This is a genomic window from Microcystis sp. LE19-131.1A, assembly GCF_027532015.1.
GTDB lineage: Bacteria > Cyanobacteriota > Cyanobacteriia > Cyanobacteriales > Microcystaceae > Microcystis > Microcystis ichthyoblabe_A.
Genome location: NZ_JAPZSS010000122.1, coordinates 1 through 57,671, shown reverse-complemented (window position 1 = coordinate 57,671; position 57,671 = coordinate 1). Strand labels below are relative to the sequence as shown.

Sequence of the window (57,671 nt, the reverse complement as noted above, 5' to 3'; positions counted from 1 at the left end):
ATGAATATTACCATCCCAAATCTTTACGATAGCGATTATCAACTTTGGTTAGAAAACACTATCAACCAATTGCGTCGGGGGGATTTTCAAGCGGTAGATTGGCCGAATTTATTAGAGGAGTTAGCAGATTTGGGAAAAAATAATCGACGAGCGCTTAAGAGTCTCTTAACTCGACTTCTAGAACATTTACTGAAGTTAACCTACTGGCAATCCCAACGAGATTACAACCAAGCGGGATGGAAAAAAGAAATCAGGAATTTTCGCCTACAAATTGCTGATCTTTTAGCAGATAGTCCCAGTTTAAAGTCCTATTTAAGGGAAATTTTAGCAAAATGTTATCTCGATGCTCGCAATCTGCTTATTGACGAAACCGAATTAGATGCCAGTATTTTCCCCGGGGAATTGTTAGCTAATCTAGAGGAGATTCTCGATGAAAATTGGTTGCCGGATTGGGGAGATATAAACAGGGATAAATCTTCCGAGGTGAACTAAAGATTAGCTTCACCTACCCGGTTTACAGACATTATAGTCCTCGTGAGAGATCACCGCCTCTGGGACGAGAAGATTGCCGTGGTCGCGACAGATGAGGCGATAATTGCGGGTAACGGGGATACTGATAATAAAGCGATCGTGTCGCAATCGTTTACCGTGGAAATCTCGATAATTGCGGTGATTTTGCAATCCTTGCAGGATTTCCCTAGCTTTAAGTACCACATTTTTCGGTAATTCCCGCAGATCGATCGGATCCTGGGAAAAAGTGGCTTCCCAAGCATTTTTTTGACGTTTTCTTTCTTCCCAAGCGGCATCTAGTTGAGCGCAATGATGGCAGACTTGGCCATAACCCTTGTGACCACAGGGAAACTTCTTCTTTCTTCTGGACATAATACCATCTGTCTGTAAGGCTGTGAGAGACTATTCAAGAGCGGTAAAGCTTGCTTCACTTTTGGCAGATGGAGAAGAAAGTCTTTACCTAGTGATTATCTATACTTATCAGCATACAGGGATCGATACCTCGTTTGGCCATTGACCAGCCAGAAAGTTGATCTTGGTTAGTTAGGGACTGCTGTCACCAACAGGATTAAGGCTGCTTAGAATAATTCCCATTCTTGGGTTCTTAAACGTTTGAGAATAGCTAAACGGCTACTAAAATAATTAGCACAGAGACGACTATAATCGGTTAAACGCAGGTTATTTAAGCTAATTGACCAAGACCAAATATAGGCCGCTTGGGTGAGATACTGAAGACAAGATAATTCACCATCAGTTAAAGGCACTGTTTGATTGTAACCTTGGATAAAACTGTGGCGAATCTGGCGATTTAAGCCGGATTGTAGGGAAACTTGCAAAAATTTAGCGATATCAAAAACTCGCCAACCATAACCGCACTGATCGAAATCAAATAGGGTCATCTGATTATCAGGGGTGATATGTACATTACCACTATGAGGATCGCCCCAACAAATACTCCAATAGGGAGATTCTGTCGGTAATTTGGCGGTTTCTTCCTCTATTTCCCCAATGGTTTCTAAAACACAGTCTAGATCGCTCGGTCGTTGGTGCAGAAAAGGTGCGATAATTTGCAGGGAATCCTCGAGAAGATATTTGAGGTTGAGGGGATGACGATAGGCTAGGGGTTGAAAATCTGCCGTCACCCGATGTAAATTAGCTACGATCGCCCCTAAATGATAGGCTTGTTCTATATCTATATCCCCAATAGCAATTCCCCCAGGAGCATAGGGAAAGAGGACGGCGTAACGTTTCCCTTCCGGAGCATTAATTTCTAGGGATAAATCACCGTTTTTGCTGCGAATTGGCGCGGCGACGGGAACCTGAGAGCGATCGAGATAATCTAATAATTCTAACTCGAAGTCGATTTCCATTTTGCTGCGCCAATGGCAGTGAGATACGCGCAAAATGTAGGGAATTGTCAGGGTTTCGAGGAGATACACATCACTTAAACCCCGATGCCAAAATTGACAATTTTTCGGCATATCAATCTCGTAACGAGAAAAAACCAAATCTGCTAGGGCAGCGGGAGCCAGAGTGGAGTAGAGTGTGGGAAAAGTCCATTCTCCAGTGCGAAAATTGGCAGCGGGAGAACTAGAAGGCAGTAAATTGAGCGAAGCCAGAAAAGTCGTCACGGTTCCCTCCCGATGCAAGTGTGGACAACGCTCGCATCATCCTATTTTATAGGCCACATATATTACAAATCGGTTCGATCGCTCCGTATATTTCGCTACATTCCTCTGTAAGTTATCAGATTTGAGTTTTCAGCACCCACAGCAGTTATCTGAATGGTGAGATGGGAAGTTTTCGTTTTGGGGAGTCGGTCGTTAATACCAAATTAGGTTACACTTCATCTTTATGAGAAAGGCTGTACTAAAGTTGTTGATTCTTCCTGACTGAGATGACGTAGTTTATCTCGAAAATAGCCAAAGCTGGGCGATCGATTAATGTCCACATTCATCTGAGGAGAAATATTTTCTGCCCAGACTGTTTTCTCTTGACCCACAGAAGCTCCACCTAACTTAGATAATTGTTTCGCTCCACCTCTGTATATAGCATCTGCCAGTTTTTCCCAAGTACCACAGATACTATCATTAATATAGGAATCCAAGATAGCACTTTTGGCATGGGGATAAGCAATTTTTATGGCATTAATATCACCTAAATACCAAGCTTCTCCTTCTTCAATAGCAATACAGAAGTAAATTTGGGATTTGATAGCAGATTTTTCCAGACAATTGCTTAATTCCTGTCGAAATTTCCGAAAACATCGATTATCCAGATCGCAAACCACAATCAGTACAGCAGCATAATTATCAGAGTAACTAGAAAAAGTTTTATCATATCCTTGAATCAGTTTAGGTAGTCGCTCAAGAAGAATCCGTTTACTAGGATCGGAAACAGACTGTAAGTCTCTGGGAATATGACCACTGCCTTTATAGGAATAAACCCTAAATGTATGACCTGCATTCATGTCAATAATCTTAGGAATTAGAATATCAAGTGCTTTTTTTCCCGACAAATCCTCGACCAAAATTTCAAAGTGCATGACCTTATCTCTCATCTAAGTAATCACTATACCAAAGACTACCAAGGGGCAATCCTTCTGAGACGAGATTCTTAATTAAAGGATTGTCACTGGCCCGTTTAATCCGAGAAAAACCATCATCACCCTTTTCCAGAATCCAAACTTCTTCCGGCTGGAGAGCATCAACAAAATAAGGTTGATGAGTGGTGATAAAAATTTGAGAACTTCCTCTCTGTCCTGTGGCGTGTTTTCTAAATTCTTGAGCCAAGGTTTCTAATAGTTTATGGTATAAGCCGTTTTCTGGCTCCTCAATACAGATAAATGGCGGTGGGGAAGGGTCTTCTAACAGTAAGAGATAGGCCAATACTTTTAAAGTACCATCGGACATTTGCTGTACATAAAATGGGTCTTGGAATCCCCGATCATTAAATTTTAATAGTAGTCGATTATCGGGACTTTTTTCGGTGCTAATTTTTTCTATACCCGGTATCTTACGAGAAATACTATTAAGTATATTCTGAAATTTCTTGGAATGCTCTCTTTCCATAAACTGCACCACATTACCGAGATTATCTCCATGGATATTCAAATGTTTCTGGGGTCCGGCTAGGGGCAAACTTCTGGCGGCATCGGGAGTAAAATAGCTGAGATACCATCCCTCAATAAATCTTTGAAATAGGGAAATTCTCGGATGCTGTTTGAGAGAACCTAACGTAGCAATTCCTAGTTTGCGCTTATCATTCAGTTCCACTAACTCGGTTTCCTTGCTTTCCTCATCAGCTTCTCGTTGAATTTTTTCTATTAACTTAAATAAATCAAAATGGTCTTGACCTTCTTCTACTTGTTTCCCTTCTTCTTCTCCTTTCCAGACGATTCCTTTCCCTTCATCGAGGAGTAAAAATGAAAAAGGCCATCCGGTCTTTTGACCTTTTCTTCTCTGTCTGAGTCTTTCTTTTTTTACATAAGGTCTATTATCCGTATCTAGATCAATAGCTAATTCATAGGTAATTGGTCGGGAATTGTAATCTTCTTTATAGTAAATCTGAAATTCAATGCTTCCTTCCTGACCCTGGGAACGAAGACGCTCAAACCCACCCCGACCTCGCGCATCACAAGCTTCTTCTACTCCTCCTTTAAGACAATCAGATAAAAAACCGAACGCATCAAAAAGTGTGCTTTTTCCCACACCATTTTTGCCGATAACGGCCGTCATCGGTGTCAGAGAATCTCGATTTTGAGTATTCCATAACTTGCCCAGGGTTATATCCTTGAGCGCTCGATAATTTTTAATCCTCAATCCCTCAATTCCGTCCATTATTTAGTCCCGTTTCTCATTACTAAAGTAATTTGAGCAATTTCTCCCCGGAGAATATATAGTATAGATTGATTCTAGACCAGTTATTAATAGAGTTCTTGCCTAATTAATTTTTGAGAGTTCAAAAATGAGAAAAATAGGCATAAAATTGCATAAAATCCTTAGATAGAGCATTTAATTGATTAATGCTCATTCTTAATTCTCCTGACTACTGACTACTGGCTACTGACTCCTCACCTAAGGTCAGATTTTTGATTTTTGCCAGAGGTCTAATTACTGACCCGATTCGATCGCTCCTTCGGCCTCATGGACAATTGCCCTCAATCGATCTAAAGTTTTTTGGTCCACCTGGGTCCATAATCCCCGTTGTTGAGCTTCTAATAATCTTTCGGCCATATCTCGCAATGCCCAGGGGTTTTTCTCCTGAATAAATTGTTGTACCTTCTCGTCAAATAAATAAGCTTCGGCTACTCCCTGATAGATAAAATCCTCCACCAGATGAGTAGTGGCAGAGTAGGCAAAAATATAATCTACGGTTGCAGCCATCTCGAAAGCGCCTTTATAGCCGTGTCGCATCACTCCCGCTATCCATTTGGGGTTAACCACTCGCGAACGGTAAACCCGGCGAATTTCTTCCTCTAGGGTTCTGATGCGGGGATTTTCCGGACGGGAATGATCACCAAAATAGGTGACGGGATTTTTGCCGGTTAATGCCCGGACACTGGCAGTTAAGCCGCCTTGAAATTGATAGTAGTCATCGGAGTCGAAAATATCGTGTTCTCGATTGTCCTGATTGTGCAGCACTATCTCTAATTCTTGCAGTCTATTTCTCAATACTTCCGGTAAAGAATGGGCAGTTCCTTGACTATCATAGGCATAACAACTCCAGTTAATATAAGCATTAGCTAAGTCTTGATCATTTTGCCAGTTTTGTGACTCGATTAACCCCTGTAAACCGGCCCCATAAGCACCCGGTTTGCAGCCAAAGATTCTGGCAGTAGCTCTCAGTTTCGCCTCTTTTTCTCCTAAGCCCTGATTTAGCCAAAACTCCCTCTCTGTCTTGACTTTCGCCGCTAAAGGATTAATTTTTTCCTCTTCCTCTTGACAAGCTACCGCATTTATGCCAGAATTAAGAAGATGTAGTATGCTGGGGAAACTGTCCCTAAAAAAGCCCGATACCCGAACGGTCACATCAATACGAGGACGGCCTAAGCTAGACGGGGTAAGGATTTCAAACCCGACCACCCGACGGAAAAAACCGTCCCAAAGGGGACGAATTCCCAGTAAAGCCATGGCTTCGGCCACATCTTCGCCACTATTTCTCATCGTCGAAGTTCCCCAGATAGAAATCGCCAAAGTGCGGGGATATTCGCCATTTTCTTGGGTATAACGTTCAATTAGTGCCTCTGCGGCCTTTCTTCCCACTTCCCACGCGGTTTCTGTGGGGATTGCGCGGGTATCGACGGAATAGAAATTTCTGCCGGTGGGGAGAACATCGGGACGGCCGCGGGTGGGAGCGCCGGAAGCACCACTGGGGACGTATTGGCCAGCGAGACCTTTTAAGAGATAGGTGAGTTCATCGGGGGTTTGTTTTAAAGCAGGAATTAACTGATTTTCTAGCCAAACCAATTCTTTTGCCGTATTTTCGCCTACAGGTTCAATTTTCTGGCTAATTAAATCCTGAGCGAGACTTTCCAGATAAGTAGTAGTATCGTTATATTCCGTCAGGGGGTCGCAGTCGAGATGGAGGTCAAGGGCGATCGAACGGGTTAAACCGGGGCGGTCGGGACTGGGAGAACGAGCGATCGATTGGATTAAATCAATTAACTGCTGACCCTGGGGACATTGACCGAAGATATGTAAACCGTCGCGGATTTGTGCTTCCTTGAGTTCACAGAGATAACCATCCACGACGGTGAGAAATTGACCAAAGGAGGCGCTAATCGTGCCTAGCTCTCGATCGAGATTAGTTTTCGCCACCAGATCGTTAATCCGCTCGCGAATCAGAGCTAAACGAGAAGGATCAAGAGATTCTGCTTGATAATATTCATCGATGAGGGACTCTAACTTTTCCCAATCCCCATACAATTCCGCTCGCGTCATTGGGGGAGTGAGATGGTCGATGATAACAGCTTGGGAACGTCTTTTAGCGTTGGAACCTTCTCCGGGGTCATTGACAATAAACGGATAAAAATTCGGCAGCGACGAGAAAGCAATTTCGGGATAACAATGGGGAGAAAGAGCGAGACTTTTCCCCGGTAGCCATTCTAAATTGCCGTGTTTACCGAGATTAATCACAGCAGTGACGTGGAATTCCTGTCGTAACCAATGGTAAAAAGCGAGATAGCTGTGGGTAGGTTCCAGGTCGGGGGAATGATAATTAAGAGTCGGGTCAAGGTCATAACCGCGAGAAGGTTGAATACCGATAAAGACATTACCTAACTGGAGGCCCGGGATAGGAAAATCCTTGTCTGGATGTCCCCAACGGTCAAGCAGAGCGCTTTGATTATCGGGGGGAAGGGAGGAGAAATAATCTAGATATGCTTCTAGGGAGAGAGATTGATAGATAGGTTTTAATTCCCTTGTCTCCAGGTCATTAGTGATACCGGAAATAAGCAATCGCATTAATTCATCACTATGGTCGGGGAGGTCGGTGAGGGTATAACCTTGGGTTTGTAGTGCGCGAAGAATTTCCAAACCACTAGCGGGAGTATCTAAACCGACTCCGTTAGCGATACGACCATCCTTATTGGGATAGTTGGGGAAAATGAGGGCAATTTTTTTCTGGGAGTTGGGAAGGGAGGAGAGTTGACAATAGTTTGCGGTTAAATCAGCGACAAAATCAACCCGGTGGGGGAGGGGTTGATAGATAACTATTTCCGTTTCTAGTTTGGGATGTCGGGTGAGGACAGATTTAAAGGAAATAGCGCGGGTGATAATTTTGCCATCCATTTCCGGTAAAGCGATATTCATGGCCACATCCCGGGGGGAAAGACCTTGATAACCCTGTTGATAAGCTTCTAAACTGCTGCTGCTGAGGATAACTTGGAAGATGGGTTTATTGAGGGACTGCCAGAAGTGATGATGTTGTTTGTCTTCCGGTCGTTGGATAGAGAAGCTAGTGGTGTCGAGAATTAGGTCTGGGGGATGGTGGGAAAAGAGGGTTAATAGTTCCTCTTGCACTTCGATTTCCCGGAGAGAGGAGAGAAAGATAGGGACAGTTTCAATGTTTCTTTGGGTGAAAGCAGTGATTAAAGCATCGATAGCTTTGGTGTTACCTGCGAGATAATGGGAACGATAGAAAAGTATCCAAGTCCGTGCTTGGGGTTGGGATAGGGTTATCTGGGAATAGATTCCCCACCTAGGGACAACCCTAGGTGGAGAGGGAGAATAGTCGAGATGGAGACAGGTATGCGCGATAAATTTAGCAGCATTAATCCAGTTATCTATCCCTGCTTCCGTGAAATAGCACCATAACTGGTTAACAGTAGTCAGGGAAGCAGTGGAATGACTCATCAACTCTAAATCCGGTTTATCCTCTCCCGGGAGGACAAATAAAGTCGCACCGGTTTCCTCGACAATTTCCTTAACTACTTCCAACCCGTAGGACCAACTCCCCCGTCCCCCCAATAAGCGAAGAATAATCACTCTTGCTTGGGATAGTACCTTGTCCCCATAGTTATCGATACTGTATTGCTGCTGTAACTGCGATAAATTCAGGGCGCGAATTGCGGGAAAATTATCGGGTAGATGGTCGATAGCTGCCGCTAGAGTTTGAATATCGGTATCAGCCATGGTGAGGAGAACAATCGGGGCCGGATTTTGGTCAATAATAATCACCCCTTCGGTATCTGCTGTCCAACCTCCCGCTTGGGGAGCAATTCGGTGCATAAGTTTTGAGAGTCAGGTTAAATAATGATTAGGTTTTGAGAATCAGGGTCTCGATCGAGGGATCATTCTTAGGTAGATAGAGATGATTATATCTGTCTGCGGCAATTTAAAGAACAGGGAATAGGGAATAGGGAATAGGGATTAAGAAAACTTGACCAAAACCCAAACCCCAGTCCCCTTACTGATAACTGAGGTTTGGGAAGTGGGAAGTGGGGAAGTGGGGAAGTGGGGAAGTGGGGGAATTTCAACTAAAACCCTAACACCCTAACACCCCAAAAACCGAACACCCCAAGACCTCAACACCCCAAAACCCGACCACTCTATCTGCTGCCTTCTGATAACTGATAACTGATAAATGATAACTGATAAATGATAACTGATAAATGAACGCTTCTCCCGCTTATGTTTGCTGTCAAGTGTTGTCATCTACTCACCTCGAACAAATTCGTTCTTGGTGGGGACAGTTGGCAATACAGGTAACAGGGCCCAGGATTAGTCTCAGTGAAAGAGATATTCCCCCACAGACGGGGGAAATCTATCAACTCTTGCTTTCCACTGACCTACAAGCTTTATTGTTAGCCAGTCCCCAAGGGCATAATTTTCAGTACGAAGTCCGCATTAGTTTTGAAACGAACACGATTAAAAATTTTCTGCAAGGACTGGCCGTCAAGTCTCTCCACCACTCGAAAATTCAGCAGGGTTATCAAATTTTAAATTTGCCTCTATCCATTAATGTCAGCAGTTTTCAAAATAAAATTTTAGTCAAAATTCTCTCGATAATTTCTGCTCCGTCTGCTGATGGGGGTTGTCCCCGCATCTTCTCCGTTTGTCAACCAGTAGAAGCTGCCCTATCCCAACAAATCGAACAGGAAAGATTATTAAACCAAGTCATCACCCAAATTCGTCAGAGTCTGGAGTTACCGGTGATTCTGGAAACCGTGGTTAGGGAAGCGCGGGAATTTATGCAAGTGGACCGATTGTTAATTTATCAATTTTTCCCCGATACCGGTGAGGGAAAGGGAAAAATAACTTCCGAGTCGCGCATTTCCGACCAGATAAATTCCGTGTTAAATTTAACCCCCGAAGACGATTGTTTTTCCTATATTCCCCAATACAAGGAAAAGTATCGTCAAGGATTAATTCTGGCCGTGGATGATGTGGATGTTAACTATTCTTCTTCCTTCTGTTTGTCCGAATTTTTGCGACAACACCAAGTGCAATCAAAATTAATCGCTCCCATTGTGGTACAAGAAGAATTGTGGGGTTTATTAATTGCCCATCAATGTGGAGAAAAACGCCAATGGTTGCCGCAGGAAAAGAAATTTTTAGGTCAGATTGGTGAACATCTCGCCATCGCTATCTATCAAGCGCAATTATATTCCCAAGTACAGGAACAAAAAGATATTTTTGAGCGCCGGGTAATCGAAAGAACCCAAGAATTACAAGATACTTTAATGGCTGCGGAAGCCGCTAACCTCTGCAAAAGTGAATTTTTAAATAATATGAGTCATGAGTTATTAACTCCCCTAACTTGTATTATCGGTTTGTCCAGTACCCTGCAAAAATGCTCGGCAACCAGTAATTTTTTACCTCCCGATAAACAAAAACACTATCTAAAAGTTATTCAGGATAACGGCAATAAATTATTAGAATTAATTAATGATTTGCTTAATTTCTCGCAAATTTCGGCAGGCAAAGCCGTTTTAGATATTAAACAATTTTCGCTAAAATATCTCTGTAATCATGTTTTAGAAATTATCAAAACAGAGGCAGAAATTAAAGAAATTAATCTGATTTTAGAGATGAAAATCACCGAAAAAGAGCATTATTTTTATGCCGATTACGATCGAGTTCAGCAGATACTTTTGTACTTGTTAAAAAATGCCCTGAAATTTACCCCCGAACAGGGTGCTGTCACGCTGAGACTGTGGAAAGAAGGCAGTCAGGTCATTTTTCAGGTAGAGGACACGGGCATCGGCATTCCTGCTCAAAAAATACCGCTTCTGTTTGAAAAATTTACCCAGTTGGATGGCTCTCGTAAACGTCGTTATGGTGGTATGGGATTAGGACTGGCTTTAACTAAACAATTAGTGGAACTCCATCGCGGCACGATCGAGGTAGAATCTTGCTTAGATAAAGGTTCCATCTTTACCGTCCGTTTACCTCAACAAAAGCCACCCAAATCTCAACCCCAACCCTCGGATCATAATCCCCATTTTAATCAGCACCATCCCACTATAGTTTTAATTGAAAGTGACGAAGAAATTGCCAATCTTATTTGTGAGTTATTGATGGTGGCACATTATCAAGTTATTTGGTTAATCGATAGTGTCTCCGCTATCAAAAAAATTGAGATCGTGCAGCCAAGTATTATAATTGTTGATCGGAAAATGCCCGATATATATCATCTCTGTCATCTCTTAAAAAAATCCAGGCAAACTCAAGCCAGTAAAGTGCTAATCTTGAATGATACCCCTGAAATCAGCGTTAATTTCCTCGGTCGTCATGGCATTGATGACTATCTCCTCAAACCGATTCAACCCTCCCTATTGTTGGAAAAAATCCGCTATCTAACCGCTTTATAAGTGGGGTTTGCGGCAAAAAGTTTTTCGGTGGGGGTAGGGGTGCATCTCATTTTCATCTGGTCAATTTTTTCCTTTTTCCTCAGAAAATAGGGCTTGAAAACTAACTATCACATAGCTAATTTTCAAGTCCTTAATTGTAGGAATCCTAGGCTAAATTAGGATTCACTTTCGATATAGATAAATAACAACCCCATAACCACGGCTGGCATTAACCAACAGACGATTGGGATTAAAATCCAAGGCAGATAAGAAGCTGCGTAGGCACCAGTCATGTCAAATGCTCCTAGTAAAAAAATAAGGAAATGATAATCAGGTAGAACAAGGGTTAATTATTGATTAAAAACCCCGCGCATGATGCCATCAACGACACCAAGATTTTCTAGGAGGAAATAGGCCACAAAAGCGCCACCCATACCACCAATAAAGAAACCGGCTGCGAATTGACTCCAACCCTCGGAGGATTGCAGAGGATCACCACTAGCGGCCTTACCTTGGAAAGAGACAAGACCATAACTAGCTAAACAACCCGTAGCCAAGAGAACCATGGCCAAAGCGGGGATTAAGCCGCCGAGATTAGCATATTCCGAGTCTCTCAAGGGACCCAGGACAACCCAGGGACCACCGAGGAAATAACCGTGGGCCATACCCACTTCTAGACCGCGCAGAATCGGAGCTAGACCGGGACGATAGGCAGGTAAGTTACCAATAAAAGCTTTGGTAAAACCAGAAGCGGAAATGGGGGTAGCTAGATGACCAATGAACGGATCATCATTGTAGGGTGTCACCACCTGTTTGTATCCAGTTTCAGCCATTGTGTTTGAGTTCTCCTTTTTCCGATCAACAGGAAAATTGATCATAAAACTTTAAGATTACACTTTAGGCCTAAGAATTACTTCAAGCAACCCCATCGATCGAGTTTTCAAGGGTTGACGGCTGAAACTCTCACAATTCGTTACATTTCTCTCAGGAGACGGGGGAGTGGGGAGCTTTGTTTCAGTGTTGCCAAAGGCACGGCGTAGCCGTCCAGTAAACAGTAAACAGTAATCAGTGAACTGAAAACTCACATCTGATACTAAATCCGTTGAGTATAGGCTACATATCAGGATAGGCAAGAGGCAAGGGGCAAAAGGAGGAATAGATAATCAGTCTTTAATAACTGGATTTAGTATGATATAGCCTTTTTCAGTCTGCTGAGCTACAAAAGTTATGGGTTTTAGGCACTCATGCACTCATGCAAGAGGCAAAAGGGAAGAAAAATAGGTGTACCTCACTAGCTTAGGAAACGCTATAACTGCTCACTGATAACTGCTCACTGATAACTGCTCACTGATTAAGGGATAATCAACACTGGACAGGGGGCAAGGTTAATAACTTTGGTGGTGACGCTTTCGGACACACCTTCGCTAGTTAATCCTAAACCGCGACAACCCATAACAATCAGGTGAGCATTAATTTCATCGGCCACATCACAGATGACAAAAGAAGGCATTCCCTCCCTTTCAATCATTTCCGCCTTGATGCCAGCTTGGGCGAAAACGGCCTGGGCCGATTGTAACAATCTATCCACCGCTTCGATCGAACTCATCTTATCGTCGGCGGCAATTTCTCCGGTGGGTGTCGTTTCCACCACCGACAACAGCACCAAACGACTGTCAAAGATTTTGACTAATTCGATCACACTACTGGTAGCGTCACGACTTTCGCGGCTGTGGTCGATGGGAAATAAAATCGTCTCAAACATAATTAGCAAGTCTCTCCAATCAAATTTTTCTGGGCAAATCAGTCTTGGAACTGCAAAACTGATCCCCAAATCTGAAATAATCTTTGTCAAAGTAATTGCCGCAAGTAGCGATACCCTGATTTAATCTTTATTGTACGGTAAGCAATCTAGGAGGTTATGGGCTGTGCCAAAAAAAACAGTAGCGAATTTAACAGAGGCTGATTTAGCGGGCAAACGGGTCTTAGTCCGGGTCGATTTTAACGTTCCCATGGACAAGGCCACCGGGAAAATCAGCGATGATACCCGCATTCGGGCGGCCTTGCCAACCATTGAGGATTTAATCAAAAAAGGGGCTAAGGTTATTTTATGCAGCCACATGGGTCGTCCCGACGGTGAGGTTCAAGAAAATTTGCGTCTGACCCCTGTAGCTAAACGTCTCTCGGAATTACTGGGCCAAGAAGTAATCATGTGTCCCGATTCTATTGGTGAGGGAGTTACGGCAGCGATTAGCCAAATGTCTAACGGTCAAGTGGCCCTGTTAGAAAATCTGCGTTTCCACGGTGAAGAGGAGGCAAATGACCCCGATTTTGCCAAAAAATTAGCCGCTAATGCCGATTTATACGTTAATGATGCTTTTGGTACCGCCCACCGCGCCCACGCTTCTACGGAAGGCGTTACCCACTATCTCAGCCCCTCGGTGGCGGGTTATTTAATTGAAAAAGAATTAAACTACCTACAGTCCGCCATTGAAACTCCCCAACGTCCCCTAGCGGCGATTATCGGCGGTTCTAAGGTTTCTAGTAAAATTGGCGTGATCGAAACTTTATTAGAAAAGTGCGATAAACTGCTCATCGGTGGCGGTATGATCTTTACTTTCTACAAGGCCCGCGGTTTAAGTGTTGGTGGGTCTTTGGTGGAAGAAGACAAACTGGAATTAGCTAAATCCCTGGAAGCGAAAGCTAAAGAAAAAGGGGTGGAATTCCTCCTTCCTACTGATGTGGTGTTAGCGGATAAATTCGATAAAGAGGCCAATTCCAAAATCGTCAAGGTCGAAAATATTCCCGATGGTTGGATGGGATTGGATATTGGACCTGAATCAGTTAAAGTTTTCCAAAAAGCTTTATCTAACTGTAAATCTGTCCTCTGGAATGGCCCCATGGGGGTGTTCGAGTTCGCTAAATTCGCAGCGGGTACAGATGCGATCGCTCACACTTTAGCCGATTTAACCGCTACTGGTACAACTACCATTATCGGTGGTGGCGACTCGGTAGCGGCGGTGGAAAAAGTGGGAGTGGCGGAAAAAATGAGCCATATTTCCACCGGTGGTGGCGCTAGTTTGGAATTACTCGAAGGGAAGGTTTTACCCGGTATTGCCGCTCTCGATGAAGCCTAATTATCGCTAATATCTCAGGTTTAAACAAGGTGGGTGTTGCCCCACCTTTTTTTATGAATTAGGGAGTGGGTTTTTAAAGTTGGATTGGGAGTTAATCATACCATGACTTTTGCGGCAAAAATAGTTGAGCCACTAGGATACTTCAATCGCGGTAAAATCGACACGCTGATATAAATCTGTCAGGGATATTTGAAAATCTAGAGAAAACAGAGTTAAAATCGCTTCTTGATCGTGATAATCCCGGAATGCCCAATGATCGCCTCTTTTATGAAACTGTTCTATATAATAACCATATTGATCGATTAAAATATATTCTTCAAAACTATTAAGAGAGCGATAAAATTTAAACTTATCACCCCGATTATAGTCTTGAGTAGATTTTGATAAAACCTCGATAATCACCTGTGGATTGGTAATCGTATCGGTGCGTCCTCTTTCAAGAATTGGTTCTCCCTTAACGATCATAAGATCGGGATAGGTGTACACATTATAGGTGGGTATTGCCAAGCGTAGATCGGTGATAAATATATCATAGGCTTGATTCTGGATAGTTAAGGGAAATCTTCTGTAAAAATTTCCCGCAATGCGATTATGGTTAGGAGTTCCCCCAGTCATAATAATAATTTCTCCATCTCGATACTCGTGTCTGTCGGTGGCAGTTTCCTCTAGTTGAAAGTATTCTGCGACTGTGTAGCGTTTCTTAGTGGTTGCGACCATATTGCCCCCTTGAAAGCAAAGCTCTGTCTTTATAATAACCTGTTTTCTGAAAAGGTAAGTAGCTGGTTATAATTAAATTAAAAATGGATTTTAGGTTAGATACCCCCTGCCCCCCTTGATAAGGGGGGTGTCTGATAATTTTTAACGCCTACCTACTTATAATTATCGGTTTTAATCAGGTGCTGACTGCTGTATAAATATCGAGAGACCTTGTTAACAAGGTCTCTCGAAAGTTGGCGGGATTATTGTTGCTAATTTCCTAATCCGGTTGGGATAATTTGAGGATAGAGCTAGTGACTTTCATGCTTTCTTGATAAAGCACGTCCTGACCCCAACGCTGTAACTGTTTACCTAGCAGAGTTTCTGTTTTTTGGTCTTCCAGATGGGACACTTGTTCAACCCGGCAAGATTGGGCCCCTCCCGAAGCTTCCATCCGCATACAGCCGGTAGTTCCCGAACAAATTACAGTGCAACAATCAGCCTGAAGATTAGTAGAAGTGAGTTTAATACTAATCAGATCTCCTTGTACTTCACCCCAATCGGCCACGGGAACACCAGCTAATTCCGCCTCAATTAAACGCTGGTCCTGACCGAGGAAGCTAATCCGATGAATAGCGTAATCTCCCGACCGGTGACTATATCCCACCGGTCGCCATTGTAACCGGCTGGCCATCCAACCGAGGAACATAAAAGCTTGGCAAGGATTGCCCTTTTCGTAATCAATAGTAATGCGATCGACTTCCAGAATAGCATCCCGGCGCTCCGGTGGATCAAAAGCCTCGGCGGTTAGTTCTTGCCAGGGAGCGAGACGACTCCAGTTTAGGTCAGCTAATGGCACATCTGTTGCTAATAAATCCCCCACTTGCAGCAGTTCCGTTTCCGGTTCCCGAAAAGTGCTGGAATCGACGATAATCGTATCACATTGACTGGCCAGACGCTTAAATAGTCCATATTCCCCATCGGGACTGGCTTTCCACCAGAGAAATTTGGGCAAACTGGGAATAGTTAACTCGGAAATAATGCCACCAATTCGTTCCAAGGCTTCCGCTGTGCCGCTTAAAGTGACGTATTCACAGCAAACTAAAGTGTTCTGACTACGTTTGTTAACGGGACAATAGGCAGAAACGGAGGCTTTTACCCCTTCATCGGCCTCGGCAGTGGGACAGAGGGTAATAATGCGACAGGGATTGGAAGCGGCGATCGCATCTGCCACTCCAATCGCATCCAAATCGGCGGCGTATTGACGATGATTAGCCCCATCCTCGGCGTTTTTTTCCGCTTCCCAGGCCGCCCTTAACCGAGCGACAAATTCATCGCTAGAAAGCCCAGTTACTTCTAGTCCTAGGTCTTTCTGGGCCACTTTGATGGCGGCGTGGGTCCGCGGACCGGCAATACCATCAATCGGGCCAGTGTAATAGCCGAGAAGGGTTAACAATTCCTGTACCGCATCGGGTTCATAGACAATAAAGCTAAAGGTGGTGGCCCGGGTGGCGGCCATCCCATCCTCATTATTATTATAGGATTGCCAGATATCGCGCAGTTCCTGCTCGATCACATCGATGGAAACATCTTTCGGTGCTTGCAGGGAGACAATGGGGGGGCTTTGGGTAGTCATGTCAGTTATCAGTTATCAGTTATCAGTTATCAGTTATCAGTTATCAGTTATCAGTTATCAGATGTGAGTTTTTAGTTTACTGCTCACTGATTACTGGTCACTGTTCACTGTTTTAGAGTCGTCGCCAACGACGGCCATCGCGGTTAAGGAGAAATTCCGCCTCTGTGGGTTCCCAGGTACCCGCTTCGTATTGGGGTACGGAGGCGGGATCGGCGGGGGCATCCCAAGCGGCGAGAGCGGGAGTAACGATGCGCCATGCTTCTTCTACCTCATCAGAACGGGTAAATAGGGTTTGATCTCCCAGCATAGCGTCTAAAAGTAGGCGATTATAGGCATCGGCGCTGGTGACACCGAAGGAGGAACCATAACTAAAGTCCATTTCTACCGTGCGCGTGCGTAATTCCGAGCCCGGCATTTTTGCCTCAAAACGGAGGGCAATACCTTCGTTAGGCTGAATCCGCATACTCAGTACATTTGCATTGGTTTGTTGAGCCGCCGATTGGAAGATTAATAACGGCACATGGCGGAATTGGATGGCAATCTCGGAAACTTTTTTCGGCAGACGTTTACCGGTACGCAGATAGAAAGGGACACCCTGCCAACGCCAGTTATCTACCATTAATTTCATGGCCACGTAGGTGGGGGTGGTCGATTCCGGATTAACCCCCGGTTCTTGCCGATAGCCCAGAATGGGTTTTCCTTTCATCCAACCGGCTTTATACTGGCCGCGGATGGCGGATTTTTCCAGGTTATTAATATCGGCCAGGTGAGTCGCTTGCAGGACTTTGACTTTTTCGCCACGGACACTATCGGCGTTAATAGCGTTGGGTGCTTCCATGGCCGTCAAGCAGAATAACTGCATCAGGTGATTTTGCACCATATCGCGCAAAGCTCCCGATTTTTCGTAATATCCGGCCCGCTCCTCCACTCCCACGGTTTCGGCCACGGTAATCTGGACGTGATCGATAAATTGACGATTCCAGAGGGGTTCAAAGATGGCGTTAGCAAATCGGAACACCAGTAAGTTTTGGACGGTTTCCTTGCCTAAATAGTGGTCAATGCGATAAACTTGGTTCTCCTGACAAACCTCTTGTACGACTCGATTGAGAACTTGGGCAGAACTGAGATCTTTGCCAAAGGGTTTTTCGATCACTAAGCGGTGTTTAATTGGATCTTTCAGCATTCCCGCCGCGCCGAGGTTTTTAAGACCGGGGGGAAAGAAATTAGGAGAAACCGCTAGATAAAAGACTCGATTGCCGCGGGTTCCCCGGATTCCGTCTAATTCTTCCAGAAAGACTTTCATTTTGGCGTAACTTTCTGGGTCGTCCATGTTGCCGGGGAAATAGTACAACCCTTGGGCGAAGTCTTGCCAATATTCCTCACTACCAATCCCGTCGGAAAATTCTTCGATGCCTTGGCGCATCTGTTGGCGAAAATAATCATGACTCCACTCTCGGCGCGCTGTACCGACGATGGTTAATTCGGCCGGCAGTCGTCTTTCCCGTTTCAGTTGATAGAGAGCAGGAACCAGTTTTCTTTGGGTTAAGTCTCCCGATGCCCCAAAAATGACTAAGATTAAGGGTTCTGGGGTTCTTTCTTGTCGCAATCCCACTCGGAGAGGATTTTCGAGCAGCTTTACCATAGGATTTTGTCTAGCCGAGGTGCATTATTTTCCAGTCTAGCGGGAATACTCGACGGCATACCTAAAGTAAAAATTAATAACCACAATCAGTAATCAGTAACCAGTAATCAGTAATCAGTCATCAGTCATCGGTCATCGGTCATCGGTCATCAGTCATCAGTAATTGGATAATATCTTTAGGCTTTTTTGAGATCAAAAAGTTCTGGGCATGGGAGTGAGCGGGGGGAAAATTGGGGGACTTTTTCCCTGAATTTTAGGTAATTGACCACCCAAAAATGGGTGAAACCCCACACCCTACCCCTAGGAAAAACTTTTTGCCGCAAACCCTACTTATTTTTTGGCGGTTTTAACACAATCAAGGGTACGGACGATGGCAGCTGCCGCGTAGTTACGACGGGCGGGATCATTTGGTACAAAAGCACTACCCTGTTCGTTCAAGGGAGAGGCCACAGCGCAAAATCCCGACATCTGGGTAATTAAACTGGCGGCCCAATGACCGGAAGTATCGGAAAAATTGACGGGAGTTTTAGTTTGGGCTAAATCGGGGGCTTGTTTTTGCTGAGTTTTCAGGTAGGTGGCGGCCTGTTTGAGAATCGCCATCAATTCGGCCCTAGTGATGGGGTCGCCCGGACGGAATTCGCCGTTAGCTTTGCCGGCAACAATACCATTGGCCCGGGCCCATTGGATTTTTTTGGCACTCCAGCGCGTCGCTTCTACGTCGTTAAAACTGCCGCTGCCGGGAGGAATATCTTCTAGGTTAATTTTAGTGACAGTTCCCATCCCTTCAATAATCATCGAGACGAATTGTTCCCTAGTGACGGGATTTTCGGGGCGGAAGGTGTTATCTTCTTTAAAACCGGCCACTACCCCAAGCGCGATCGCTTTTTCAATCTCAGTTTTATAGATATCGCCGCTAATATCCCGGAAACTGGCCTCAGCAGTGGGGGGAGGAGTGGTTTCGTTGATAGGAGGTCTGCCGGCGGCTGCGAGAACTTCTGTTTCTTTGCCGCTAAAGTAGAAGTGGCCTAAACTTTTGCCTTGGAAAGTACGACGGCTGAATCTCCAACCCGGTTCGAGGATAATTTTCATAAATCCCGTTTGCATTCCTCGGGTTCTTCCCACCACTAATTCCGGTCTGCGAGCATCCCGGGGAGTTCCCACTAAGTATAATTCGCCATTGCGTTCCACAATACGCAGGATGTAATCTAGCCCAAAATCCCGGCCATCGAGACGGATAGAATAACCATTGCTATCGGTGGCGCGGCGACAAATGCCGGTAAAGTCAAAGTTGAGGAGCAGCGGGTCGATCATGACGGGATTTGAGCCGCTTTCGCTCCAACACTTCTGTTTTCCTTGGATTTGTTCCAATACTAGGAGGTCAAATTTATTACCTCCGTAGGGACGAGCGATCGCTACTACCTGGGTCTGCTCGATGTCCTGTTCGTCAAAGTTGGCCGCTGGTGTGGCAGTTATGCCCAAGGTCATTAGGGCGGTTAGGGCGATCGATAATCTAGCTTTCATGATCTTTATCTATAAGACGATTTTTGCAGTAAAAATAATAGACGTGCTAATCCCACTATTCTAAGACTGAATACTTCCGGTTGTTGTTCCAGACTGCGCCGGATTGTTGTCTGTCTGCACAACTTTTCTCTCAATCTTCAATTTCCAAACCTATTGATCCTAGCAATATTCTGCTTGAACTGGTGGGTTGATCAATATTAATTCGGTTAGCTGTTGAAACTGGCGAGATGTTGGCGAATTGTCGAAAATTTTAGCCAGCCATTCGAGTCTTAGGCTAAGATGGGGAGAGAGGCTTTTAATTGACCGCAGCCCTTGACTTCCTCACAGGATTTAAGCCCAATAATTGCCTAAAAAATGGCAATTAATCGATTGAGGGCTATCAGTGCCGCGGTGAATTATCATAGTTCATTAGATCTGGTGAGCCGTTGCCCTTTCTTTGGTGTGTGTGAGGTAAAAAATTATGAGTAACTCCCCTGGTGATCCTTCTCCTCGTCCTAATCTTTTTCTGAGTCTTGGTCGATTTTTCCGTCGCCCTTCTACTTTAATTGTCGGGGGAATTACTCTACTAGGACTTACCTCCCTTGGCTATTTTATGACTCGTTATTTAGTTTATGAACGTCTCACCCCGATTTTAGATAATATCTTCAGTGAAATGCTGCATAGACCCGTCAGGGTAGGTAAGATAGAGGGTTTTTATTTTAATCGCATTCGTATCGGTAAATCGGAAATTCCAGCTACGGCCAGTTCTGCCGATAGTTTATCTATTGATGTGATCGAATTGGGATTAAATCCGCTGCCCTTACTTTTAGGTCTGCCGCTGCCAGTTGATGTCAAGTTAATCAATCCCAGTATTTATCTCGATCAGGATAAAAATGGTCAATGGCTCGATAATTTAGAAAAAATAGCTAGTAACTTAGATCGGGAGGCCCCTATTAAGTTAAATCTGGGTGTTCAGGTGGAGAAGGGAGATATTACTATCCAACCCTATGCCCTGAAAAAACCGATAGAAATCAAGGCCGATGGTCAGGGAAGATTCATCGATAATCAAAGGCAACCTCTCACCTACGATTTTAGCGCAGAAATTCTCAAAAGTCAAGTAAAAATTCAAGGAGAAACGGCGTTAAAAACGGGCGAAAGTCAAACTAATCTTCAGATTGATAGTTTGAACTTAAATGAACTATTAACTTTAATTCCTCGGAGCAATTTCCAATTAAATCAAGGACAAGTAAATGCTAATATTGCTCTCAATATTCCCAGTTGGGCAAAGCTAAATCAAACCGAAGGAAATGGCAATTTTCAGGTGACAGATTTGGCGGGTAAATTCCAACCTTTCCAGTATCCAATTAAGCTAACAACTAAGTTAAATTTACAGGGAGATAAAGTATTAGTCGAACAGGCGACCGCAAGTATTGGCAAGATTAAAACTGAGGTGAAAGGAGAAGTAAATTGGCAAACTGGTTATCATCTCAAGGTCGCGCTAGAATCGGTGGATTTACAACAGCTTTTAAGAATTATTTATCTGCAATCACCTCTAGATTTACGGGGAGAGGCACGCTCTACTTTTCAAGTGACGGGAAAATTAGATCAACCTCTAATTAAAGGAACCGTTAGCAGCAGCAAACCGATTATTTTTGAGCAAATTCCCATTCAATCAATAACCAGTAATTTCCAAACAAATCTCAATAGTCTTAGTTTAGACAAAATTCAAATTAAACCCCTCGCAGGTGGAGAAATTAAGGGAGAAGGAAAATTGCAGTTAAATATTCTGCAATCCCTGCAAAACAATCAACCTCTTGACGGGACAAAAATGCCGATTAATTTGAATTTACAAGCAAATTTTCCCACAAGAAAAATTTTATCTCAATTGGCCACAATTCCCGCTCAAATTAATATAAGCGATCTGCAAGCTAATATTAAAGCTAGAGGGAGTTTAGGACTGCCCCAATTATTAATTAATTGGCAAATACCCAGGGTTAATCAGTCAGGATTAATCAATGTTGCTGGGGAGGGCAAAGTATTTTTAGGAGGCAACAAAATCAATTTAACCGATACGGTCATTAAAACAAATACTGGCAAACTACAGGTTAATGCTAATAGTGATTTTACTAGCAAATTAGTCCAAGCAAAAATCACGGGTAATAACTTTTTATTGACTCCTTTTGTGCCTATCTTTTGTCAATATGTAGATATTATTTGCCCCTACTTAGAAACCTTAGAACCCTTAAGTTTAGAGACAGCTAATATTCAAGTTAGTGGCAAAATTGATCAACTCAATGTTAATACTTTAAACGGAATTGCTAACTTAAGAATTAGCGGTAAACAAGGCACAATTTTAGTCAATAGTCAAGTATCGCAAGGAAATTTTCAGGCTAAAGCTGTCTTAGCGGGATTGCCGATTAATTCCCTATTGCCTAACTTACCAACTCAGGTTAAATTAACGCAATCGCAAATTAATTTACAGGGTTATTTAGGGGAATTGCTGAATAATAAAAATAATATTTTCAGCAGTTGGCAAGGTCAAGGGAATATGGAGTTATTAGTAGATAATAATCCTTTAATTGCCACAGCCAAACTGAATCGAGGTTTCCTGACAGGAACAGTTAACACCGGGGGAATTAGTCTCAATCCTCTAGTGGAAAATTTAACAGTTCCCGTTAGTTTAGGCAGGACAAAAATCAGCTTTGCTGGTGGAATAAATTCTCTGATTAGTGGTACTTTAACGGATTTAAAAACTTGGCGCGGAGAAGGAGATATACAGTTATTTGTCAATAATCGATTTTTAAGAACGACAGCCCAACTGGAACAAGGTATTTTAAGCGGTATAATTAATACGACTGGGATTAACTTAAATCCGTTTTTACCCAAGATAAATATTCCTGTTAGTCTAGGAAAAACCCAAGTCAATTTCACTGGTGCAATCAATAATTTACTAGCGGGGAAAATACCAAATCTGTCCACCATCAATGCTAGAGTAAATACTCGCTTGTTAGTGGATAATAATCCGATTAATACTGATATTCAGTTAAACAAAGGTATTTTTAATATTCTCGGTAGTTTAGAGCGTTTTCAGACTAATATTCCCCTAGCGTTGAATATTTACCAAACGAAGTTTCAAGCAACAGGAAATGCCCAAACTATTTTCGACTCTCTGCTAGAAAAACGACTGAACTTAAGCAGTATTAAAGCAGTTTTTAACTCTCGTATTAATGTAGCTAAAGGAGAGATTAAAGCTAAGGCACAACTGAATAATAATTTCTGGCAAAGTGATATTATTGCCGCTAATCTTGATCCCGCTGTCCTACTAAGGCAATTGGGGGGAGTAAAATCAATCTCGATTCCTAACCTAGATTTTAGTGCCAATTTAGCGGGAAATATTAAAGAAATTTGGCAGGGAGTAACACCAATTCAGATTAATAATCTTTCGGCACAGTGGGGAGAAAATAGCTTTAATGTGCGAGGAAATATTCTTTTAGCTAATCTTACCAGTCAACCCGATATCGCTGAGGTTAACTTAAATCTACAGGCAAAAACCGACCTTGCTGCTGTACCGCTAACTCAGATTATATCGCTTTTACCGATTGATTCTAACCTAAAACCCAAAGAATCGACACTAACAGGGATCGGAGAATTTCAAGGACAAATCACGGGAAAAAATCTCTTAAGTGCTTGGCAAAAAGTGGGAAATATACGAATCAAAGGAGATATAAATTTAGCTAACTTTAGCATTAATGAGCGACTCTTTGAACCCCTACTAGAAGGAACAATTCAAGCAGGAATCGGTCAAAATATTAGTTTAAATCTGCGGGGAAATCAGGACATTATTGACCTAACTTTCGATCCTTGTCAACAAAATAATTGTCTGCTGCCCTATCTTCCCTTAGGGATAAATATTCGCCAAGCTTTTGGAAATAAAACTCCTTTTTTAGCAACAGCTAAACGAAGCGGAGAAAATTTAAATGTTCAGATTGCCGATTTTCCCCTAGAAATCCTGAAAATATCTCCGACGGCAGCCTACAATATTCTGGGGATTATTACTGGCCAATTGAGTGCTAATTTAGACATCAATTTATTTAACCTACAGGGTGAGGGACAACTAGAGATTAATCGACCTAGTTTAGGTAACTTAATCGGGGAAAAATTAACGGCAAATTTGGTTTATCGGGATTCTATAGTTCAACTGCAAGAAGGTAGTTTACAAGCGGGTGCAAGTCAATATAATCTGCAAGGTTTATTTAATTGGCGAACCCAAGAAATAGAAGCTAAACTCAGGGTAGATCAAGGTTATATTCAAGATTTATTATCAGTTGCTAGTATCTATGATTTAACCAGTTTAATCAACTTTTTCTCCTCTGAGAATAACCCAGCTATTCAACTTAGTCCCCTAGGAGTAGGTAATCCCGAAGCTTCCCTAGCAGAACAGGTAAATTTGCGGGCAAAAATTGAAGAAATAATCCAGCAATTAGCAGGGGAAAGGGGGGTAGTTGGGATACCGTCTGAACTAGATTTTCGTGGTCGTTATCAAGCAAATATAGCTTTAACTGGGACTTTAAAAAATCCCGATCTTAGCGTACAATTTCAGGGCAATCGATGGGAATGGCGACCCCAAAGACCGACAGTAAATATTGTTAAACCTCTCGGAATTGTCACCACCGATACCCAATTAATTCCCATTGATGAAGTAACAATTAATCTTAACTTAAATCGTCAGTTGCTCAGGATAGAACCGATTAGATTAAAATCACGAGATTCTTCCGTATTTTTAGCGGGTGATTTTTCCTTAAAAAAAGTAGAGGGGACTTTTGCCGTGGAAAATCTTTCTCTCGATCTCTTGAGAAATTTTGTGCAGTTTCCCTTGGATGTATCTGGTAGTCTAAAAACTCAAGGTCAAATTACAGGAACTTTATTAAATCCTCGTATTCAGGGTAACTTTGGCTTTATTGATGGTGCAATTAATGCCCAAAATATTAATCAAGATATAATTGGTTTATTTACCTATAATCAGTATCGTTTTGATTTGCGGACAACCTCCTCCGAATCAATCCAACTCTATGCCAGCATTCCCTATCCTCCCTTACCGAGTAATGATCAATTAAAAATCCAAGCAAAATTAGGAACCGATGCACTCAAATTAATTGAAGCTATCAGTCAAAACGCCATCGAATGGGTTAAAGGTGAGGGAGAGGTGGTTCTTTCAGCGACGGGAAGATTAGATATAAAAGAAGGCTTAAAAATAAAAGATTTAGAAGCAAATGGTATAGTTACTCTCAATAATGCCGCTATCCGCAGTGTTGCTTTTCCAGAGATTTTAACCGTAAATGGCCGCATTGGGTTAACCCCTGAAAGCTTAACAGTAGAGGAATTACAAGGCTCGATCGCTGACAGACAAATTTCTGTGGTGGGAGTTTTACCTTTCTTTCAAGCCATCAAAAATAATCCTAATCCCTTAACAGTTAATATTCAAGAGGGAGATATAGCAATTAATGGTCTTTATCGGGGATTAATTGCTGGGAATGCCATGGTAACGGGAACAATTCAACAACCAATTATCGGGGGTAATGTACGTCTTTCTCGGGGTAAAGTTTTTCTTCCTCGCACCCCAGAAATTAATCAAGAAACGGATAAACCAGTGAGTCGCTGGCTGCAGCCTCTCAACATTCCTCAGACGACCAATATTACTCCAGTTTTAAATAATTTCCAAGTGTCTTTAGCGGGATTATCCATCGAACAAGAACCTTTGTATCAATTTGATTTTAGTGGTGCTTTAACCTTGAACGGTTCGCTCACTTCACTGGAGAAATTACAAACCAATGGAGTGATTAATCTCGATCGGGGACGGGTTAGCTACATCGATACTCGTTTTCTTCTTAACCGACGCAATCAAAATGTTATTGTTTTTGATTCTAGTCGCGGGTTGGGACTTTTTAATCCCTTTGTTGATATTCAACTGCGAACAATTCTCAGCGAATTTTCTCAATCTCGCGATTTTGCTATCTCCCGTCCGGGGGGGGATTTTCCTAGTAATGAAATTCCCGATGATAGTCTGAATCGCATTCAAAGGATCGATGTCACCCTCAGCGTTGAAGGGGAATTAAACCGCTTGCTACCAAATTTAGGCCGTAATATTAATGAAGTGTGCCAAATTCATCCCAATAGTCCCCCTTTTCCCCTAGAGGAAAACTATACAAATGCAGAATTACAAAAAGCTGCTAATTGTTTACAAGGAGTGGCTTTTGCTAGAGGTGAAGATGAGGGATTGCTTAATACTCCCCTAGTTAAATTAACTAGCACTCCCCCCCGCAGCCAAGGGGAAATCGTTCGACTGTTGGGGGAACAATTGCTGTCGGTTTTTAATGGTTTACAGGGGAAAAATACAGAACAATTAATTCAGTTTGGAGTGGTTCAGTTGGCGATTCCCCTCTTAGCTCAAGGAGTCGTGTATGATGTGGAGAATGCGGTTAGTAATGCGATTGGAGCAACGGATTTTAATATTCTTCCCAATTTGGAAACCGTCTATCGAGTTAATTCCCAGTCTTTTATCCGCTTCTCCTACGATTACAATTTGAATGAGTTTACCGTCCGCTATCAAACTCAATTTTAAGGTAAGATTGAGAGATATAGGAGAGTTCAGAAGTTAGGAGACAAGGGAAAATTAGGTTATACTTCATCTTACTTGATATTCTATGATTATTCGCGAGGCTAAAGAAACAGATTTACCAACAATTATCGAGATTTATAATGCCGCTGTTCCCACTCGCAAGGCAACCGCAGATTTAAAGCCTATTTCCCTCGAAAGTCGGCGAGAATGGTTTAAAAAGCACGATCCTGAACAGTATCCCATTTGGGTAATAGCGATCGAAGGTCGGGTGGTGGGTTGGCTAAGTTTACAGATGTTTTATGGTCGTGTCGCTTACCAAAAAACGGCAGAGGTTAGTTTATATATTTCCCCCGATTATCAAGGTCGTGGAATCGGTAAATTATTAGTAGAATATGCCCTGAATTGCTGTCCGAAATTGGGTATATCTAATCTTATCTGTATTATTTTTGCCCACAATCAGGCCAGTATTCGTCTCTTTGAAAAATTCGGCTTTCAACGATGGGGTTATTTACCCCAAATTGCCGCTCTAGACGATTTTCTGGCTGATGTGGTCATTTTAGGGAAAAAAGTCGCTTAAATAGGCAATTCTCCCCATAGCTAGACTAAATTCTAGACTTAATTGAATATCAGTATTTTCTGGTTCGCCTAGAGATGATTTCTGGGTGAGAGAAAAGAGATAGTATTTATGGCTCTTCCTTAGCATAATTTTTTCCTCATCAAGAAACTACTATCAAGGCTTAAGTTTTCTTACCAGACTCAGTTAATTTATCGATTAGGTCAAGCTTTGTATCGAGAGCATCCCAGATATCCTATACTTATTTTACAGCGTTTCTGGTCAAGACGAAGTATAACCTAATTTGGTATCGACCATCGACTCCCCAAAAAGGAAAACTTTGTACATCATCATTAAGATAACTGCTATGACCATGAATAATTTTAAAATACTGCTCATCGGCTATGGTAATACTTTAAGAAATGATGACGGAGTGGGAGTGAGAATAGCCGAAATTATTGCCGAGGAGAATTGGTCTAATCTAGAGGTCATCGCTACCCATCAATTGACTCCTGAGTTAGCGGCCGATATAGCTGATGCTTCTCTAGTTATTTTTGTTGATGCGGTATTATCTAATCAAACTGATATCCAGATAGAAAAATTAGCGGCAGTTACCGAATGGAATAATTTCGGTCATGCAGAAAGTCCTGCTTCTTTATTAGCATTAACTCAAGCAATTTATCAACAAACTCCTAGGGCCTGGGGAATATTTATTCCTGCTATTAATTGTGAATTTGGTGAAGAATTATCAACAATAACTCAAAAGGGCTTGACAAATGCGATTAAAACTATTAGGAAAATTATTACTTCTGAGGATTTGACTGAATACCAAAAGCAGGACTTTGATAATCTTCCGACAGATAATTTTCAGGAATAGTGCTGTGATTGCCATCCCGGAGAGCCTTGTAGTGAGGAGACATAATTTCGATACCGACTTCGTTACATTTATCCTGAATATTTTGGTGTAATTCAGAATAAATATACACCATTTTGTTAGGATGATCGGTGTAGGCATTTAGCTGATAGCTGACATAAAAATCATCGAGACTGGTTTGCAAGACAAAAGGAGCAGGTTCTGAGACAATAAATTGGGTGGCTAAGGCTGCTTCTTTCAGGGTTGCGTGAACCTTACGCCAAGGTAAATCATAACCGAGAGTGACTGTGGTTTGCAAAATTAAAGGCTGTTTGAATTCCCTTTGAGAGACACTAAAGTTAATCACATTAGTGTTTAACAGCGATGAATTAGGAATCGTGATAATTCTATTAGCTGGTGTGCGAATACGGGTGACTAATAATCCTTTTTCAATCACATCTCCAATAACATCACCAATAGAAATTTTATCTCCTAGTTGAAAAGAGCGGGTATAGATGAGGATAATTCCCCCCACCACGTTAGCAATAGCAGAGGTGGAACCCAAGGAAAATAGTACCCCTAAAAATACCGACACCCCCTGAAAAGCAGGAGAATTAAATCCGGGTAGATAGGGAAAAGCGATGACTATAGCTAAGGCAATTATCAGCAGTGACAGTAAATTATAGGTTGGTTTTGCCCAATCGGGATAGAAACCATTAATTACTAAATTTTCTCTTTCCAATCCAGTGAAAAATGGTTTAATTGCTCTCAACAGATAGTGAGTTATAAAAATAATTAGCAGTATGATAAAAATACTGGGTAAATATTTTGCTATCTCTTGGGAAACAACTTCTAAAGCACTAAAAAAGTATTGCAGAAAACCATCACCAAATTTTCTAGTCCAGGGAAAAAGACGAAGGACAAAAGTTAAATAAAAATAGAGAATAGTTAAAATAATTAGAGTGCGGATAAATTGCAAAACTCTTAGGGAAAAAATTCCTATTGTCTGGGAACTAATAATCTCAAAATTTTGGAATACGACCCCAGGAACTAGGGAGGTGATTAACCTCTGAATCTGGGGAAAAACCCGCGAAGATATAAAAATTATTACCCAGAAAATTAAGACCGTGGCCAAGGTAGCACTTACCGTCAAAACTGCATCTTTTAAGAGGTTATCCGGTTGACGTTCTTGACGATAACGGACAATGGCCGCTTTAATCTTTGCTAAAGCTCGTTCGGCCAATACTTCTTGACTGACCGCCTGTAATTTGGCATCTTTAGAAGTAATAGTAGCAATAACCGTATCTTCCAAAATAATCGAAGGGTTTTTGTCTTCAGGATCAATTTTTATAGTTAAATCTTCAGGAGAAAGAGCATCGTCATCGGCAATTTTTTCAATTCTGTCTGTAATCGATTTCGCTCTTTCTTGCGCTGAAAAAGAACCTATTCCCTGCCGAATCGTAAAAAGTTCTTGATTATCAAGCATGACGGGAAAAACTTCTCCCAAAGTTTCCAGGGGTGTTTCCTGTCCCTGTTTAGCAGGATTATTCTGGGCTGCTATCATGAAGATAGGGGATAAAGTCAGTAACAAAACTAAACAAAACAGTCCTAGGTAACGCCAGATTTTTTTCATCTTCTAAGCCACAATTGTACAGGAGCGATCGAGTTTAATACCTCTTTTTTTCATCGTAGCATGGAATAGTTCTGTGGATAACACCTGTTCCACGGGATAAATCCCAGCTTTTTGGAGTTTTGCCGCTAAGATTAATTCTGCCACGCTGCCAGTTCCCCAACCCGCTGCTTGAGCAGTATTCTCGTGAACCATAGTTGCTTGATAAACTGCTTTTTGCTGCCCTTGCCATCCGACGACTTTTGCCAACATTGCCACCCCAATTCCCGAAAATTTATCGGTTACTTCTGTCATGCGATAACTAACTTGGGAAAAAAACTCAATTCCCCGATAACTTTCTACCCAAGCATCGGGAAAAATATGGGCAGTAATCCAAGTTAAATGATTATAAAAATCGGGAATAGAACCAAATTTTGTAATCACATTTTGCACTGGAAAAGATTCGGCAAAAGTATAGGTTTCTGGCATATCAAACCAATAAACACCAGTTTTACCCAAAGGAGCGGGAAAGTCAATTACTTCTCTGGCAGTATAGGGTTTAATCTCTTGCCATTGTCCCTCAATCCAAGCTAAAAAAGGCTTTTTGAGACCGAGAAAAGTTGTCCGCATCACAGTTAATCCCGCACCTCCTGAACCGGCTACGGCATAATTTAAACGGATAGTTTCTACCCTATCTAACTGTTCCACTCCCTCCCGCACTATACTATTAGAAATACCAGGAAAAATTCCCGTATTAACCACGGCAGTTATTCCCGCTTTTATCGCTAATTCTCGATAGGGAATTAACTTTTGATAAAAAGAACGATGATCACTAACATCAATATAATTGACTTTTTCTTCGATGCAAATTTTTACTACCCTGCCATCGCGATAATGAAAGGGACCGGCACAATGAATAACTAAATCACTCTTTTTAATTGCCTGTCTAAGCTTGTCTATTTCTTCTAAATCTAAAGCCAAAAACTGCATTCTTGGCAGTAATTTAATCGCTTTTTCCTTGCGTCCAGTGACAATAATTTTAGCTGCAGTATGATTAATAATATCTAGGGCGACACTTTGACCAATGCGACCAGTGCCACCTAAAATTAAAACAGTTTTTTCCATGGCAACTATTAATAATGTTTGCCCTAGTATAGCATCCTCTTGGTAAGTTTGCCTATTTTTTGAGATGAAAATTTTAGAATAATCACAACTTATTTAATGCGTCCGAGGGGCAAGAAAATAGTTAAAATCTCACCTTCTTCGGGTTTTTCACGCACAATCAATTTACCTCCCAAAGCTTGAAAAAGGTTTTTAGTCACCTTCATATTCAGACTTAAACTACCGGTTTCTGGTTGAAACATTAGGATTTTTCCCAAAGCTTTGAGGGTAAGATTAGGTGATTTTATTTGAGTTTGAAACTGCATTTTTAATTGATTTCCTGCCGTTGATATATGTACTTGCAACAGTCCACCACTAGCCATACTGCGAGTACATTTTTCCACGACTCCATTTAACATTTGATCCAATAAATTCGGGTCGCTAATTACCGAAGGCAATTTTTTCGGTACATTAACTTCTAAATTGACATTGCGCCGTTTAGCCTGTTTTTGCCACCGAGGAATACTATCTTGAAAGACTTTTTCTAGAGCAATTGGAATTAATTGAATTGGTTTATCTCCCAGAGGATTAATACCCAATTCTGCGGCTCGGAAAATTAATTCCATGCGCTGAATTTGTTCACTACATTCTAAATCGATTGTTTCTAAATATTTTTCTACATCTTCCGTTACTTTGGCCCGTTTTAACAATAATCTGGTAATGGTGCGAATGGTGGTTAAAGGGGTGCGAATTTCGTGGGTTAAAGCGCGCAATAATTCCAAATCACAACCCGATTCTAAATTAGAATTATCTTCCTTTGGCGGAGTGATTTCGGCATTGATAGGCGATTTCGTTTTTTTCAGGTCTAAATTAGGCTGGTTGGGTAAATTTTGCAGTAATTGGCGACTAAATTGGCTAACTAGACGATAATCCGGCGAGGGACTGCCATTAGCCTCGATAATTGCCTCTAAAGTCTCGATTTGCGGATAACGCAGATTAACTAATCGTTGCCGCAACTGCTGCCAAGCTTGCTGAGTGAGGACGGGATCAAAGGAAAATTGAAAAGAGGACAAACCCCACTGATCCTCGCCTAAAACCAGCAAAAGAGCGAAACTTTCGCTAAAAACCAGACAAAATCTTTCATTAGCAATCGGATCCGTTGGCAAGAGAGGCAATTCATGAATCTCTGTCGGGGAAATATCGGCGGCGGATTTTTCCTGAGAAGGCAATTGCAAACCCAGCCATTGTAAATGTTTTAAAGCTTTAACGGTAAAAACACCGAATTTAAAACCCGTTAAAGCCTTGCTTTCTCTGACTAAAGCCGTCGGACCGGAGAGAATTAAACCCCGACTGGCGGCATTATTTGGGTTTTGTAATAAGATATTTTCTAAAGATGCGATCGCTGCGAACCATTCACTTTCCGCTTTCAGTTGCGAGCGCTTGAGCCATTCTGATAAATTAGGATAAAAAGCATTGGGGGTGAAAGTTTCCCGGTCCTGATGGTCAGTTGGCGGGAAAATATCGCTTAATTTCGGTAAAGACCCCTTTAACATCGTCTTCATCACTGACTAGATACAAATTCCTTACCTAGAATATTACCCCCGTTAATGCCCATCCCATAACGGTAAAACCGAACTCTATTGGCAGTGATATCCGCGTTTTGATAACAGTTATCTTAATGGTGAGGTACAAAGTTTTGCTTTTGGGGAGTCGGTCGTCGATAGCAAATTAGGTGGCTCTTCTGGTTTCTGTGTGGAAACGAGGTCTATACTGATAGTCTCTTCGACAAAATAGTCCTAAAAGTGTTACCCGATAAGTATTTCACGATTCCATAAGCAAAAATTATCACACAAAGTCGAGAAGAGCCATTAGGTTACACTTCGTCTTGATCGGAAAGGCTGTCAATCGGCTTAATGATTTGTAATATAGGTTAGTCCAGTTGATTACCTATGCTGGTTGTGGGTTTAGTAGCTCAATTCAACCTCGATAAGTCTAATATTTAACTACACCTCCCGACTTATGTGTTTTTTTGTTACATTTAAGTATTTTTTTTGTTTATCTATGGTTATCATAGAGCGAGTTAAATTGTTCCCAAATGATTTCTCTAACTAACCGATCTTTGCTCCCAAACCCTTTGTCCTTGACATTACGTCAATAGGAGGAACCATCGGCTCTTGGTTTGCCTGTTTAAGTGTTGCTTTCAAGCTAGGTAAACAGTTGAGTAGTGGTAACTTTCGAGCAATAGTTGGGTTTGGTTATTGACTATATTTCGCCGTGAGCAAATTCTGAGAATTAATCAGAACTAAGTGCGCTTGTCTGTCTTCCGAACCCGTCGATGCTGCGGATTTGAGGTTCATTTATCCTTTGTCTGAGAGAGAGTAAAAAATATGCTGCACATTCATATTCTTCAGGATACGTTTTTCAAGTCTTCCACAGCTTTTTCTGAAACCCTCAATAGTGGGCAAAAATCCTTAATCAAAGCGGGAACTAAACTGCCAATTAAATCTTATTTTCGCCAAAATAATCATTATTCTGTCAAGTTAGCCGCAGAACAAGGTTCAGTGGGGAAAGCGGGATTTTTCTTTGATGATCATGTACAAGTAGAAGAAATACGGGGCGTTTGGCTCACCAATGTTGACAGTGATATTCTCAAGTCTAAAGATAACCTAAAAGCTGGGTTGGAAAAACTTAAAAATTTAGGATTTAATACTCTTTATCTAGTAGTTTGGAACAAAGGCTATGTGTTTTTTCAATCACAAATTGCTGATAATGTTTTCACTGCCGATAAGGAAAAACTCAAAAAAGTCAACCTTGAAAAAGAGTTAGTCGGTAGAGATCTACTAGCAGAAATCATTGAGATTAATCAGACAGAAAAGTATAACTTTCGGATTATTGCCTGGTTTGAATATGGTTTAATGGTTCCCCCAGCTGCTCCCTTATTTGCCCAAAAACCAGATTGGTTTATGCTTACTCATCAACAGAAAAATACCGTTGATGGTGATGGAAATTGCCGCTTAAATCCCGCTCATCCTGAAGTTAAAGATTTTTGGGTTAGTCTTATTCGTGAAGTAGTTAAAAACTATGAAATTGATGGTATTCAATTAGATGATCACTTCGCTATTCATCACGCAAAATTCTTGCCTAATGGTACTAAAAATTTTGATTTTAGCATGGGGTTTGAATCCTTTACTATCAAACTTTTTCAAGAGGAAACTGGTTCAGTTAGTCCCTTAAGTAATCCCCAATTAGCGAAATTTAAAGATTGGCGTAAGGAGAAGTTAACTCAGTTAGTGCGATTGATTTTTAAAACCATTAAAGAGGAAAAAGACGATTGTATTCTCTCCATTTCTCCCAATCCTTTAGGATTTTCTGTTGATCATGCTTTAGCTGATTGGGAAGCATGGGAAAAGGAAGGATTAATTGAAGAACTGGCATTGCAAACTTATCGTGGAGATGTCCAGAGTTTTGAGAGAGAAATCGATAAATCAGAGGTAAAAGCAGCGCGAGAACATATTCCCACCGTCATCGGTATTCTCACAGGTTTAAAACCCAGTGATAGACGAGTAAATTTCCAATTAATTCAAGCACAAACTCAGGAGACTCGTGAGCGAGATTTTGCTGGTTTTGCCTATTTTTTCTATAGCAGTTTATTAGACCATATTCCCACCACAGAAACCGTGGCTGACAGGGAGAAGAAATTGGCTCAAATTCTTGCTACCGATCAATTTGTTTAATTTATTCTTTGAGATTCAAAATTATCCATAAAAGGAGCTAAATTCATGACTCAATCTTCTCTTTCAAAAACTAAAAAGTTGGATGAATGATCCTTGAAATGCAGTTTTTTCAGCCTTGGGTATTGCCACAGGAACTAAGCTATTTCATGGCTTGCCCGCTTTAGTCTCTGATACGCTAAAAGCTACAAGGAGTCAAGTTAATGGTTAAGAAAAATAATTGATTGTATTGCTATTCTAAAGCTTAATTTAGAATAGCATTATTGCTGCCAAACTTTCTAGTAAAAATTGCTATAAAACAATAGTAAATTTTTGTAAAAATATGATTTTTATTAGTTCAATTGAGGTAGAGTATATTCAGAGAAATTGATCAATAAATAAACATTAAAGAAACTGGAGGTATACAGATGAAATTTGGGATTGATATGGGTCATAATTGCCCACCTCATGACATTGGCGCATCGGGAGTTAGACAGGAAGATGTTGTCATTAAAGAGGTGGGTACTCGGCTAATTGCTAAATTAGCCGCAGCGGGTCATTCAGTAATTAACTGCACCCCGACCAGTGCCGTTAGTCTTAATGATTCTTTGCGAAAAAGAGCCAATAAAGCCAATAGTAATAACGTTGATATTTTTGTTTCTATTCACTTTAATGCCTTTCAACTCACCACCAAGGCAATGGGATCGGAGGTTTATGGTATTAGTCAAACTTCTCAAGCGATCGCTAAATCAGTTTTGACGGAAATTGTCAAGCTAGGATTTAAAAATAGAGGAGTAAAAAATACCCGTTTTTCTGTGTTGGTAAATACTTCAATGCCAGCAATTTTAATTGAATGTTGCTTTGTGGATTCCCAAGCAGACATGGATCTTTTTGATGCAGAAAAGATGGCAGAAGCGATTAAAGTTGGTTTAATTGGGGATGCTGATGACAACTCCACACCAGAGCCAGCTACCCTAAGAATTACTCAAAAAACTGTTCTTAAACCCTCCACAGAACAATCCTCTGAATTAGAGGCAAGTACTTTAGTTGAGATTGAACCGGGAGATTATGCCGTGTTCGATGTGCGCTTGGAAGAAAGACATTTTTGGGTGAAATGGCCTGATAAAAGTCAGGCTAATCGAGATGAACATTTCATTTTTGAGGAATTTGCCAAGATCGTGCAATAGACAGAAATTTCTCGATATATTTCTCAAAATAAAGGGAAATATATCAGGGAAATAATTAATTCTCTACCGCTCACAGGAGAAAGCAATGGCTTTACTAGATGACTTAGTTCAACAATATGCTCAAGCTGATTTGTCCATAATTTTTCGAGAAGTTGACGCTACCGATAATCGGCAAGTTAACTTAACTGCAATTCCTCCCGATCATTTTAGTCATTTAAAAGAAGTTTCTCTGGCTCAATGGCTATTAGAGTCCGCCAGAGCCACCAGTAAACTAGCCGAGGACCAGAAAAACTTCGCTGGTTTAAAATGGCGCAAGGAAATGACTCCTTTTGCTACTCCTAAATCGATTAAAGTACCTTCTGAATCGGAAGCGATGGACTTTTGCTTATTCACGGATATTGACAATTTTCTGCGAGGTTATTGGAAATTTTTAACCCGTGAACCCTATAAAGGATTAGAAGAAAATACTCAAACTCCTGAAAACTTTATCGGTTTTATTCAAAGTAAAGGCTTTGCTGCAGATATAAGTTATGTAAGCAAAGTGTTAAAACTTGTTCCCGAAGCGAGGACTTTACTAGCAAAAGCCAACGGAATTGTTATTCCACCACTCCCTGATACCTTACAAGTAACCAGTTTTCCCAAGGAAGTGGAAGTGGGACAAAGTTTTCGGATTGAAGGAACCGCCGCCGCTGCCGACAAAGGCAAAAAACTCACCGTTTTAATTGATAATCAATTCCCCCTAGATGATATTAAAATAGAAGAAGGAGGAGAATGGAAAGCCGAATTTGTCTTCTTACAAGCAGGCGATCGCATTGTTAAAATAGCCATTGATAATCAAAGTGTAGAAATCAAAATCAAGGCTTCTCCACCGAAGGCAACAGGTGCAGTTACCCTGAATTTAACGGGAAGTGTCGGATTAGGAGGAATCAACCGAACAGCCGATAAGATTGCAGTTAAACAGCGATTACATTCCCTCGGCTATACTTTTGTCGGTGATCCTAATAGTGCAGCCTTGAATACAGGTTTCATTCTTGCTATTAAATTATTTCAATCGATTATTGCAGGGAGAGAAACTCTAGGTGGAGATGGACGAATAGATGTGGACAATACCACTCAGAAATGGTTAGAAGCGGCCAATGCACCTCGTTGGCAAACCATGCCCGATAGTAATCCTTCTATTAGCTTAATTAATCATGAGAAAAATCAAACCAATGATGATCATGATTTTGGAACAAGTTGGTTAGCAGATGCCATCTTAGAAATTGCTGCTGACTATCATAATACATTCCGAGTTTCTAATCCTAGTAGTGCCGCTTTTTCTATTAATGATGTTAGTAAACCCACAGGAGGAGACACCCCCCAACACGCAGGCCATGAAACGGGTTTAATGTGTGATGTAAGGCTTCCGCGCACGGATGGACAACATGGCGGAATCACTTGGGAAAGTGACAATTTTGACCGAACCGCAGCACGCGCTCTGATTAAAGCCATGCGACGACAAAAACTGGTTAGTCAAGTGTTTTTTAATGATGCGACCCTGAAAGATGAAACTTTTTTGGGACAAAAACTATGCAATTTTGCTCCTGGTCATGATAACCACATTCACTTTGCTATTCGCCCTCCCGTGAGAGCTTAGTTTAATTGATTAAATAACCAGATAATTCAATAATTGAGAGGTAAAAACTATGGGAATTGTACCGACAGCATGGATGCCTAACTGTTCGATGAAAAGAATCATTATTCACTGGACAGCAGGGGGACATAAAGCATCTAGCAACGATAAATCTCATTATCATATTTTAATCGAAGATGATGGTAAGTTAGTGCGAGGAACTCACTCAATTAAAGATAATGTTTCTACCGCAGATAATGTTTATGCGGCTCATACGGCACTGTTTGGTACGGGTTCAATCGGAGTTAGCGTCTGTTGTATGAGTGGTGCGGTGGAAAAACCATTTAAAGCAGGAAGTTTTCCGATGAAACAAACCCAATGGGAAACCATGGCGCAGGTAGTAGCAGAACTATGTGATTTTTACGATATTGAAGTAACAGCTAAAACCGTTTTAGGTCATGGAGAAGTAGAACGTGAGTTTCCTAATAAACCCCAACGCGGAAAATGGGATCCAATGGTTTTACCCTGGGATACATCTTTAAGTAAAAGACAGGTGGGAGATCAATTTAGAACCCTAGTCAAAACCAAATTAACGGGCGTTTCTGGTTTAGTGGAAACTCCGGCTAGTATCACAGCAGTTGTTCAAGGAAAACCCTTCCGAGAAGCGCAGATATTTAATGAAAAAAGTATCGTCAAGATTCGTCCTTTGCTAGATACTTTTAATTGGCAAATTATTACTGCCAATGATCAAGAAGTGATGGAATTAAAATTTGCTGATGGAGAAGAAGCAAAATCCTTAGGATTTTTGCTGATTGAACACAGCAATAAACCGATGGATATTCCCGATGGAACTAGCCAACAAGAAATCATCAAGAAAATTGAACAATTCGGCTTTGTGAAAATAGTAGATTTGGCACAAGCACTAAATCTTTCTGTAACTTGGGATGGCACAACTCGGACAGTAACAATTGAGTAAAGATCGATAACATCAGGAGATGATTTTATGCAAACCTACACGATTAAATCGGGAGATACCCTCAGAGGAATTGCTTTAAAATTTTATGGTGATGCTTCAAAATTTGTGGTAATTCAAGAAGCCAATGATATTGCCAATCCTAATCAAATTTCCGTGGGACAAGTTTTAGAAATTCCCGAGCTTGCCGATGACAATGACAATAATCCCCTAAAAGATTTTCATCGGGCTTTTCCTAATAGTGTACGCTGGCGATTGGCAGAAGATGGAGTGGAAATTGAAGGTAGCGGCATTGAGCGAACCAGTGGTCAACCGGCGACTGCTACTAAAATTTGGAATAATTTTTCTGATGAAATTAATCAATGGTCAAAACATTTTAATGTGCCAGCAGTAATTATTATTGCCACCATTGCCACAGAATCGAACGGAAAAGCAGACGCTATCCGCAAAGAACCGGGTTATGTATCTGATTCTATCACCCCTCATTTGATCAGTGTTGGCTTAATGCAAACATTAATTTCTACGGCCAGAGGTACATTACATAATTCAACCATCGATCGAGATGACTTAAAAAATGCCAGTATTTCTATTAAAGCAGGAACGTCATTTATTGCCGATCAACGCTTGAAAACTTTGTTAGATCCCCCCAAAGTTGCCTGTGCTTATAATGCTGGTTCTCTATTTGAAAACAAAAATTCCAATAATCGTTGGCGAATGCGTCAATTTCCCATTGGTACTTCCGCACACTGCGATCGCTTTATTAAATTCTTTAACGATGCAGTCTTTGTTTTGAAAGGAACCACTACACCTGTTAGCGTCGGCTATCAACAATTTTATCTAGCTTGATTTCCTTGGCTTTCTTGGGGTTCTGATCATCAATTCAGTTTGCAGCCCTCAAGCATCAATTTTAGTCAGTCATGTCCAGTTATCTAGTTAGAAGAAATTTGTCTTTCTATTTATTTCAAGATTTCAAGGAGTGGTAAAGCTGTGTTATTCAAGCTTTTTCAGCGATTCATGATCTTTGGATTTACTTTAGTAATAATCTTATTTTTTCAAGCAAAAATCCAAGCTCAAACCGTTTGTCAAATAGTACCGACTTCTCAGATTTCTTCTATCGATCAGGCTAAATGTTTATTGCGTCAACCCAAAATTTTTGGGAATGTAGGACTAACTTTAACCAGTTTACCTGCTCCGTTTGATCAACTCTTAACTAGACCCACCATCGATATCAGTAAAGAGCAATTAAGACGATATCTACAAGCTCAAGGAATTAACGAAGCAGACATTGGTGGTTCATTAGATAAACCAGTTTCACGAACTAATAATAATAATCCCAGTGCAGAATTGGCTCGTTATTTTATTATTCATGATACCAGCACTCCTAATTTGGGAAATGATCCCCTTCCCAATAATATTAATGAAGCTAGTTGGAGGTTTAACAACTTCAATCAATATGGTAGTGGCGACAATTCTCCCGCGCATATTATTATTAATCGAGTAGGAGAATCCATCACTCGTAAGGATTTTAATATCCCTTGGCGTTCTACAAAACGAGAATCGGATCAATTTTGTGGGGTGAATAAATGTAAGGGTTTATTCTTAGCAGTTGAATTAGTTCAACCTAGAAGATGTCAACCAAACCCTGGTCAATCTCAATGTTCTCCACCCAGAAAAAATGATGCTAAATCGCCCGATCCTGGCTTTACCAAAGCTCAATTAGATCGCCTAGCAGTTGTTTATATTGCGGCCAGTGTACGGCGCGGAAAATGGTTAATTCCTGCTTTTCATGTTGTTCTTGATCAAATCGTACCGGGTGGACATGATGACCCTCAGAATTTTAACCTAGACCAGTGGTCAAAACAACTTAATGACATTTTAACTGAAATTCGTTCTTAGGAACTAATTATGAACAAATATTTGCAACACTTACTATTAATTATCGCAGGGATTTATCTAGTTATTATGAGCAGCTTTGTCTCTCCTGCATTTGCACAAGTTAGCTATACTTCCCCTTCTCAAAAGGATAAATTTGTTCCTGTTCTAATTGCCCTAACTGAATCTCAAATTATCTTTGATTTTCCTGAACCGACAGAAGGCGTTAAAGATAAAAAATTGACCCTATTTTCTACTTTCTACTTTGTTCATCAAGCTCAATCGAGTAGTGCGACCGATGCCATTGCCTTAAAAAATTCCAGTGGTACTTCTTTAGGCGTTAAACTGTCTAAAAAAGACTGGTGTACTGCCGCTTTAGAAGGCACTGTACAAGTTAAAACGGATAGCAATACCCTTAAAACCTTTAACTTTGCCACAACCGGAACAACCGCTCAAACCAATTGTAAACCCTTTTTTCCGAGCTTAAAAGAGGCCATTATCCGAGCCATGAATCGCTCTTTATTTGCCCCAGCTAAAGGATTTTTTGGAGATGGTTCAGGAGGCTTTATCTTAGTTCCTTATCGTACCATTGCCGTTGATAAAACCGTGATCCCTTTAGGAACAGTTATTTATATTCCTGATGCAAGAGGAAAAGAAGTCATTTTGCCTTCGGGAAAAAAAGTGAAGCATGATGGTTATTTCTTTGCGGCGGATGTGGGGAGTGCAATTAAAGGAAATAAGATTGATACTTTTTTGGGAATTACTAATAAAAATCCCTTCTCCCATGTTAAGAGTGATCCTAGCAAAACCTTCACTGCCTTTGTGATTACTGATACCCGGATTAAAAGTGCTTTAAATACACTGCACAAATCCTAATCGTTCAATCGTTCTTTATTTTCTCAAGGAGACTTTATATCATGGCTGACAAAACCCTAAAAGCTTTAGTGAATACCGTCATCAAGGCTTTACCTCAAGATAGCAGTACCTTAACAGATTCCCAAAAATTTCCCTTAGCAAAAGGGGATACCCTAGCCATCAAACAATATCGATCCGCTCCTAATAATCACTGGGAAATTCAATTAGAAACGCCTCGTGATGGTATGACTACTTGGTTTGCTTTTATTTCTCATGTCGAAATTTTTGTCGATCAAAATTTTAAGCAAAACTTAGTTAATATTGCTACTCAAGAATGGGAATTTTTTAAAAAAGGGACAAGAAAAGAACGAGAAGATGGGTTTTGGCAACGCATTGTTACCTATTGGAAAGAAGCTCTAAATCGTAACGATATTGACACTCGTTTTGATGTGGGTAACGTACCTTGGTCAGCAGCATTTATTTCTTGGATCATGACAAAAGCAGGTGCGGCCGATAAATTTAAGCGAGATGCGAGTCATTCAGTTTATATTCGAGATAGTGTTAAAAAACGCAAAGATCAAGTCATTAATGCTCCTTTTGTGGCTTTTAAAATTGATGAAGTAACTCCAGAAATTGGTGATTTAGTTTGCGCTCCTCGTCAATCAGGAGTTACTTATGATACCACTGACAATTATATTTCTCATTGTGATTTGGTAGTAGCAAAAAGAACGAATGAAATTGATATTATTGGAGGAAATGTCAGCGATTCAGTTACCCAAAAGACCCTAAAACTTGATACCAATGGTAAAGTAAAGGACACTACTCGACCTTGGTTTGTTGTCATTAAGAATTTGCTTTAATACTTTTCCTATCCTTTCCTAATCTCTTTCAAGGACAAAACTATGGCAACTTTACAAGACATTGTTAACGATAACAAAACTCTGACCCGTTCCCAACTAAAAGCGGATCAAGGGTTAGTAAGAGAAATTCAAACTAAACTAGCTAACTTAGGGTTATACCCCGGTGGACAATGGATTGATGGTGATTTAGGCACTGGAGATACTTTTACTTGGCGAGGACTCAAAGAATTTTGTCAAGCCTTGAATTTATCTGGACTTCCTTCTGACACAGTGGCAATTAATCCCAATATTGCTACTAATTTACTTGACACAAAACAGCTACCTTTTATCTTAGATCAAGCCAAAGATACTAAATTTATACTTAACAAATTAACCACCATCCAAGATAATTCAATCGCACCGGTTAATATTGGGGTAACTCAGTCATTCGTCGCTAGAACACTGCGGAATTCGCCTTTTGCCATGGAAGTGGACGACTATCCTGAACACTTAAAACAGAAACCAGACGGGACTAATTTAGTTTCCTACGGAACTAATTTTACTCTCGTAGGATCAGGGAAAACTATTACTTTTAGCGATTATCCCCAACGGGGAAACTTACCCAATATTGACACAAATGGCTTAAATTTTCTGGCCAGTAACATCTCTCATGCCTGTGTATGTGTGGGAAGTTTTGGCGATGGCAGCAGTCCAATCAAAACCCATTGGTTAGGGAAAGATGCCTTTAATCCAGAACAATTACTCAGTGCCACTAAATTCATTGGAGTTCTTAACACAATTGAACAAATTAATAAGAAATTCCCTACAGTTGATGTTGATAATTGTGTGATTGAACCAGCTAATTCTCCCAAACCTAAATTTTTTGATCTGGTGGTTGATATGGTTTCCTATAGAAAAGATGCTGATGGTTCTCTGGGACGCTCGAATCAAATTGGAGCCTTGTTTAAACGCTTTACTAAACGAGCGGATTTGGAAGCTTGGCTAAAAGCTCAAACGGGAAATACCAGTTGTAAATTTACTGGGGGATATTTTAATCCTTCTCTGATTAAAGATCCAATTATCAAAGATTTAAGTAGCAGTGCTACCGTCTTAAGATCACCAGTAGATAATACCACGGGAACAAATGATGTATCGACTTATGATTTAGTGCGTTTAATTACGATGTTAGGATGGCATCTACATTTAACTACTAATACTCGTTTTATCGGCAGTCAATGGAATAGTTTAGAAACCGTTGTTCGTGCTATGGGAACCGATGCAGCACGATATATTGATGTTGCTTTAGAAACTTTAGGTGTGATAAATGTGATTAGTCAACCTGTGGTAATTTCTAAAGTTGGCTTCGGTCCTAGTTCCTTTGCTTATGTAGCTTTCGTCAAATTTGTTGATAATCGTGTGCAACCAGCTAAACTGAGAACTTTCTCCTTAGCTCTTCGTACTCCCAACGGTTCCGACAGGGAAAGAGATACCAATTTAGCCGCCGCTGTCACCGAAATTGTCCGCCGCATTTTAACCGAGGAATTGCCTTAATATACTTTGGTCATAACTAAAAACAAAAACTTGTAAAATCAATAGTGAGGTCTTAAAAATGAACCTAGGAACCCTTCTCGAAATTATTGTTGCTCTAATTTTTATCTACTTAGCTTCCAGCCTTATTATCTCCGAATTACAGGAACAATTGGCCGCCTTATTAGAATTTCGGGCTAGAAATTTAAAAAAAGCTCTGGAAATATTCTTGGGGAAAAATACGGTGGAATCTTTGTACAATAATGACTCGTTATTATCAAGTTTCAATCAATACACTAATCCTATAACTGGAAATTCGGCTGGTCCTTCCTATGTTGAACCAAAAGTTTTGGCAGAATCTCTAATTAGTCTAGTTAATAGTCAACTTTCAGATAATGAAAAATTATTGAAAGCGGATTTTTTAGGAAAAAATCTTGTTGGAGAAAAAACAGGAATTTTTAAGAAATTAGCTAGTCTTTCCAATTTCTCAAAAATAGACAAATTAGCGATCAACAGATTGATAGAAATAGGTGATAGTACCAAACTCAAACATGACAATCCAACTCTGGAGAATTTTATTGATGAAATAGCCAACACTTTTACTCAAATTATGGAGCGAACATCGGGGGTATATAAAAGAAATGCCAAGGGGGTATCTTTCGCTTTTGGTTTTTTAGCGGCTGCCTTGCTCAATATTGATAGTTTTTATGTTATTGAGCAACTATCCAAAAATTCCAATTTAAGACAGGGAATTAATCAGGTAGCGACAGAAGTTTTTCAAACTAATAAATCTTGTTTTAAAGATGCTCAAGCTGATCCCACCAAAGTAGCTAAATGTACAGAAAAATTACAAGTTAGTGTCAAGGATTTAGAAAAAATTAATCAACCTTTGCCAATTGGTTGGGATGAAAAAGGATGGTTTAATGGTGAACAAATAAAAGAACAAAATGGCTTGTTACAAGCTATCTTTGGCTGGCTAATGACAGGAGTAGCCGTGGCGATGGGCGCACCTTTTTGGTTTGATATTTTAGGGAAGTTTATCAATGTGCGTAATACTGGCAAACCCATATTACCTAATACTCAGAAATAAATAATTATGGCTGTCAGTTTAACGATTTTTAATCAATCTTCAAACCAATCCTTTCTCAAATTATTTCTAGTCATTTTTTGTCCTTTTATCTTTTATTGCCTATAATTTTCTTAATCCTCACTTTTCTGGTTAACAAGGAGAATACAATCATGCAACCTCTCAACTTTTCTATTATCCAAGAAATCAAACATCAGGGAATTTGTGATGCTTCTGCGGCCACTGCTTTAGGAGAAAATAAATTTGTTATTGGTAATGATGAGGTAGATGTAGAATTAGGTAATATTCTCTGGATTTATTCCTCTCAAGAGTCGGGAAAAGCGCTGGAAACCATTGACATTAATGGTTGGCTAAAAAACAATCCTAAAAATAGAGAAATCGACTTAGAAGGGGTAACTGTGCTAAATGACATAATCTATTGGATTACTTCTCATGGCCGCAATAAAAATGCTGAACGAAAACTCCCTCGTCATCAATTTTTTGCTAGTAAAATTACCGATGACGGCTCTAGTATAGTTCAAGTGGGTGAGTCTTATACTCAGTTAGTATTGCGCGATATTATCGAAGACTCTCAATTGGCTAAAATATTTGATTTCAAAACAGCAGAAACCAAAGCTCCCAAAGCTGAAGGAGGATTAAATATTGAAGGTTTAACGGCAACTCCAGACGGAAATATCTTAATCGGTTTTCGTAATCCTGTCCCCAACGGTAAAGCTCTTTTATTACCCCTAAAAAATCCCAAGAGTTTAGTTACTAATTCAACCACGGCTAAAGCTGAATTTGGTGATCCTATCCTGCTAGATTTGGGAGGATTAGGAATTCGTAGCATTGAATTTTGGCCAGCTTTAGAAGTATATTTAATTATTGCCGGAGAATTTCATGGAGGCGATCAATTTGTTTTCTATACTTGGTCAGGAAAAAAAGAAGATGCACCGGAAAAGATAGAATCACTGCAATTCCCTGACGGTTTTCGTCCAGAAGCTTTGTTGTTTTATCCCCATTTCCCAGATCGCTTTCAGATTTTAAGCGATGATGGTACAATCGAGCGAGTTGGTAATACTCCCTGTAAAAATACCGATAAAAATAATCCCGAAAAATATTTCCGCAGTATTTGGGTAAAAGTTAATTAATACCAATTCTCACCCATAAAAACTACAGATCGAATTATCGAATTTAAGTTCCCATTTTTAAGGGAGATGCCGAAGGTAGGGGGATCAAACTCCTGTAGCCGGATTTTGGAGAATTGATATAATTAGACATACCTCTTAGTGGAACCTCAACAAAACCTAGAACAAAAATAGCTTTAAACCCATATAGGGATAAGCTTTAAGCTCAAAAAAACCGTTGATCACGTCTTCTCAATGGTTTTTTGTCCTAGAAGCGCTATTAACCTTTTTCTCTGATCCAGAGGACTTCTGGGTTCGCAAAGGGACAAAAAAGTGTGGAGAATCCTCCCATAATCGCTACAATTTTTCTAGAGGCTAAGTCTTGCTCTCATTTAAGTTCTTTTGTACTAATTAAAAACCATGAAAATTCTTCACGGTACTTGGATTCCTCAATCAACGGACGAATTTATTCAGAAGGGTAGCTTTTATCTTTGGGGAGAAACTAGCACCCCGAAAAAGAGTCGCACCACTGCTGATAATTATCATCCTTTTCAGTTAAGCAAAGAAGAATTAACTAGCTTTCTCACTGGAGAGTTAGGAATAGTTCAATCGAATTATAATCCTCTTAGTCGGCAATTTGTCCCCCGCTACTTTCTTTTACCTAGTCACGAGAATCAACCTTTACCCTCCTTAGAATTACTGCGTTATCTAGAAAAAGAACCCCCAGAAAATAGCCAATGGCAATCTTGGCAAATTGATTGTTATCCCCTTAATCCTGTACTTAAACTGCTCAATGATCTGCACTTTATCTGTCTTTACAACTCCTCAGAGATTCAGTTAGGTGCAGATCTACTTTTTTGGTATCACTACAGTCAAGCTTTTAAAGAAATAATTCTCAAAGATAACTATATTCCTGCCTTTAAATATCGAGAATTAACCACAAATAACAAGAAAACCGCTAACTTTGCCATCTACCCTCTTTGGGAAATTATATCAGCAACCTACGAAACCAATCTCGATCACTATCTCGAATATCTTCCCCGCATTTGTCTTGCCGGCGCTGAAAATCCCCATGCTTCCCCACAATTATACGATCCCAAAACCCTACTCCAGCACTTCTCCGAATGTCTCCTCAATGAAATTGTCACTAATACGGCAATTCCTGCCAGTTTTGATAAAAAAATTAGCGAGACAATTATAGGTGATTGCTTCTCTGTGACTAAGACTGCTGGATTTCTGCAAACCGCTGCCGCTTTAGAAAAATATCAACAGTGGCAAACTTGGAGACAGCAATTACTAGGAGACCAAAATATATCTAATTTTACCCTCGGTTTTAAACTAACCGAGGCCCCAGAAAATAATATTGAACAGTGGCAAATTACTTTTATCCTCATCTCTAAACAAGACCCCTCCCTGCGATTAGAATTAGACGAATATTGGTATGCAGTACCCGAAACTAGAACAAGCATACGAGCGCATTTTGGTCAAGATTTAGACAAAAATATTTTACTAAGTTTGGGTTATGCTGCCCGTATTTATCCCCCCATTTGGCAAGGATTAGAAACGGATAAACCGACGGGATTTTATCTCAACCTTACAGAAGCTTTTACTTTCTTAAAAGAAACTGCTTGGATTTTAGAAGATGCGGGATATAAGGTAATTATTCCCGCTTGGTGGACTCCCGAAGGCCGTCAACGCGCTAAAGTTCGGCTAAAAACCACTTCTAAATCAGGCAAATCTACCCCCGTTAGTAAAGGGATTTTTAGCCTCGAAAACATCATTGAATATCAATATGAATTAGCCATCGGTGAAGAAACCATTAGTCAAGAGGAATGGCAACAATTAATTAACACCAAAACACCCTTAGTTAAATTTCGAGGCCAATGGGTAGAATTAGAACAAAATAAAATGCAGCAAATGCTAGATTTTTGGCAGAAATATCAGCAGGAAAATCCTGAAATGAATCTGATTGAATTAATGAAAAAAGCTGCCGAATACCCAGAGGAAATTATTGTTGAAACCGATGATTTTTTAAGTTCTATGCTAGAGAAATTACAAAATCCTAGTCAACTAGAACCGATCGAAAATCCTCCCCAATTACAAGGAACGCTGCGGGAGTACCAAAAGCGCGGAGTTGCCTGGATTCAATACCTAGAACAATTGGGGTTAAATGGTTGTCTTGCTGACGATATGGGACTGGGAAAAACCCTACAAGTAATTGCTAGATTGATTGGGGAAAGAGAGGGAGATAATAATGTTTTACCAACTCTGCTAGTTGCACCCACTTCCGTGGTCGGAAATTGGGCAAAAGAAATTGAAAAATTTGCCCCCCATCTTCAGGTTTTAATTCACCATGGTAGTAAGCGCTATCAAGATGAGAACGAATTTCAGACAGTAGCTAGTCAAAAGGATATCGTCATTACTTCTTTTACCTTAGTTCGCAAGGACTTGAAATTATTTAACTCGCAATCTTGGCAACGTTTAGTAATTGATGAAGCACAAAATATCAAAAATCCTAAAGCGGCACAAACCAAAGCAATCTTGAGTTTATCTGCACAACATCGTCTCGCATTAACGGGAACTCCAGTAGAAAATAGACTGCTTGATTTATGGTCAATTTTTAACTTCCTTAACCCTGGTTATTTAGGTAAAGAAACTCAATTTCGTAAAGCTTTTGAAGTGCCAATCCAAAAACAAAATGATCGTCTCCAGTCCACGGTTCTCAAAAAATTAGTGGAACCTTTTATTCTGCGTCGGGTAAAAACCGATAAGCAGATAATTAAAGATTTGCCTGACAAAGTGGAAAACAAACAGTATTGTAATTTAACTAAAGAACAAGCTTCTCTCTATGAAGTTGTTATCAAAGAAGTGGAAAAACAATTAGAAGAAGCGGAGGGAATAAAACGCAAGGGATTAATTTTATCTACCCTGATGCGCTTGAAACAAATTTGTAATCATCCCCGTCAATTTTTACAGGATAACAGTGCTTTTACCCCTGAGCGATCGCATAAGTTAGAGCGTTTGGGAGAAATGCTAGAAGAAGTAATTTTAGAGGGAGATAGTCTGCTAATTTTCACTCAATTTACTGAAATCGGTGACTCCTTACAAAAGTACCTCAAACAAACTTTTCGCTATAATACTTATTATCTTCACGGGGGGACTTCTCAACCAAAACGAGAACAAATGATCGAAGAATTTCAACATCCTGAAACAGAACCTTCCGTATTTATTTTATCTCTAAAAGCTGGGGGAGTGGGGATTACTTTAACCAAAGCAAATCATGTTTTTCATTTCGATCGTTGGTGGAATCCTGCGGTGGAAAATCAAGCAACCGATCGCGCTTTTAGAATTGGTCAACAAAAAAATGTTTTCGTGCATAAATTTGTCACATTGGGAACCTTAGAGGAAAGAATTGATGAAATGATCGAGGAAAAGAAAAAGGTAGCTAATGCTATTGTTAGTAATGATGAATCCTGGTTAACGGAATTAGATAACGAAAGTTTTCGTCAGTTAATCGCATTGAATAAACAGACAATTATTTAATCGAGGTAAACCTATGAATAAATTTAGTAAAACTTGGTGGGGACAACGCTTTATAGAAGCATTAGAGGAATTTACCGACTCAGCGCGTTTGAGTCGAGGACGTTCCTACGCTAAAAATGATAAAGTCAAGAATTACGAAATTGACGGTAATTTAATTACTGCTCAGGTGCGAGGTTCCATTAATCCCTACTTTGGGGTTTACAAAGAACCTTTGTATAAGGTGAGTATCGAGATTAAACCAATTACTAAAGCAGAGTGGTCACAAGCTTTATACAATCTTGGTTCAAGAGCGAGTATGATCTCTAAACTGCTGCTCAAAGAAGTTCCCGATAATATTGATGAAGCATTTAGCGATCTGAATATCCACTTATTACCCCACAGTCAAAAGGATTTTATCACCAATTGTTCCTGTCCCGATTGGGAAAATCCCTGTAAACATATTGCTGGAGTTTATTACCTCGTTGCTTCCCAATTAGATCAGGATCCTTTCCTCTTATTTGAATTACGGGGTATCTCTCGTCAAAAATTACTGCAAGAGTTAGCAAAAACTCCTCTCGGTAAGTTGCTTTCCTCCTCCATCCAAGAGGAAAAAATTCCTCTTAACCCAGTTACTTCCTATCACACTAAACCCGAAACTATAGCAGCAGCAGAAACAATTGATCTCAAAGAATTTTGGCACTCCCATCACCGTTTACCCGAAAATCCTCAGTTAGTCAAAGCCGCAACTATTCCCGCAATTGTTATTAAAAAAGCTGGTGATTATCCTGCATTTTGGGATAAGGATACCTCCTTTATCGAAGTAATGGAAGAAATGTATCAACGGGTACGCAATAAAAATGCTGGTATGTTATAATTAGGTAGTTGTTTAAAATTGTCTAATACCCCCCTTAGTTAAAAAAAAATTAAGGGTAGATTAAGGGGAGATCAGCACCCCCCTTATCAAGGGGGGCAGGGGGGATCAGAAGTTTGAAAAATCCTTCTATTTTTTAAGACAAGCAGAATCTATGAACCAAGAATCTCTCAGCTTTGTCGATGGGAATGTCAAGTTAGCCGATCGCTTTTTAGTTTGTGGATTGGGTAGTCTCGGACAACACTGCGTCAAGTCTTTAAAAGAGTTTGGGGTTAGCGTCGTCGGTATCGAACTAATACAGCCTCCCAGTTGGGAAATTAATGATTTTCCCGATTTATTAGAGGAAATAATTATCGGTGATTGTCGTCAAAAAAACATTTTAGCAAGAGCGGGAATCGATCGCTGTCGGGCTGCTTTAATTGTCACCAGTGATGAGCGAATTAATGCCACCACCGCCCTAATTATTCGGCAATTAAATCCTCTTACCCGCTTAGTGGTGCGTTCTTCTAAAGATAATCTCAATCAGCTACTTAAGGAACGTTTAGGCAATTTTATCGCCTATGAACCCACCCAACTACCCGCCAATGCCTTTGCTTTAGCCACATTAGGCACAGAAACCCTCGGTTTTTTGCATCTCGACGGTCAGAAATTGCGGATTATCCAGAGACAAATTAGCCCCGAAGATGGTTTACTTGATCGCTTTTTAGGTGATTTAAATACTCCCACCCGTCGTCTGTTAGCACACACAGCCCCCGATGAACCTTTAAGGGCCGGATTTTATCAATGGTCTCCCACCACCACTATCAGGGCTGGTGATACCATTACCACCATCGAAACTACCTATCAAAACATCGATGCTGTCCGCCAGAAACCGTTAAATTCTCCCCAGAAGTTGCGGGATTTTTGGCAGAAATTCCTCAAAGAAATCCAACAATTCTGGCAATTGAGTTTTCAGCAGCAAATTCACCGGGTGGCTTTCCTGTCAGTATTTATCATTATCCTCCTAGTAATTATCGGGACTTTTCTTTTCCATCTCTACGCCCCGAGAGCTTCCTTTATTTCCTCTCTTTCAGGAACAGCGATCCTTTTATTAGGTGGTTACGGCGATGTTTTCGGTGGCTCTAACCCCGAAGATTTAAATGCGGTTCCCTGGTGGATGCAGCTATTTAGTCTCTTTTTAACCTTAGCTGGAACCGCTTTTATCGGGGTTCTCTATGCCATTTTGACAGAAACTTTATTATCATCAAGATTTCAATTTATCCCTAACCGTCCCCCAGTTCCCCAACAGAATCATATCGTTATTGTTGGCTTAGGTCGAGTCGGCAGAGAAGTGGCTAATTTATTACTAGAAATGCAACAGGCGATCGTCGGGGTCAGCTTAAATAGGGATTTTGATGCAACTATCCTGCCAAAAATGCCCCTGATGACGGGAAATATCGAAGAATCTTTAAAAAATGTCAATTTAGATAGGGCTAAAAGTATAGCGATTGTTACTGATGACGAAATCCTCAATTTAGAAGTGGCCCTAACCACCCGCAAACTCAACCCCCAAAGCTACTTAGTCATCCGCACCACCGACGATACCCTTAGTCAACAATTAAGTCAAATTCTGCCCCAATCTCACATTTTAGGAACCAACACCGTAGCGGCAGAAGCCTTTACGGGAGCGGCTTTCGGAGAAAATATTATCTATCTGTTCCGTTGGGCGCAAAAAACGATTCTGGTGACAGAATACGAGATCGAAGCCGGAGATACTCTCAATGGTAGCTCGATCGGGGATATTGCCTACGGTTATCGAGTCGTGCCGATCCTACACCAACGAGAACGGCAAGCCCCGAAATTAATGCCCGAAGATTATCTCAATTTACGCATCGGCGATCGCATTGTGGTGCTGGCCACCATCAACGGACTGCGACGGGTGGAACAGGGTCGTCGCACTCCCAAAACTTGGCGCGTGCGGGTGGAAAAAGCCTTTAACCGCAATATTGCCGCGGAAGCACCCACCGTGATCAGTCGTTTTTCTAATTGTCCCCTGAAAACCGCCAGCGATCTCATGGAAAATTTGCCAGCGACTCTCGGCGCCCCCCTCTACGAACAGCAGGCGATTCGATTAGTTTCCGAGTTAAAAAAAATTCAAGTTCAAGCATTGGCCATTCCGATTAACCCGAAATCGGGGTAAATGGGAGTTATACTTTTTTTGTCAAACTAGAAGGCTCTCTTGGTCTTTTTTTATGCAGTTAAAGTGACCGTAGCCTTGGCAGTTTGTCCAGAATCAGAAGTGGCAGTAATAGTAATTTTATCCCCAGCATTTCCTTGTGGGGGTGCAGTGTAGGTAAATTTGGCATCAGTGGTATTTTTATCAATTTTACCGCTTTCTGGCGGTGAGATTGTGATGGTGTAGTTACCAACGGGATTAATGCTAAATTCCTGGATTCCATTTAATGCTAAAGCTGCGCTAGACGGAGCGATCAAAATCGTTGGAGGTAGTCCCTGTCCAGTGGAACTAGCCTCTACAGTTACTTTTTTCTCTACTTGATTAATTAAATCGGGAATAAGACGTTCGCTAAATCCAGCCACAAAAGCCATTGTCAAAAGTCCATATAAATAGGTGTCATTCCCCTTATTTCCATTGTCAGTCCGAATTTGTAAGGGAGAAATGCTAGAGTTAAGAATTAGCAGAATAAAGAAAGCGAAACTTCCCCCTAAAATGGGTTTGGTTAAACCAATTGACAATGGCAAGAAGTCATCGTCATATTTTTGATTTTTGGGATTATCAAAGTCTTGCAAACGAGTTAGAAGACTAACTGCTCCCCCTAAAGTCCCTGTCATCAATATCAATATCAAGAGTCTAAAATTTCCATCTTTGTCCTCAGTATTTTGGTTACTAGAATTTGAGATTGGAGGTAAGGGCATAAGCAAATCCTTCACTGGAGGGGAGTTCATAATACCCCAATTCAAAGGGAGAGCTAACACTAATCCAATTAAAACTTTTGTAGGTATTTTGATAGAATGGAAAAGATTATCTCTGAAGTCGGCTAGACCATTCCAAAAACCCATCTGGGTTTTTCTTAATCCTGTTTCGGCAGCATAGCGTAATTTTTGTGCCAAAATAATATTAGGTTGACCTGTTAAAGATTTAATCGCAATTTCTCCAGCATCTACCACCGACTTTACTTGCATGATATCCCAAGCTTTGGAACTGTTGATGAGTTCCACCTGCGCTATCCCTAGTATTATAATTAATTTGGCTAATTCTCCCTGTACTTCCCGGTCTAATTCTGGAGGGAATCCCGCTACTTGTTCTTTAGTTTTTCCCAGCAAAGTATCAATTCTTTGATTTAGTTTAATCACCTCATCTCTAGCTTTAATTTCATTGATTAAATCGTCTAAAGTTTGAAATAAAACACTTGCTTCTTGTAGTTGTGCAAAATTATCTTTAAATTCCTTGACTAACTTTTCAAAGGGTTCATCTACTTCAGGAATTGAACTATATTTGTCTAAGTTATCCTTCAGTTCAGCAATCAAAGACTCATTTTTCTTTTGTAATTCCACAGTGGCGGAAAATTTAACCAAAGTATCTTTAATTTTTGTTTGCCAAGCAGTTAGTTTTTGCTCAAGTTCTGGCAAGTTTGCATCGTTAGCATTAGCATCAAATACAATCGTAATTGTTGCGACCAAACTATCAATTTCTTGGCTTAAAGTATCAAGAGGAATTTCTGAAATTTTACCCGTAGATAAAAGGTTGATTGTCTCCACAAGCTGATCTGTATGAGCTATTATTTGTTTTTCTAATTCTTCTCTGCTAGGTAAAGGGTCTGAAAAAGTTAATTCACCTAGTTTTTGAATAAGTTCATCTCTTAAATTATTAGTCTCTTGAGTGATTGTTTTGGCTTCTGTTTGGTAACTAGCAAGGGTAGCTGATTTATCCTGACTAAATTTATTTTGGGTTTCTAGAATAAATTGATTAATTTTTTGTTCGATAGCAGGATTTGGATTAATCATGATTGTCTTCTCCTAAAAAAAAGGCGAAAATGGGCTAAAATTCTGTTAGCTTCCCGATGCTACAATAGTTATCATTGATTTTCCGCAATTATTAATAAATCTTGATAAATTTTTATTTTTTTAACTCAATTCAGTCTGCCGTAGGGACATAACACCGTTATCTCCTCAACATCGTTATCTCCTCAATAACCGCACACCGGGGTTAGCACTCAAGCCCTAAGAGTGCTAAATTAACTATAAGGAGTCCTATTACAACAGCGATACCATGTCCAAAATCATTGCCTTTAAAGATGAATCCCGTCGCGCCCTAGAAAGAGGTGTCAACGCCTTGGCCGATGCGGTAAAAATCACCCTCGGTCCGAAAGGACGCAATGTCTTGTTAGAAAAGAAATACGGCGCCCCCCAGATCGTTAATGACGGCATCACCGTCGCCAAAGAAATCGAATTGTCCGATCCCCTCGAAAACACCGGAGCGAGGTTAATTCAGGAAGTAGCCTCAAAAACCAAAGATTTAGCGGGAGATGGCACTACTACCGCCACCATCATCGCCCAGGCTTTAATTAAAGAAGGTCTGAAAAACGTTACCGCCGGGGCCAATCCCGTCGCCTTAAGACGCGGACTAGACAAAACTATCGCCTATCTGGTGGAAGAAATCGCCGCCGTCGCTAAACCGATCGCCGGAGATGCGATCGCTCAAGTGGCCACCGTTTCTTCCGGGAACGATGAAGAAGTGGGAAAAATGATCGCCGCCGCCATGGAAAAAGTCACCACCGATGGCGTAATCACCGTGGAAGAATCGAAATCCTTAACCACCGAATTAGAAGTAGTGGAAGGGATGCAGATCGATCGCGGTTATATCTCCCCCTATTTCATCACCGATCAGGAAAGACAGATCGTCGAGTACGACAACCCTCTGATCCTGATTACCGATAAAAAGATCAGTGCGATCGCTGAATTAGTCCCCGTCCTCGAAGCCGTTGCCCGTCAAGGTCGTCCCCTATTAATTATCGCTGAAGATGTGGACGGCGAAGCCTTAGCCACTCTAGTGGTCAACAAGGCCCGGGGAGTCTTAAATGTCGTCGCCATCAAGGCCCCCAGTTTTGGGGAACGTCGCAAGGCGGTTTTACAAGATATTGCCATCCTCACCGGTGGTCGTCTGATTTCCGAAGAAGTGGGCTTAAGTCTTGACACGGTTAGCCTCGATCTGCTAGGGCAAGCGGCAAAAATCACCCTAGAAAAAGACAATACAATTATTGTCGCCTCCGGGGACAGCCGCAATAAGGCCGATGTGCAGAAACGTCTCGCCCAACTGAAAAAACAGTTAGAAGAAACCGATTCCGAATTCGATAAGGAAAAATTACAGGAACGCATCGCTAAATTAGCCGGCGGTGTGGCCGTGATTAAGGTCGGGGCAGCCACAGAAACCGAACTCAAGGATCGCAAACTCCGCATCGAAGATGCCCTCAATGCCACCAAAGCCGCCGTGGAAGAAGGTATCGTCCCGGGCGGTGGTACAACCTTGATTCATCTGGCTTCTAAGGTGAAGGCTTTCAAAGCTTCTCTCACTAACGATGAGGAAAAAGTCGCCGCCGATATCGTCGCTAAAGCCCTAGAAGCCCCCCTGCGTCAGTTAGCTAATAACGCCGGTGTGGAAGGGGATGTGATCGTGGAAGGTGTGCGCGAAACCGCTTTTAGCGTCGGTTACAATGTCCTCACCGGCAAGTACGAAGACTTAATCGCCGCCGGAATTATCGATCCGGCTAAAGTGGTACGGTCAGCCGTTCAAAACGCCGCTTCTATCGCCGGTATGGTCCTAACTACGGAAGCCCTCGTGGTCGAAAAACCCGTTAAAGAAGCCGCAGCCCCCGATATGGGCGGCATGGGTGGCATGGGCGGCATGGGCGGCATGGGTATGATGTAATTCCTGATGCCGTCTGGCCCTTGAAAATAATCTCATTCCATTGAGCCAATCTGTCCCTTTTCTGGTTATCATCGCCATTAGGGACAGGTTTTTTTTCCTCGGGAAAAACTTTTTCAGCAGAACCTGCTTAATCTATCCTTTGCATTAGTCCAGACACTACACTAGAAAAGAAGGATTATTCCCAGAAATCATGACACTGCTGACGGTTCGATCGCTCAAAAAAGACTTCGGTATCAAGGAAATTCTCAAAGATGCCAGTTTTAGCCTCGATGATCGCGATAAAGTCGGCCTGATCGGTACGAATGGATCGGGAAAATCGACCCTATTGAAAATGATCGCCGGATTAGAATCGATCGATGGTGGCGAAATTCAAATCAATTCGGGGATGAAAATCGTCTATTTACCCCAGCAACCGGAGCTAGACGACGATAAAACGGTTTTAGAGCAGGTTTTCGCCGATAGTGGCGAAAGTATGACTTTAATTAAGGAATACGAGGAATTGTCCGATCGCCTTGTCCATGAGCCAGAAAATCTGGATACTATTATGGAACGTTTGTCAAGGGTTTCGCAACAAATTGATAAACTTGCCGCCTGGGATTTAGAAACCAATGCTAAAGTTATTTTAAGTAAACTGGGCATCGATAATTTTAATGCTCGCGTGGGAGATTTATCGGGGGGATATCGCAAAAGAATCGCCATCGCTACCGCACTTTTAGCCGATCCTGACTGTTTATTGATGGATGAACCCACAAACCATTTAGACGCACTTTCCGTGGAGTGGTTACAGAGTTATTTGTCCCGTTTTCGGGGAGGATTATTATTAATTACTCATGATCGCTATTTTCTCGATCGAGTGACTAATCGCATCATTGAAATCGATCGGGGAGATTTATCTACTTATTCCGGTAATTATGCCTATTATCTAGAAAAAAAAGCCTTAGCGGAAGAATCGATCGCCAGTAGTCAACGCAAACACGCGGGAGTTTTGCGACGGGAATTAGAATGGTTATCCCGGGGACCAAAAGCGCGCAGTACCAAACAAAAAGCGCGGATTGATCGCATTCAGGCAATGGGTAATAAGGAATTTAAACAGGTGGAGGGAAAAGTCGATATTGCCACCGCAGGAAGACGCATCGGCAAAAAAGTTATTGAAGTAGAAAAAATCTCGAAAGCTTACGGCGATCATACTTTAATTAAAGATTTTACCTATATTTTTACCCCCGAAGATCGCATCGGTATTATTGGCAGTAACGGGGTAGGAAAATCTACTCTCATGGATATTATTACCGGGAAAATTCTCCCCGATTCAGGCACAGTTGACATCGGTTCCACTATTCATATTGGTTACTTCGATCAACAATCCGATGATCTCAATATCAACGAAAATCAAAGAGTGATCGAATATCTGAAAAGTGTGGCCGAATTAGTCAAAACCCTAGACGGCAGCGTGATCACCGCTTCCCAGATGTTAGAAAAATTTCTCTTTCCTCCCGATCAACAGTATGCACCAATTTATAAACTTTCTGGAGGAGAAAGAAGACGCTTATTTTTACTACGAGTTTTGATGAGTGCGCCTAATGTTTTAATCTTAGATGAACCCACCAATGATCTCGATGTGCAGACTTTAGCAATTTTAGAAGAATATTTAGAGGACTTTAACGGTTGTGTAATTGTTGTTTCCCATGATCGCTATTTTCTCGATCGAGTAGTTGATACTATTTTTGCCTTTGAAACCGGGGGTAATATCCGTCAATATCCGGGTAATTATTCCCTTTATCTCGATCAGAAAAAAGAGGAGGAGGAACCCAAAGAAAAAAAAGTCACCCCAAAAACTGTTAAAGCTTCTCCGTCACCTGTCAATAAAAAAATCTCTTTTAAAGAGAAAAAAGAATACGAAGATATCGAAAAACAAATACCAATTTTAGAAGCAAAAAAAGCTGAAATTGAAAAAATACTTTATGGAGAACCCCTAGAAGATTTTACCAAAATAACCACCCTGACCGAAGAATTAGCTCAATTAAGTCAAAAAATTGATAATTTAACCGATCGCTGGTTAGAATTAGCAGAAAAATTAGGCTAAATTACTATGTTTAGGCTGATTCAAGTCTGAATTGCATCACTATCTGATCTACCTTTATAGAATACCTCATTGGGGGTCTGATAGTCAAGACATTTTCGAGGACGATTGTTAATCAAGTTTACGGCTCTTTCCACCTCCTCTGGCTTAACAATTTTAAAATTTGTCCTCTTGGGGAAAAATTGTCTTAACAGTCCCTTGGTATGCTCGTTTAATCCCCTCTCTCACGAATGATAAGGAGTAGCAAAATAAAAATCTGCTCCTAGTTTCTGACTCAACTCTTGATGTCCACAAAATTCTTTAACCTTGTCACAAGTAAAGGTTTTTTTTTGTCAGGGTGAATCTCTTGGAAAAGTTTTTCTGTGA

Annotated in this window: 39 protein-coding genes and 1 pseudogene; 22 read left to right on the top strand and 18 right to left on the bottom strand. The window is 40.9% G+C overall.

The window, feature by feature from the left end:
* A complete protein-coding gene (locus O9323_RS10575) occupies window positions 1-492 on the top strand; it encodes a DUF29 domain-containing protein (protein WP_149106525.1) in 492 nt (163 codons plus the stop codon).
* A 9-nt stretch (window positions 493-501) separates the two neighbouring features.
* Here the strand turns inward: O9323_RS10575 and O9323_RS10570 are convergent, their stop codons facing one another.
* The 5 genes from O9323_RS10570 to cobN all read right to left on the bottom strand — a co-directional run bounded on the left by O9323_RS10570 (window position 502) and on the right by cobN (window position 8,240).
* Window positions 502-882: a DUF7682 family zinc-binding protein gene (locus O9323_RS10570; RefSeq protein ID WP_002747647.1), complete on the bottom strand. Its 381-nt coding sequence runs from the start codon at window positions 880-882 to the stop codon at window positions 502-504.
* Between the two features lie 206 nt (window positions 883-1,088).
* Window positions 1,089-2,141 (bottom strand): phosphotransferase enzyme family protein, encoded by a 1,053-nt coding sequence (locus tag O9323_RS10565; RefSeq protein ID WP_288125072.1) that lies wholly within the window; start codon window positions 2,139-2,141, stop codon window positions 1,089-1,091.
* A 221-nt stretch (window positions 2,142-2,362) separates the two neighbouring features.
* Window positions 2,363-3,055, bottom strand: a complete 693-nt coding sequence (locus tag O9323_RS10560) for a DUF4276 family protein (RefSeq protein WP_288125071.1) — start codon at window positions 3,053-3,055, stop codon at window positions 2,363-2,365.
* 4 nt (window positions 3,056-3,059) lie between these two features.
* Window positions 3,060-4,349, bottom strand: coding sequence for an AAA family ATPase (locus O9323_RS10555; protein ID WP_004157832.1), 1,290 nt, complete (start codon window positions 4,347-4,349; stop codon window positions 3,060-3,062).
* A 273-nt stretch (window positions 4,350-4,622) separates the two neighbouring features.
* Window positions 4,623-8,240: a cobaltochelatase subunit CobN gene (cobN, locus tag O9323_RS10550; protein WP_004157831.1), complete on the bottom strand. Its 3,618-nt coding sequence runs from the start codon at window positions 8,238-8,240 to the stop codon at window positions 4,623-4,625.
* Between the two features lie 383 nt (window positions 8,241-8,623).
* Between cobN and O9323_RS10545 the strand changes: the two genes are divergently transcribed.
* Window positions 8,624-10,825 carry an ATP-binding protein gene (locus tag O9323_RS10545; protein ID WP_024969229.1) on the top strand — a complete coding sequence of 734 codons (2,202 nt, stop codon included), beginning with the start codon at window positions 8,624-8,626 and terminating at the stop codon, window positions 10,823-10,825.
* Window positions 10,826-10,980: 155 nt separating this feature from the next.
* Here the strand turns inward: O9323_RS10545 and O9323_RS10540 are convergent, their stop codons facing one another.
* The 3 genes from O9323_RS10540 to O9323_RS10530 all read right to left on the bottom strand — a co-directional run bounded on the left by O9323_RS10540 (window position 10,981) and on the right by O9323_RS10530 (window position 12,566).
* Window positions 10,981-11,097, bottom strand: coding sequence for a photosystem I reaction center subunit VIII (locus tag O9323_RS10540; RefSeq protein ID WP_002737043.1), 117 nt, complete (start codon window positions 11,095-11,097; stop codon window positions 10,981-10,983).
* Between the two features lie 57 nt (window positions 11,098-11,154).
* Window positions 11,155-11,637: a photosystem I reaction center protein subunit XI gene (locus O9323_RS10535; RefSeq protein WP_002737469.1), complete on the bottom strand. Its 483-nt coding sequence runs from the start codon at window positions 11,635-11,637 to the stop codon at window positions 11,155-11,157.
* A gap of 518 nt (window positions 11,638-12,155) precedes the next feature.
* Window positions 12,156-12,566: a universal stress protein gene (locus O9323_RS10530; RefSeq protein ID WP_002736789.1), complete on the bottom strand. Its 411-nt coding sequence runs from the start codon at window positions 12,564-12,566 to the stop codon at window positions 12,156-12,158.
* Between the two features lie 163 nt (window positions 12,567-12,729).
* Between O9323_RS10530 and O9323_RS10525 the strand changes: the two genes are divergently transcribed.
* Window positions 12,730-13,938 carry a phosphoglycerate kinase gene (locus O9323_RS10525; protein ID WP_288125070.1) on the top strand — a complete coding sequence of 403 codons (1,209 nt, stop codon included), beginning with the start codon at window positions 12,730-12,732 and terminating at the stop codon, window positions 13,936-13,938.
* Between the two features lie 132 nt (window positions 13,939-14,070).
* Here O9323_RS10525 and O9323_RS10520 read toward each other — a convergent pair whose 3' ends face one another.
* The 4 genes from O9323_RS10520 to O9323_RS10505 form a co-directional block, all read right to left on the bottom strand.
* Window positions 14,071-14,655, bottom strand: coding sequence for a Uma2 family endonuclease (locus tag O9323_RS10520; protein WP_024969606.1), 585 nt, complete (start codon window positions 14,653-14,655; stop codon window positions 14,071-14,073).
* 259 nt (window positions 14,656-14,914) lie between these two features.
* On the bottom strand, window positions 14,915-16,270 hold the full coding sequence (gene opcA / locus O9323_RS10515; RefSeq protein ID WP_288125069.1) for a glucose-6-phosphate dehydrogenase assembly protein OpcA: 1,356 nt from the start codon (window positions 16,268-16,270) through the stop codon (window positions 14,915-14,917).
* Between the two features lie 112 nt (window positions 16,271-16,382).
* Window positions 16,383-17,912 carry a glucose-6-phosphate dehydrogenase gene (gene zwf / locus O9323_RS10510; protein WP_002736082.1) on the bottom strand — a complete coding sequence of 510 codons (1,530 nt, stop codon included), beginning with the start codon at window positions 17,910-17,912 and terminating at the stop codon, window positions 16,383-16,385.
* Between the two features lie 330 nt (window positions 17,913-18,242).
* Window positions 18,243-19,433, bottom strand: coding sequence for a DUF3747 domain-containing protein (locus O9323_RS10505; RefSeq protein WP_288125068.1), 1,191 nt, complete (start codon window positions 19,431-19,433; stop codon window positions 18,243-18,245).
* A 460-nt stretch (window positions 19,434-19,893) separates the two neighbouring features.
* On the opposite strand from O9323_RS10505, the gene O9323_RS10500 reads away from it, so the two are divergent.
* Entirely contained in the window at window positions 19,894-26,031 is a 6,138-nt protein-coding gene (locus tag O9323_RS10500; protein ID WP_288125067.1) for a translocation/assembly module TamB domain-containing protein, read from the top strand.
* An 82-nt stretch (window positions 26,032-26,113) separates the two neighbouring features.
* Window positions 26,114-26,605, top strand: coding sequence for a GNAT family N-acetyltransferase (locus tag O9323_RS10495; protein ID WP_002735254.1), 492 nt, complete (start codon window positions 26,114-26,116; stop codon window positions 26,603-26,605).
* On the opposite strand, the gene O9323_RS10490 is transcribed toward O9323_RS10495, so the two are convergent.
* Window positions 26,585-26,731, bottom strand: coding sequence for a hypothetical protein (locus O9323_RS10490; RefSeq protein WP_154663910.1), 147 nt, complete (start codon window positions 26,729-26,731; stop codon window positions 26,585-26,587). The two genes, O9323_RS10495 and O9323_RS10490, sit on opposite strands and share 21 nt — an antisense overlap.
* A 223-nt stretch (window positions 26,732-26,954) precedes the next feature.
* On the opposite strand from O9323_RS10490, the gene O9323_RS10485 reads away from it, so the two are divergent.
* Complete coding sequence (locus O9323_RS10485; RefSeq protein WP_288125066.1) at window positions 26,955-27,458, top strand: hydrogenase maturation protease; 504 nt, start codon at window positions 26,955-26,957, stop codon at window positions 27,456-27,458.
* On the opposite strand, the gene O9323_RS10480 is transcribed toward O9323_RS10485, so the two are convergent.
* From O9323_RS10480 to O9323_RS10470, 3 genes are all read right to left on the bottom strand, one after another.
* Window positions 27,385-29,067: a mechanosensitive ion channel family protein gene (locus tag O9323_RS10480; RefSeq protein ID WP_288125065.1), complete on the bottom strand. Its 1,683-nt coding sequence runs from the start codon at window positions 29,065-29,067 to the stop codon at window positions 27,385-27,387. The two genes, O9323_RS10485 and O9323_RS10480, sit on opposite strands and share 74 nt — an antisense overlap.
* Window positions 29,068-29,070: 3 nt before the next feature.
* On the bottom strand, window positions 29,071-30,168 hold the full coding sequence (locus tag O9323_RS10475; RefSeq protein ID WP_288125064.1) for a saccharopine dehydrogenase family protein: 1,098 nt from the start codon (window positions 30,166-30,168) through the stop codon (window positions 29,071-29,073).
* 89 nt (window positions 30,169-30,257) lie between these two features.
* The gene (locus tag O9323_RS10470) at window positions 30,258-31,697 is read right to left on the bottom strand and encodes a sensor histidine kinase (RefSeq protein WP_024970281.1); all 1,440 of its coding nucleotides are present in this window, start codon (window positions 31,695-31,697) and stop codon (window positions 30,258-30,260) included.
* A gap of 834 nt (window positions 31,698-32,531) precedes the next feature.
* Here O9323_RS10470 and O9323_RS10465 point away from each other — a divergent pair.
* The 14 genes from O9323_RS10465 (at window position 32,532) to O9323_RS10400 (ending at window position 51,484) form a co-directional block, all read left to right on the top strand.
* Complete coding sequence (locus O9323_RS10465; RefSeq protein ID WP_287670171.1) at window positions 32,532-33,878, top strand: glycoside hydrolase family 10-like protein; 1,347 nt, start codon at window positions 32,532-32,534, stop codon at window positions 33,876-33,878.
* Window positions 33,879-34,282: 404 nt separating this feature from the next.
* Window positions 34,283-35,041, top strand: a complete 759-nt coding sequence (locus tag O9323_RS10460; RefSeq protein WP_002776144.1) for an N-acetylmuramoyl-L-alanine amidase — start codon at window positions 34,283-34,285, stop codon at window positions 35,039-35,041.
* A gap of 85 nt (window positions 35,042-35,126) precedes the next feature.
* Complete coding sequence (locus O9323_RS10455) at window positions 35,127-36,677, top strand: glucosaminidase domain-containing protein (RefSeq protein ID WP_272104899.1); 1,551 nt, start codon at window positions 35,127-35,129, stop codon at window positions 36,675-36,677.
* A gap of 88 nt (window positions 36,678-36,765) precedes the next feature.
* Window positions 36,766-37,629 (top strand): N-acetylmuramoyl-L-alanine amidase, encoded by an 864-nt coding sequence (locus O9323_RS10450; RefSeq protein ID WP_288125063.1) that lies wholly within the window; start codon window positions 36,766-36,768, stop codon window positions 37,627-37,629.
* A gap of 27 nt (window positions 37,630-37,656) precedes the next feature.
* The gene (locus O9323_RS10445) at window positions 37,657-38,472 is read left to right on the top strand and encodes a LysM peptidoglycan-binding domain-containing protein (RefSeq protein ID WP_002750571.1); all 816 of its coding nucleotides are present in this window, start codon (window positions 37,657-37,659) and stop codon (window positions 38,470-38,472) included.
* A gap of 168 nt (window positions 38,473-38,640) precedes the next feature.
* Window positions 38,641-39,522: a hypothetical protein gene (locus O9323_RS10440; RefSeq protein WP_238142359.1), complete on the top strand. Its 882-nt coding sequence runs from the start codon at window positions 38,641-38,643 to the stop codon at window positions 39,520-39,522.
* A gap of 9 nt (window positions 39,523-39,531) precedes the next feature.
* On the top strand, window positions 39,532-40,374 hold the full coding sequence (locus O9323_RS10435) for a 3D domain-containing protein (protein ID WP_002776150.1): 843 nt from the start codon (window positions 39,532-39,534) through the stop codon (window positions 40,372-40,374).
* A 41-nt stretch (window positions 40,375-40,415) separates the two neighbouring features.
* Complete coding sequence (locus O9323_RS10430) at window positions 40,416-41,213, top strand: DUF2272 domain-containing protein (protein WP_002750566.1); 798 nt, start codon at window positions 40,416-40,418, stop codon at window positions 41,211-41,213.
* A 42-nt stretch (window positions 41,214-41,255) separates the two neighbouring features.
* On the top strand, window positions 41,256-42,743 hold the full coding sequence (locus tag O9323_RS10425) for a hypothetical protein (RefSeq protein ID WP_149107965.1): 1,488 nt from the start codon (window positions 41,256-41,258) through the stop codon (window positions 42,741-42,743).
* Window positions 42,744-42,891: 148 nt separating this feature from the next.
* Window positions 42,892-43,809: a hypothetical protein gene (locus tag O9323_RS10420; RefSeq protein ID WP_223210990.1), complete on the top strand. Its 918-nt coding sequence runs from the start codon at window positions 42,892-42,894 to the stop codon at window positions 43,807-43,809.
* 149 nt (window positions 43,810-43,958) lie between these two features.
* Window positions 43,959-44,936: a DUF3616 domain-containing protein gene (locus O9323_RS10415; protein ID WP_002750563.1), complete on the top strand. Its 978-nt coding sequence runs from the start codon at window positions 43,959-43,961 to the stop codon at window positions 44,934-44,936.
* A gap of 396 nt (window positions 44,937-45,332) precedes the next feature.
* A complete protein-coding gene (locus tag O9323_RS10410; RefSeq protein ID WP_002750562.1) occupies window positions 45,333-48,455 on the top strand; it encodes a DEAD/DEAH box helicase in 3,123 nt (1,040 codons plus the stop codon).
* A 13-nt stretch (window positions 48,456-48,468) separates the two neighbouring features.
* Window positions 48,469-49,308: an SWIM zinc finger family protein gene (locus tag O9323_RS10405; protein WP_002750560.1), complete on the top strand. Its 840-nt coding sequence runs from the start codon at window positions 48,469-48,471 to the stop codon at window positions 49,306-49,308.
* Window positions 49,309-49,459: 151 nt separating this feature from the next.
* Window positions 49,460-51,484, top strand: a complete 2,025-nt coding sequence (locus O9323_RS10400) for a potassium channel family protein (protein ID WP_002750558.1) — start codon at window positions 49,460-49,462, stop codon at window positions 51,482-51,484.
* Between the two features lie 50 nt (window positions 51,485-51,534).
* On the opposite strand, the gene O9323_RS10395 is transcribed toward O9323_RS10400, so the two are convergent.
* Window positions 51,535-53,307 carry a hypothetical protein gene (locus O9323_RS10395; RefSeq protein ID WP_149107964.1) on the bottom strand — a complete coding sequence of 591 codons (1,773 nt, stop codon included), beginning with the start codon at window positions 53,305-53,307 and terminating at the stop codon, window positions 51,535-51,537.
* A gap of 265 nt (window positions 53,308-53,572) precedes the next feature.
* Between O9323_RS10395 and groL the strand changes: the two genes are divergently transcribed.
* Together groL and O9323_RS10385 are read left to right on the top strand one after the other, a co-directional pair.
* Complete coding sequence (gene groL, locus O9323_RS10390) at window positions 53,573-55,228, top strand: chaperonin GroEL (RefSeq protein ID WP_288125062.1); 1,656 nt, start codon at window positions 53,573-53,575, stop codon at window positions 55,226-55,228.
* Window positions 55,229-55,418: 190 nt separating this feature from the next.
* A complete protein-coding gene (locus O9323_RS10385) occupies window positions 55,419-57,308 on the top strand; it encodes an ABC-F family ATP-binding cassette domain-containing protein (protein WP_149107963.1) in 1,890 nt (629 codons plus the stop codon).
* Between the two features lie 20 nt (window positions 57,309-57,328).
* Here the strand turns inward: O9323_RS10385 and O9323_RS10380 are convergent.
* Window positions 57,329-57,671, bottom strand: a pseudogene (locus O9323_RS10380) (IS30 family transposase); the annotation flags it as partial.

What these genes read in the sequence shown, in the direction of transcription:
- O9323_RS10485 (WP_288125066.1), top strand. Translation starts at nt 26,955, where the DNA reads ATGAATAATTTTAAAATACTGCTCATCGGCTATGGTAATACTTTAAGA.
- O9323_RS10530 (WP_002736789.1), bottom strand. Translation starts at nt 12,566, where the DNA reads ATGTTTGAGACGATTTTATTTCCCATCGACCACAGCCGCGAAAGTCGT.
- O9323_RS10575 (WP_149106525.1), top strand. Translation starts at nt 1, where the DNA reads ATGAATATTACCATCCCAAATCTTTACGATAGCGATTATCAACTTTGG.
- O9323_RS10440 (WP_238142359.1), top strand. Translation starts at nt 38,641, where the DNA reads ATGATCTTTGGATTTACTTTAGTAATAATCTTATTTTTTCAAGCAAAA.
- O9323_RS10385 (WP_149107963.1), top strand. Translation starts at nt 55,419, where the DNA reads ATGACACTGCTGACGGTTCGATCGCTCAAAAAAGACTTCGGTATCAAG.
- O9323_RS10410 (WP_002750562.1), top strand. Translation starts at nt 45,333, where the DNA reads ATGAAAATTCTTCACGGTACTTGGATTCCTCAATCAACGGACGAATTT.
- O9323_RS10540 (WP_002737043.1), bottom strand. Translation starts at nt 11,097, where the DNA reads ATGACTGGTGCCTACGCAGCTTCTTATCTGCCTTGGATTTTAATCCCA.
- O9323_RS10535 (WP_002737469.1), bottom strand. Translation starts at nt 11,637, where the DNA reads ATGGCTGAAACTGGATACAAACAGGTGGTGACACCCTACAATGATGAT.
- O9323_RS10435 (WP_002776150.1), top strand. Translation starts at nt 39,532, where the DNA reads ATGAACAAATATTTGCAACACTTACTATTAATTATCGCAGGGATTTAT.
- O9323_RS10505 (WP_288125068.1), bottom strand. Translation starts at nt 19,433, where the DNA reads ATGAAAGCTAGATTATCGATCGCCCTAACCGCCCTAATGACCTTGGGC.
- O9323_RS10400 (WP_002750558.1), top strand. Translation starts at nt 49,460, where the DNA reads ATGAACCAAGAATCTCTCAGCTTTGTCGATGGGAATGTCAAGTTAGCC.
- O9323_RS10555 (WP_004157832.1), bottom strand. Translation starts at nt 4,349, where the DNA reads ATGGACGGAATTGAGGGATTGAGGATTAAAAATTATCGAGCGCTCAAG.
- O9323_RS10415 (WP_002750563.1), top strand. Translation starts at nt 43,959, where the DNA reads ATGCAACCTCTCAACTTTTCTATTATCCAAGAAATCAAACATCAGGGA.
- O9323_RS10455 (WP_272104899.1), top strand. Translation starts at nt 35,127, where the DNA reads ATGGCTTTACTAGATGACTTAGTTCAACAATATGCTCAAGCTGATTTG.
- cobN (WP_004157831.1), bottom strand. Translation starts at nt 8,240, where the DNA reads ATGCACCGAATTGCTCCCCAAGCGGGAGGTTGGACAGCAGATACCGAA.
- O9323_RS10395 (WP_149107964.1), bottom strand. Translation starts at nt 53,307, where the DNA reads ATGATTAATCCAAATCCTGCTATCGAACAAAAAATTAATCAATTTATT.
- O9323_RS10500 (WP_288125067.1), top strand. Translation starts at nt 19,894, where the DNA reads ATGAGTAACTCCCCTGGTGATCCTTCTCCTCGTCCTAATCTTTTTCTG.
- O9323_RS10545 (WP_024969229.1), top strand. Translation starts at nt 8,624, where the DNA reads ATGAACGCTTCTCCCGCTTATGTTTGCTGTCAAGTGTTGTCATCTACT.
- O9323_RS10475 (WP_288125064.1), bottom strand. Translation starts at nt 30,168, where the DNA reads ATGGAAAAAACTGTTTTAATTTTAGGTGGCACTGGTCGCATTGGTCAA.
- O9323_RS10495 (WP_002735254.1), top strand. Translation starts at nt 26,114, where the DNA reads ATGATTATTCGCGAGGCTAAAGAAACAGATTTACCAACAATTATCGAG.
- O9323_RS10430 (WP_002750566.1), top strand. Translation starts at nt 40,416, where the DNA reads ATGGCTGACAAAACCCTAAAAGCTTTAGTGAATACCGTCATCAAGGCT.
- O9323_RS10470 (WP_024970281.1), bottom strand. Translation starts at nt 31,697, where the DNA reads ATGTTAAAGGGGTCTTTACCGAAATTAAGCGATATTTTCCCGCCAACT.
- O9323_RS10405 (WP_002750560.1), top strand. Translation starts at nt 48,469, where the DNA reads ATGAATAAATTTAGTAAAACTTGGTGGGGACAACGCTTTATAGAAGCA.
- O9323_RS10425 (WP_149107965.1), top strand. Translation starts at nt 41,256, where the DNA reads ATGGCAACTTTACAAGACATTGTTAACGATAACAAAACTCTGACCCGT.
- zwf (WP_002736082.1), bottom strand. Translation starts at nt 17,912, where the DNA reads ATGGTAAAGCTGCTCGAAAATCCTCTCCGAGTGGGATTGCGACAAGAA.
- groL (WP_288125062.1), top strand. Translation starts at nt 53,573, where the DNA reads ATGTCCAAAATCATTGCCTTTAAAGATGAATCCCGTCGCGCCCTAGAA.
- O9323_RS10445 (WP_002750571.1), top strand. Translation starts at nt 37,657, where the DNA reads ATGCAAACCTACACGATTAAATCGGGAGATACCCTCAGAGGAATTGCT.
- O9323_RS10520 (WP_024969606.1), bottom strand. Translation starts at nt 14,655, where the DNA reads ATGGTCGCAACCACTAAGAAACGCTACACAGTCGCAGAATACTTTCAA.
- O9323_RS10460 (WP_002776144.1), top strand. Translation starts at nt 34,283, where the DNA reads ATGAAATTTGGGATTGATATGGGTCATAATTGCCCACCTCATGACATT.
- opcA (WP_288125069.1), bottom strand. Translation starts at nt 16,270, where the DNA reads ATGACTACCCAAAGCCCCCCCATTGTCTCCCTGCAAGCACCGAAAGAT.
- O9323_RS10465 (WP_287670171.1), top strand. Translation starts at nt 32,532, where the DNA reads ATGCTGCACATTCATATTCTTCAGGATACGTTTTTCAAGTCTTCCACA.
- O9323_RS10480 (WP_288125065.1), bottom strand. Translation starts at nt 29,067, where the DNA reads ATGAAAAAAATCTGGCGTTACCTAGGACTGTTTTGTTTAGTTTTGTTA.
- O9323_RS10570 (WP_002747647.1), bottom strand. Translation starts at nt 882, where the DNA reads ATGTCCAGAAGAAAGAAGAAGTTTCCCTGTGGTCACAAGGGTTATGGC.
- O9323_RS10560 (WP_288125071.1), bottom strand. Translation starts at nt 3,055, where the DNA reads ATGCACTTTGAAATTTTGGTCGAGGATTTGTCGGGAAAAAAAGCACTT.
- O9323_RS10450 (WP_288125063.1), top strand. Translation starts at nt 36,766, where the DNA reads ATGAAAAGAATCATTATTCACTGGACAGCAGGGGGACATAAAGCATCT.
- O9323_RS10490 (WP_154663910.1), bottom strand. Translation starts at nt 26,731, where the DNA reads ATGCTAAGGAAGAGCCATAAATACTATCTCTTTTCTCTCACCCAGAAA.